Annotated in this window: 52 protein-coding genes (1 of these 52 running past the window's edge); 42 read left to right on the top strand and 10 right to left on the bottom strand. The window is 71.1% G+C overall.

All coding sequences use genetic code 11. From position 1 onward, the window contains the following. The 7 genes in view from AB4Y76_RS12395 to AB4Y76_RS12365 are tightly spaced (at most 56 nt apart) and all read left to right on the top strand, a layout consistent with a single transcriptional unit that may run on beyond the window. Window positions 1-669, top strand: partial view of an MCE family protein gene (locus AB4Y76_RS12395; RefSeq protein WP_441925649.1) — the 3' portion only. The gene continues 432 nt to the left of window position 1, outside the view; the window shows 669 of its 1,101 coding nt (coding positions 433-1,101); the start codon falls outside the window, past its left edge; its stop codon occupies window positions 667-669. Further along, complete coding sequence (locus AB4Y76_RS12390; protein ID WP_441925647.1) at window positions 666-1,682, top strand: MCE family protein; 1,017 nt, start codon at window positions 666-668, stop codon at window positions 1,680-1,682. Before AB4Y76_RS12395 ends, AB4Y76_RS12390 begins: the two co-directional genes overlap by 4 nt. Continuing rightward, on the top strand, window positions 1,682-2,683 hold the full coding sequence (locus AB4Y76_RS12385) for an MCE family protein (RefSeq protein WP_441925645.1): 1,002 nt from the start codon (window positions 1,682-1,684) through the stop codon (window positions 2,681-2,683). The genes AB4Y76_RS12390 and AB4Y76_RS12385 overlap by 1 nt, the downstream gene beginning before the upstream one ends. Continuing rightward, the gene (locus AB4Y76_RS12380) at window positions 2,680-3,732 is read left to right on the top strand and encodes an MCE family protein (RefSeq protein ID WP_441925643.1); all 1,053 of its coding nucleotides are present in this window, start codon (window positions 2,680-2,682) and stop codon (window positions 3,730-3,732) included. The genes AB4Y76_RS12385 and AB4Y76_RS12380 overlap by 4 nt, the downstream gene beginning before the upstream one ends. Window positions 3,733-3,788: 56 nt before the next feature. Further along, a complete protein-coding gene (locus AB4Y76_RS12375; RefSeq protein WP_441925641.1) occupies window positions 3,789-4,976 on the top strand; it encodes an MCE family protein in 1,188 nt (395 codons plus the stop codon). After that, on the top strand, window positions 4,973-6,112 hold the full coding sequence (locus AB4Y76_RS12370) for an MlaD family protein (RefSeq protein WP_441925639.1): 1,140 nt from the start codon (window positions 4,973-4,975) through the stop codon (window positions 6,110-6,112). Before AB4Y76_RS12375 ends, AB4Y76_RS12370 begins: the two co-directional genes overlap by 4 nt. Further along, window positions 6,109-6,681, top strand: coding sequence for a hypothetical protein (locus AB4Y76_RS12365; protein WP_441925637.1), 573 nt, complete (start codon window positions 6,109-6,111; stop codon window positions 6,679-6,681). The genes AB4Y76_RS12370 and AB4Y76_RS12365 overlap by 4 nt, the downstream gene beginning before the upstream one ends. A gap of 15 nt (window positions 6,682-6,696) precedes the next feature. On the opposite strand, the gene AB4Y76_RS12360 is transcribed toward AB4Y76_RS12365, so the two are convergent. Both AB4Y76_RS12360 and AB4Y76_RS12355 read right to left on the bottom strand, forming a co-directional pair. Continuing rightward, the gene (locus AB4Y76_RS12360; protein WP_441925635.1) at window positions 6,697-7,236 is read right to left on the bottom strand and encodes a carboxymuconolactone decarboxylase family protein; all 540 of its coding nucleotides are present in this window, start codon (window positions 7,234-7,236) and stop codon (window positions 6,697-6,699) included. Beyond that, window positions 7,233-8,114: an SDR family oxidoreductase gene (locus AB4Y76_RS12355; RefSeq protein ID WP_441925633.1), complete on the bottom strand. Its 882-nt coding sequence runs from the start codon at window positions 8,112-8,114 to the stop codon at window positions 7,233-7,235. The genes AB4Y76_RS12360 and AB4Y76_RS12355 overlap by 4 nt, the downstream gene beginning before the upstream one ends. 160 nt (window positions 8,115-8,274) lie before the next feature. On the opposite strand from AB4Y76_RS12355, the gene AB4Y76_RS12350 reads away from it, so the two are divergent. Next, entirely contained in the window at window positions 8,275-8,853 is a 579-nt protein-coding gene (locus AB4Y76_RS12350; RefSeq protein ID WP_441925631.1) for a hypothetical protein, read from the top strand. Between the two features lie 12 nt (window positions 8,854-8,865). Here the strand turns inward: AB4Y76_RS12350 and AB4Y76_RS12345 are convergent, their stop codons facing one another. Both AB4Y76_RS12345 and AB4Y76_RS12340 read right to left on the bottom strand, forming a co-directional pair. Beyond that, window positions 8,866-10,125 carry a phospholipase D-like domain-containing protein gene (locus AB4Y76_RS12345; protein WP_441925629.1) on the bottom strand — a complete coding sequence of 420 codons (1,260 nt, stop codon included), beginning with the start codon at window positions 10,123-10,125 and terminating at the stop codon, window positions 8,866-8,868. Window positions 10,126-10,166: 41 nt separating this feature from the next. After that, on the bottom strand, window positions 10,167-10,790 hold the full coding sequence (locus AB4Y76_RS12340; RefSeq protein WP_441925627.1) for an SIMPL domain-containing protein: 624 nt from the start codon (window positions 10,788-10,790) through the stop codon (window positions 10,167-10,169). 78 nt (window positions 10,791-10,868) lie between these two features. On the opposite strand from AB4Y76_RS12340, the gene uvrB reads away from it, so the two are divergent. The 17 genes from uvrB (at window position 10,869) to AB4Y76_RS12255 (ending at window position 27,132) form a co-directional block, all read left to right on the top strand. Continuing rightward, on the top strand, window positions 10,869-12,998 hold the full coding sequence (gene uvrB, locus AB4Y76_RS12335; protein ID WP_441925625.1) for an excinuclease ABC subunit UvrB: 2,130 nt from the start codon (window positions 10,869-10,871) through the stop codon (window positions 12,996-12,998). Between the two features lie 36 nt (window positions 12,999-13,034). Continuing rightward, complete coding sequence (locus AB4Y76_RS12330) at window positions 13,035-13,652, top strand: DivIVA domain-containing protein (RefSeq protein WP_441925623.1); 618 nt, start codon at window positions 13,035-13,037, stop codon at window positions 13,650-13,652. After that, complete coding sequence (locus tag AB4Y76_RS12325; protein WP_441925622.1) at window positions 13,652-14,017, top strand: MmcQ/YjbR family DNA-binding protein; 366 nt, start codon at window positions 13,652-13,654, stop codon at window positions 14,015-14,017. The genes AB4Y76_RS12330 and AB4Y76_RS12325 overlap by 1 nt, the downstream gene beginning before the upstream one ends. Before the next feature lie 225 nt (window positions 14,018-14,242). Beyond that, window positions 14,243-15,016 (top strand): MlaE family ABC transporter permease, encoded by a 774-nt coding sequence (locus tag AB4Y76_RS12320; protein ID WP_441925620.1) that lies wholly within the window; start codon window positions 14,243-14,245, stop codon window positions 15,014-15,016. A gap of 4 nt (window positions 15,017-15,020) precedes the next feature. Then, complete coding sequence (locus tag AB4Y76_RS12315; protein ID WP_441925618.1) at window positions 15,021-15,860, top strand: ABC transporter permease; 840 nt, start codon at window positions 15,021-15,023, stop codon at window positions 15,858-15,860. Window positions 15,861-15,875: 15 nt separating this feature from the next. Next, the gene (locus tag AB4Y76_RS12310; protein WP_441925616.1) at window positions 15,876-17,003 is read left to right on the top strand and encodes an MCE family protein; all 1,128 of its coding nucleotides are present in this window, start codon (window positions 15,876-15,878) and stop codon (window positions 17,001-17,003) included. Then, window positions 17,003-18,100: an MCE family protein gene (locus AB4Y76_RS12305; RefSeq protein WP_441925614.1), complete on the top strand. Its 1,098-nt coding sequence runs from the start codon at window positions 17,003-17,005 to the stop codon at window positions 18,098-18,100. The genes AB4Y76_RS12310 and AB4Y76_RS12305 overlap by 1 nt, the downstream gene beginning before the upstream one ends. Then, window positions 18,100-19,098: an MCE family protein gene (locus AB4Y76_RS12300; RefSeq protein WP_441925612.1), complete on the top strand. Its 999-nt coding sequence runs from the start codon at window positions 18,100-18,102 to the stop codon at window positions 19,096-19,098. Before AB4Y76_RS12305 ends, AB4Y76_RS12300 begins: the two co-directional genes overlap by 1 nt. After that, window positions 19,095-20,285, top strand: coding sequence for an MCE family protein (locus AB4Y76_RS12295; RefSeq protein WP_441925610.1), 1,191 nt, complete (start codon window positions 19,095-19,097; stop codon window positions 20,283-20,285). Before AB4Y76_RS12300 ends, AB4Y76_RS12295 begins: the two co-directional genes overlap by 4 nt. Continuing rightward, window positions 20,282-21,610: an MCE family protein gene (locus tag AB4Y76_RS12290; protein ID WP_441925608.1), complete on the top strand. Its 1,329-nt coding sequence runs from the start codon at window positions 20,282-20,284 to the stop codon at window positions 21,608-21,610. Before AB4Y76_RS12295 ends, AB4Y76_RS12290 begins: the two co-directional genes overlap by 4 nt. Then, window positions 21,607-22,854 (top strand): MCE family protein, encoded by a 1,248-nt coding sequence (locus AB4Y76_RS12285; RefSeq protein ID WP_441925606.1) that lies wholly within the window; start codon window positions 21,607-21,609, stop codon window positions 22,852-22,854. Before AB4Y76_RS12290 ends, AB4Y76_RS12285 begins: the two co-directional genes overlap by 4 nt. After that, window positions 22,851-23,378, top strand: coding sequence for a hypothetical protein (locus tag AB4Y76_RS12280; protein ID WP_441925604.1), 528 nt, complete (start codon window positions 22,851-22,853; stop codon window positions 23,376-23,378). The genes AB4Y76_RS12285 and AB4Y76_RS12280 overlap by 4 nt, the downstream gene beginning before the upstream one ends. Continuing rightward, window positions 23,375-24,094, top strand: a complete 720-nt coding sequence (locus AB4Y76_RS12275; RefSeq protein ID WP_441925602.1) for a hypothetical protein — start codon at window positions 23,375-23,377, stop codon at window positions 24,092-24,094. The genes AB4Y76_RS12280 and AB4Y76_RS12275 overlap by 4 nt, the downstream gene beginning before the upstream one ends. A 51-nt stretch (window positions 24,095-24,145) precedes the next feature. Next, window positions 24,146-25,123, top strand: a complete 978-nt coding sequence (locus AB4Y76_RS12270; RefSeq protein WP_441925600.1) for an NAD(P)/FAD-dependent oxidoreductase — start codon at window positions 24,146-24,148, stop codon at window positions 25,121-25,123. A gap of 69 nt (window positions 25,124-25,192) precedes the next feature. Then, window positions 25,193-25,387, top strand: a complete 195-nt coding sequence (locus AB4Y76_RS12265) for a ferredoxin (protein ID WP_441925598.1) — start codon at window positions 25,193-25,195, stop codon at window positions 25,385-25,387. A 57-nt stretch (window positions 25,388-25,444) separates the two neighbouring features. Then, window positions 25,445-26,353: a 3-oxoacyl-ACP reductase gene (locus AB4Y76_RS12260; protein WP_441925596.1), complete on the top strand. Its 909-nt coding sequence runs from the start codon at window positions 25,445-25,447 to the stop codon at window positions 26,351-26,353. Window positions 26,354-26,373: 20 nt separating this feature from the next. Continuing rightward, window positions 26,374-27,132 (top strand): glucose 1-dehydrogenase, encoded by a 759-nt coding sequence (locus tag AB4Y76_RS12255; RefSeq protein WP_441925594.1) that lies wholly within the window; start codon window positions 26,374-26,376, stop codon window positions 27,130-27,132. Between the two features lie 33 nt (window positions 27,133-27,165). Here the strand turns inward: AB4Y76_RS12255 and AB4Y76_RS12250 are convergent, their stop codons facing one another. Further along, window positions 27,166-27,777, bottom strand: a complete 612-nt coding sequence (locus tag AB4Y76_RS12250; protein WP_441925593.1) for a TetR family transcriptional regulator — start codon at window positions 27,775-27,777, stop codon at window positions 27,166-27,168. 186 nt (window positions 27,778-27,963) lie between these two features. On the opposite strand from AB4Y76_RS12250, the gene AB4Y76_RS12245 reads away from it, so the two are divergent. The 4 genes from AB4Y76_RS12245 to AB4Y76_RS12230 all read left to right on the top strand — a co-directional run bounded on the left by AB4Y76_RS12245 (window position 27,964) and on the right by AB4Y76_RS12230 (window position 34,024). Continuing rightward, window positions 27,964-29,238 carry a glycosyltransferase family 4 protein gene (locus AB4Y76_RS12245; RefSeq protein ID WP_441925591.1) on the top strand — a complete coding sequence of 425 codons (1,275 nt, stop codon included), beginning with the start codon at window positions 27,964-27,966 and terminating at the stop codon, window positions 29,236-29,238. Between the two features lie 13 nt (window positions 29,239-29,251). Beyond that, a complete protein-coding gene (locus tag AB4Y76_RS12240; RefSeq protein WP_441925589.1) occupies window positions 29,252-30,004 on the top strand; it encodes a class I SAM-dependent methyltransferase in 753 nt (250 codons plus the stop codon). 4 nt (window positions 30,005-30,008) lie between these two features. After that, complete coding sequence (locus AB4Y76_RS12235) at window positions 30,009-31,124, top strand: prenyltransferase (protein ID WP_441925587.1); 1,116 nt, start codon at window positions 30,009-30,011, stop codon at window positions 31,122-31,124. 86 nt (window positions 31,125-31,210) lie between these two features. Next, window positions 31,211-34,024 (top strand): ATP-binding protein, encoded by a 2,814-nt coding sequence (locus tag AB4Y76_RS12230; RefSeq protein WP_441925585.1) that lies wholly within the window; start codon window positions 31,211-31,213, stop codon window positions 34,022-34,024. Window positions 34,025-34,065: 41 nt separating this feature from the next. Here the strand turns inward: AB4Y76_RS12230 and AB4Y76_RS12225 are convergent, their stop codons facing one another. Further along, the gene (locus tag AB4Y76_RS12225) at window positions 34,066-34,701 is read right to left on the bottom strand and encodes a class I SAM-dependent methyltransferase (protein ID WP_441925583.1); all 636 of its coding nucleotides are present in this window, start codon (window positions 34,699-34,701) and stop codon (window positions 34,066-34,068) included. Window positions 34,702-34,770: 69 nt separating this feature from the next. On the opposite strand from AB4Y76_RS12225, the gene AB4Y76_RS12220 reads away from it, so the two are divergent. Then, window positions 34,771-36,840, top strand: a complete 2,070-nt coding sequence (locus AB4Y76_RS12220) for an acyl-CoA dehydrogenase family protein (protein WP_441925581.1) — start codon at window positions 34,771-34,773, stop codon at window positions 36,838-36,840. 10 nt (window positions 36,841-36,850) lie between these two features. Here AB4Y76_RS12220 and AB4Y76_RS12215 read toward each other — a convergent pair whose 3' ends face one another. Further along, complete coding sequence (locus AB4Y76_RS12215; protein ID WP_441925579.1) at window positions 36,851-38,095, bottom strand: alpha/beta hydrolase fold domain-containing protein; 1,245 nt, start codon at window positions 38,093-38,095, stop codon at window positions 36,851-36,853. A gap of 91 nt (window positions 38,096-38,186) precedes the next feature. On the opposite strand from AB4Y76_RS12215, the gene AB4Y76_RS12210 reads away from it, so the two are divergent. After that, window positions 38,187-39,584: a WS/DGAT/MGAT family O-acyltransferase gene (locus AB4Y76_RS12210; RefSeq protein ID WP_441925578.1), complete on the top strand. Its 1,398-nt coding sequence runs from the start codon at window positions 38,187-38,189 to the stop codon at window positions 39,582-39,584. A 29-nt stretch (window positions 39,585-39,613) separates the two neighbouring features. Here AB4Y76_RS12210 and AB4Y76_RS12205 read toward each other — a convergent pair whose 3' ends face one another. Beyond that, the gene (locus AB4Y76_RS12205; protein ID WP_441925576.1) at window positions 39,614-40,534 is read right to left on the bottom strand and encodes an alpha/beta fold hydrolase; all 921 of its coding nucleotides are present in this window, start codon (window positions 40,532-40,534) and stop codon (window positions 39,614-39,616) included. A gap of 128 nt (window positions 40,535-40,662) precedes the next feature. On the opposite strand from AB4Y76_RS12205, the gene AB4Y76_RS12200 reads away from it, so the two are divergent. The 5 genes from AB4Y76_RS12200 to AB4Y76_RS12180 all read left to right on the top strand — a co-directional run bounded on the left by AB4Y76_RS12200 (window position 40,663) and on the right by AB4Y76_RS12180 (window position 48,051). Beyond that, window positions 40,663-42,900, top strand: a complete 2,238-nt coding sequence (locus AB4Y76_RS12200) for an acyl-CoA dehydrogenase (protein ID WP_441925575.1) — start codon at window positions 40,663-40,665, stop codon at window positions 42,898-42,900. Then, entirely contained in the window at window positions 42,897-43,856 is a 960-nt protein-coding gene (locus AB4Y76_RS12195) for a bifunctional MaoC family dehydratase N-terminal/OB-fold nucleic acid binding domain-containing protein (RefSeq protein ID WP_441925573.1), read from the top strand. The genes AB4Y76_RS12200 and AB4Y76_RS12195 overlap by 4 nt, the downstream gene beginning before the upstream one ends. Beyond that, window positions 43,853-44,275, top strand: a complete 423-nt coding sequence (locus AB4Y76_RS12190; protein WP_441925571.1) for a beta-hydroxyacyl-ACP dehydratase — start codon at window positions 43,853-43,855, stop codon at window positions 44,273-44,275. The genes AB4Y76_RS12195 and AB4Y76_RS12190 overlap by 4 nt, the downstream gene beginning before the upstream one ends. Further along, window positions 44,272-45,441 (top strand): lipid-transfer protein, encoded by a 1,170-nt coding sequence (locus AB4Y76_RS12185; RefSeq protein WP_441925569.1) that lies wholly within the window; start codon window positions 44,272-44,274, stop codon window positions 45,439-45,441. The genes AB4Y76_RS12190 and AB4Y76_RS12185 overlap by 4 nt, the downstream gene beginning before the upstream one ends. A gap of 117 nt (window positions 45,442-45,558) precedes the next feature. Continuing rightward, a complete protein-coding gene (locus tag AB4Y76_RS12180) occupies window positions 45,559-48,051 on the top strand; it encodes a hypothetical protein (RefSeq protein WP_441925567.1) in 2,493 nt (830 codons plus the stop codon). A 38-nt stretch (window positions 48,052-48,089) separates the two neighbouring features. Here AB4Y76_RS12180 and AB4Y76_RS12175 read toward each other — a convergent pair whose 3' ends face one another. Further along, window positions 48,090-48,974, bottom strand: a complete 885-nt coding sequence (locus AB4Y76_RS12175) for a MaoC/PaaZ C-terminal domain-containing protein (protein WP_441925565.1) — start codon at window positions 48,972-48,974, stop codon at window positions 48,090-48,092. A gap of 1 nt (window position 48,975) precedes the next feature. Beyond that, complete coding sequence (gene kstD / locus AB4Y76_RS12170; RefSeq protein ID WP_441925563.1) at window positions 48,976-50,652, bottom strand: 3-oxosteroid 1-dehydrogenase; 1,677 nt, start codon at window positions 50,650-50,652, stop codon at window positions 48,976-48,978. Window positions 50,653-50,687: 35 nt separating this feature from the next. Between kstD and AB4Y76_RS12165 the strand changes: the two genes are divergently transcribed. The 6 genes from AB4Y76_RS12165 to AB4Y76_RS12140 all read left to right on the top strand — a co-directional run. Further along, the gene (locus AB4Y76_RS12165; RefSeq protein ID WP_441925561.1) at window positions 50,688-51,512 is read left to right on the top strand and encodes a 2-keto-4-pentenoate hydratase; all 825 of its coding nucleotides are present in this window, start codon (window positions 50,688-50,690) and stop codon (window positions 51,510-51,512) included. A 7-nt stretch (window positions 51,513-51,519) separates the two neighbouring features. Further along, complete coding sequence (locus AB4Y76_RS12160) at window positions 51,520-52,440, top strand: acetaldehyde dehydrogenase (acetylating) (protein WP_441925559.1); 921 nt, start codon at window positions 51,520-51,522, stop codon at window positions 52,438-52,440. A 1-nt stretch (window position 52,441) separates the two neighbouring features. Next, on the top strand, window positions 52,442-53,539 hold the full coding sequence (dmpG, locus tag AB4Y76_RS12155; RefSeq protein WP_441925557.1) for a 4-hydroxy-2-oxovalerate aldolase: 1,098 nt from the start codon (window positions 52,442-52,444) through the stop codon (window positions 53,537-53,539). A gap of 52 nt (window positions 53,540-53,591) precedes the next feature. After that, on the top strand, window positions 53,592-56,186 hold the full coding sequence (locus AB4Y76_RS12150) for a LuxR C-terminal-related transcriptional regulator (RefSeq protein ID WP_441925555.1): 2,595 nt from the start codon (window positions 53,592-53,594) through the stop codon (window positions 56,184-56,186). Between the two features lie 179 nt (window positions 56,187-56,365). Beyond that, entirely contained in the window at window positions 56,366-57,109 is a 744-nt protein-coding gene (locus tag AB4Y76_RS12145) for a matrixin family metalloprotease (RefSeq protein ID WP_441925553.1), read from the top strand. Window positions 57,110-57,195: 86 nt separating this feature from the next. Then, on the top strand, window positions 57,196-57,671 hold a 476-nt coding region (locus tag AB4Y76_RS12140), incomplete at its 3' end, for a hypothetical protein (RefSeq protein ID WP_441925551.1).

Raw genomic sequence — 57,671 nt, 5'->3', positions numbered from 1 at the left:
GAGCTGCAGCAGGCGCTCGACGACATCGACAGCCTGGTCAAGGCCGTCGGCCCCGCCGAGCTGGCCTCCGCGATCGGCTCGGTCGCCCAGGCGCTGGACGGCCGCGGCGACCAGATCGGCGACACCGTCGACCAGGCGAACGCCTACCTCGCCAAGCTCAACCCGCGGATGCCGCTGGTCCGCGCCGACCTGCGCAAGCTGGTCCAGAACCTCGAGCTGGTCCGGGACGTCGCTCCCGACCTGCTCCAGGCCACCGACGACGCGATGTTCACCGCGCGCTCGATCGTCACCCAGAAGGCGGCGCTGGCGACGCTGATCAGTGGCGGCACCGCCCTGACCAGCCAGGCCACCACTTTCGTCCGCAGCAACCAGGCGAACCTGATCCGGTTCGTCGACAACTCGGCGCTGCTCCTCGACGTCGTCTACCGGAACAGGGAGCTCGGCATCACCCAGTCGATCCTCACCAACCGGATGCTGGCCGCGAAGCTGGGCTCGGTCGCCCGGCACGGCTTCCTGGACACCGCCGTGCGGATCCAGCTCGACAGCCCGTCGTACTACACGACCGCGGACTGCCCGCGGTTCGGCAACGCCCGCGGCAACAACTGCCCGGGCGCGGCCCGCACCGGCGTGAGCGCGATGCTCGACGGCCAGGACGGAGGTGCCCGGTGATCGCCGGCTACCGCTCCATCGTCGTCAAGTTCACCGTGTTCGCGGTCGTCGCCATCCTGCTCGGCGTGCTGCTGGTCAACACCATGCTCAACGGGCTGAACGGGTCCACGCACAGCTACCGGGCCGACTTCACCGACGTGGCCGGGCTGCGGGCCGGGGACGACATGCGCGTCGCCGGGGTCCGGGTCGGCCGGGTCCAGGGCATCAAGATCACCGACCAGGGCGCCCAGGTCACCTTCGACCTGGTGAAGGACCAGCCGATCCTGGACACCACCCGGATCGTGATGCGCTACCAGAACCTGCTCGGCCAGCGGTACCTGGCGCTCGTGCAGGGGCCGGAGCAGGGGGCTGCGCTCGACGACGGCGCCACCGTGCCGCTGTCCCGGACCAGCCCCGGCTTCGACCTGACCGAGCTGCTCAACGGCTTCCGGCCGCTCTTCGAAGCGCTGCGCCCCGACGACGTCAACGCGCTCGCCGGCTCGCTGGTCAAGGTGCTCCAGGGCGAGGGCGGCACCGTCGACCAGCTCCTCCAGCAGACCAGCCGGCTGACCAATTTCCTCGCCGACCGGGACCAGGTGGTCGGTGAGGTGCTCACCAACCTGACCCCGGTGCTGTCCAACATCGCCGGCCAGGGTGACGAGCTCAAGGCCACCGTGGTCGAGCTCCGGGCGCTGATGACCGGCCTGGCCCGGGACCGCAAGTCCATCGGCGCCTCGATCGACGGGGTCAGCCAGCTGATCGGCTCGACCTCGCAGCTCCTCCAGGAAGCCCGCGTCCCGACGGTGGCCGCGGTCGGCAAGTTCCACTCGACGATGAGCCTGTTCCTCGCCAACAAGCAGCAGTTCGTGCAGGCGATCAGCTCCTTCGGCGCGACCCTGGCCGCCCTCGGCCGGGCCAGCTCGTACCAGACCTCGGTCAACCTCTACCTCTGCTCGGTGGCGATCGACCTGGCCGGTCTCAAGACGAACCTCAACGGCACCGAGAACGGGCCGTGGTCGGAGGTGTGCCGGTGATGAAGGGGATCGGAGCCAGCGTGGGTGAGTGGTGGCGCAAGGCCTCGGCCGACCCGTTCCGGATCGGGCTGTTCGCCCTCGGCCTCGGCGCCTGCGTCGCGCTGGCCGTGGTCGTGACCACGTTCGTCTCGTTCGGCAAGACGTCGTACACGGCGGTGCTGGCGCAGACGGCCGGCCTCCGGGTCGGCGAGGACGTCGAGGTGCACGGCGTACCGGCGGGCGAGGTCAAGGGGATCACCCTCGACGGCGACAAGGTCCGGGTGCGCTTCGTGCTCGACAACGACATCGACCTGGGGGACAAGACCAGCGCCGCGGTGAAGGTCGCCACCCTGCTCGGCACCCACTACCTGGCGGTGGAACCGGCCGGCAGCGGGGAGATCGACACCATCCCGCTGGCGCGCACCTCGGTCCCGTTCAACCTCCAGGACGTCCTGGAGAAGGGCACCGGCCAGCTCGGTGAGCTCGACCCGGAGCTCCTCGCCCGGGCCCTGGCCGAGACCAGCAGGACGCTGTCGGCGACGAGCGACTCGATCGGTCCGGCGCTGACGGGCGTCGCCCGGCTCTCCGAGGCGGTCGAGAAGCGCGGCGACCAGACCGCCGCCCTGCTCACCGCCGCCCGCGACGTCACCGACCAGCTGTCCGCGAGCAGCGGCGACATCGTCGCGCTGATGCGGCAGGCGAACCTGGTCACCAGCGAGATCACCGCGCGCCGCCAGGCGATCCACACGCTTCTCGTCGAGACCACGACGCTGTCGCGGAACCTCTCCGCGGTGATCGACCAGACCAAGGCGGACCTCGGTCCGGCGTTCCGGCAGCTCAACGAGGTGCTCCGGACGCTGCGCGACCAGGACGCGACCCTGAAGGGGGTCCTCGAGCAGATGGCTCCGACCGTGCGCTACGTCGCCAACGCCGCCGGCAACGGGCCGTGGGGTGACCTGTGGCTGCAGTCGCCGGGCATTCCCAGCGACGACATGAGCTGCCGGGCGGGAGGCTGCAAGTGAAGAAGCTGATCACCTTCGGCCTGCTCCTCGGGCTGCTCGCCGCCGGAGGCTGCGGGTTCGGCCCCGTGGGCAGGGACACCATCACCGTGACCGCCCTGATGACCGACTCCGCGGGCCTCTTCGTCGGCAACGACGTCGGCGTCCTCGGGGTCAAGGTCGGCACGGTCGAGTCGATCACGCCGGAAGGGACCCACGTCCGGGTGAAGCTGTCCGTGGACGCGGACCAGCCGGTCCCGGCCGACGCCGGCGCCGTCGTGGTGGCCCGCTCGGTCGCCACCGACCGGTACGTCGAGCTGACGCCGGTCTACCACCAGGGCGCCCGGATGAAGGACGGCGCCGTGATCGAGCAGCCGCGGACCCGGACGCCGGTCGACTTCGACGACGTCCTCGGCGCGCTGAACACCTTCGCCACCGGGATCGCCGGGTCGAAGGAGTCGAAGGACGCGATCAAGAACCTGCTCGCCTCCGGCTCGAAGGCGCTGAGCGGCCAGGGCACGGACCTGAACGCGGCGATCACCTCCCTCGGCGGCGCGGTCAACACGGTCTCGGGACAGCGCGAGAACATCACCTCGACGGTGACCTCGCTCGACACCCTGACCGGGACGATCGCCGCGAACCAGCAGCTGGTGCGGACCTTCGTGACCCAGGTCAGCCAGGCGAGCGGGATGCTCGCCGCCGAGCGCCTCAACTTCCAGGCCGCGCTCCGGGCGCTGACCCGGGCGGTCACCCTGATCGCGGACTTCGCGCACCAGAACCGGCAGCAGTTCGTCACCTCGCTGAACCAGAGCACCGCGCTGATGAAGTCGCTGATGACGAAGAAGCAGGACCTCTCCGAGATCCTGCGGGTGATGCCCGTGACGCTGCAGAACCTCAAGGGGCTCAACCACGACGGGCGCCTGCTGGTCCGGGTCGACCCGATGGTGCTGACCCCGCTCGGCGGACTGACGAACTCGCTGTGCACGAAGCTGCCGACCGACGTCTGTGCCGCGCTCGGCCCGTCACTGCTCAACCTGCAGAACCTCTTCCAGCTGCTGGGGCTGAACAAGTGAGCGCCCGCCGAGGTACGCCGCGGAGTACGCCGCTGAGTACGCCCAGGGGCCTGCGCGTGCCGGCGTTGCTGGTCGGCCTGCTGGGCCTCGGCCTGGTGGCCGGGTGCGGCCCGACGATGCGGGACATCCCGCTGCCCGGCACCGGCGTCGCGGGCGACACGATCACGGTGAAGGTGCAGTTCGACGAGGCCCTGAACCTGGCCCAGGGGGCGGCGGTCAAGGTCAACGGCGTGGACTCGGGCAAGGTCCAGTCGGTCTCCGCGAAGGACTTCAAGGCGATCGCCGTCATGAAGGTGAAGACCTCGGCGCAGATGCGGACCACCGCCACGGCGCGGCTGCGCTACACCACGCCGCTGGGCGAGCTCTTCGTCGACGTCGCGAACCCGGGCGAGGGGCCGCTGCTGCACGACGGCGGCGTGCTCTCGCCGAAGCAGGCGAGCACGGCGCCGACGGTCGAGGACGCCCTCTCCTCGGCGTCGCTGCTCGTGAACGGCGGTGGACTCAACCAGCTCCAGACCGTCACCGACGAGCTCAACCAGGCCGTCGGCGGCCGCGAGGACAGTGTCCGCGAGCTGCTCACCCGCGCGAACACGTTCCTCGGCGAGGCGAACGCGACCACCGGCGACATCGATCGCGCCCTGGTGGCGCTCGCCGCGGTCTCGAAGATCCTCAAGGACAACCGCGGCACGATCCAGTCCGCGCTGACCGACATCCGGCCGGCCGCGCGGGTGCTGCGCGAGAACACCCCGGGGCTCACGAAGCTGCTCGCGAAGCTCGTCGAGTTCTCCGGTGCCGCCAACACCGTGGTCGGGAAGACCCGGGCGCAGATCCTGCAGATGATCCGCGAGGTCTCGCCGGTCCTGGACCAGTTCCTCAACCTGCGCGCCGACTTCGGTCCGTCGCTGACCGATCTGGTCTCGTTGGGCAAGGTCGTGAGCAACGCCGTACCGGGCGACTACCTGAACCTGCGGCTCGAGCTGTCGCTGCCCGAGATCGGCCTGCCCAACATCCTGGGGCCGGGCGGATCCGGCAGCACCGGGACCGGGGGTACCGGCGGTACCGGCGGGCTGCTGGGTGGGCTGCTCGGCACCACCGGCCAGAGCGGCGGCCTCGGCGGCGCCGGCGGCCTGCTGCAGGGCCTCGGCGGCCTGCTCGGGACGACGTCCCCGAAGGCCCCGAAAGCCTCGGCGTCCGCGCCGGCCTCGCCGCTCAGCCTGTCGAGCCTGCTCGGAGGTGGACGATGACCGCCCAGCTGCCCGCCCACGCGGCCGAGCCGCCGCACCAGAGCGCGGCCTCGCGGGTCCTCGGCGACCGACTCTGGCAGAGCCTGCTCGGCGTGCTGGCCGTCCTGGTCGTGACCGTCGCCTACCTGTTCAACAACGTGCTCGACATGCCGCTGCTCGGCGGCACCAAGGTGGTCAAGGTCGAGATGACCTCGACCGGCGGCCTCTTCGAGGGTTCCGCGGTCACCTACCGGGGCGTGAAGATCGGCAAGGTCCGCACGATCGAGCTCACCGACGACGGCGTCGTCGCCGTGGTCGCGATCACCTCCGGAGACGACATCCCGGTGAAGTCGGTCGCGAAGGTGCGCAGCCTGTCGCCGGTCGGCGAGCAGTACCTGGACTTCCAGCCGACCACCACGGCCGGTCCCTACCTGAAGGACGGGTCGGTCGTCCCGGCCACGGCCACCGACCTCCCGAAGACGCTCGCGTCCACGGTGATCGCGGTCAACAAGGTCCTCGACCAGGTCGACTCCGCCCAGCTGCACACCGTGCTGACCGAGCTCAGCACCGGCCTCGCCGGCACCGGCGCCGACCTCGGCCGCCTCGTCGACCAGGGCCAGCTCCTGCTCGCCGACCTCGCCCGGCTCTGGCCGGAGACCGACCGGCTGCTCACCAACGGCAGCACCGTGCTCGACATCGCCCCGTCGGAGGCGACCGAGATCCGCGACCTGGCCACGTCCTCGAAGCAGTTCGCGGCGTTCCTGAAGAGCTACGACCCCGAGCTGCGGACCATGCTCGCCAACGCGCCCGGCCAGATCGACCAGCTCCAGGCGCTGCTCACCGACATGGCCCAGATCCTGCCGGGCTTCCTCGGTCAGGCCGTCGTCTTCTCCGACCTGTTCCGCTCCTACGCGCCGCACCTGGGTGCGATCCTGCAGGGATACGCGCCGGGCCTCGGCGTGCTCGGGATCGCGGTGAAGGACGGCAAGGTGCAGATCGACGGGTTCCCGCAGCGGCCGACCGACTGCGACTACGGCACGCCGCGCCGGGACCCGAAGAACCCGGTCCAGCGGCCGCTGGTCAGCACTGGTCACTGCCCGGCGTCGGCCCCGAACCTGCAGCGCGGTGCCGCGCACGCCCCGGGACCGGTCGGATGAGCACATCGCAGGAGACGGTGCCGGAGATGGTGGAGACGGTGGAGGACGACGTGAAGGCCGCGACCAAGGGCTCGCGCACGCTGGTGATCGTGCTGGTGGTGGCCCTGGTGGTGGCCCTGGTGGCGCTGGCCCTGGTCGCCCTGGACGCCAAGCGGCAGCGGGACGAGGCCGACGCCGGAGCGGCCGCCCAGAAGGCCGCCCGCGCGGCGGTGGTCGCGATGACGACGTACGACTACGCCACCATCGACGACGACTTCGCCTGGGTGGACGACGCCGGCACGGCGAAGTTCCGCAAGCAGTACGCCGAGGTCAGCGCGCCGATCAAGAAGCTCGTCGTCCAGCTGAAGGCGCACGCGAAGGGGACCGTGGTGGACTCCGCGGTCCGCGTCGAGGACACCGAGCACGCGACCGTGCTGCTGTTCGTCGACCAGACGCTCACGAACCCCGGCCAGACGCAGCCCGGCCTCGACCAGCCCCGGATCACCATGAAGATGGTCGAGCAGGACGGGGACTGGCTGGTCGACGAGGTCGAGCTGCACACCGTCTCCGGGAGCAACGCGGCCGGCTGACGGGCCTGGTCGGGGCTAGCGCGGCCGGTCCGGGCTGAGCCGGAGCGTCTTCAAGGTGGTCGCGAGCATGTCGTAGTGCCCGACGAGCAGGAGCAGCTCGACCAGCACCCGATCCTCGTACGCCGCCCGCAGGTCGGCCCAGGTCTCCTCGCCGAGGTCCCGGGTGCCGACCAGCTCCTCGGCGGCGGCCAGCAGCAGCCGCTCCTCGGCGTTCCAGCCGTCGGCGGTCGACCCGGCCCGGACGCGCTCGACGTCAGCGGCGGTGACGCCGGCGCGGCGGCCGAGCCGGACGTGGTGGGTGAACTCGTAGTCGCAGTCGCGCAGCGTCGCGACCCGCAGGATCACCAGCTCGGTCTCGCGACGGGGGAGCCGCCCGCCCGGCATCAGCCGGCCGGCGAAGTGCAGCCAGCCCCAGAACAGACCGCGGCCGCGGCCGAGCGTGGTGAAGATCGCCGGCGGCTCGGTACCGGTGACCCGGCCGGCCACCCGGGAGAACGCCCAGGCGGCGGGCCCGATCTCGCGGACTCCGCCGGGGCTGATCCGCGGCCCGCTCACCCGTCCTCCCGCACGGCCCGCCCGACCTGCGGCAGGGCCCGGTTCGCGACCCGGTTCATCACCGTCATCGCGGCGGTGTAGCCGGGCGGGAAGTACCGCTGGGCGAGGTGCGCGACCCGGATGTCGGGGGAGGTGTAGACCCAGTAGCGGTTGCGCCGGACGCCGCGCAGGATGGCCGCGGCGGCCTGCTCGGGGGTGACCGCGCGCTTCTTGAAGTGCCGCTGGAGCCGGCGGAACTGCGGGCTGGCGTTGTCCACGCCGGCGATGCTGACGGTCTCGGTCAGCCCGGTGTCGACCCCACCCGGGCAGACCAGGCTGACTCCGATCCGGTGCGGGGCGAGGTCGAAGCGGAGGACCTCGGAGACGCCGCGGAGCCCGAACTTGCTAGCCGAGTAGGCGGCGTGCCACGGCATCCCGATGATCCCGGCGGCCGAGGAGACGTTGACGACGTGGCCGCCGCGACCTGCTTCGATCATCGGCGGGACGAGGTACTCCAGGACCGCGATCGGGCCCATCAGGTTCACGTCGACGACCCGCTGCCAGGTCCGGTGGGGGAGCGCGGTGATGGTGCCCCACGACGCGATGCCGGCGATGTTCATCACCACGTCCATGGCCCCGTGCACCGCGGTCAGCTCCGCGGCCATCGCGCGCACGGCCTCGTGGTCGGCGAGGTCCGCCGGGGCCGCGAACGCGACCTCGCCGCCGGCGGCGGTGATCGCGGCGACGACGTCGACGAGGCCGTCCTGGTCGACGTCGGTCAGGTGCAGGACGGCCCCCTCGGCGGCGGCCGCGACGGCGGTCGCGCGGCCGATGCCGCTGGCCGCGCCGGTGAGGAAGAGCTTCTTGCCACGGAGGTCCCGGACGGGTGCACGCCACATGGGCGCGAGCCTAGTGATGCGCGGTGTCCCCGGGGATCCTTCCGCGGGAGGAGAAACGGGCTCGTTCTCGACTTCGGGTCGAATGCCCCCACCGTGCTATGGCCTGTCCGACGGGGGCGCCGGAGGGTGGAAGAACTGTCCAAGCTCCCGAGGAGGGACGATGAAGGCACGTACGGCACTACTCGTCACCGGGCTGGTCATCGCGGGCGGCGCACTCGCGCCCACCACGGCCGCCGATGCCAAGCCGATCGACAAGGGGCATTTCCACGACGTGTTCACCGAGTTCTTCGACTGCGACGGCACCCCCGTCCGGGCCGACAACGACATCAAGGGCAACTTCCTGTTCAACCAGCGCGGCTCCAGCCCGTTCCCGTACTACCGCGAGAGCGTCCGCGGGACCACCGTGTACACGAACCTGGACAACGGCGGCACCTTCACCACGGTGTTCAACGGCAACACCCGGGACACGAAGATCACCGACAACGGGGACGGCACGATCACGATCACGTCGTACGCCTCGGGCGGGTCGCACTACAAGGACACCCACGGCAAGCTGGTCCTCAGCGACTCCGGCCAGACCCGGTTCGCGGTCGACATCGACTACAACGGCACCCCGGGTGACGCCAGCGACGACGTCGAGGTCCCGGACTCGTTCCGGATCGTGCGCGAGTCCAACGGAACGAACGACACCGCCGGCCGCGACTTCTGCGACGACGTGCGGGAGTTCACCAGCGGCTGACGCCCGGACCCGTCACAGCAGGTGGCGCAGGGGGTTGAGGACGGCCTCGGTGAACCGGCGGTGGATCCCGCGCGCGTTCCAGTCCCGCGGGGACAGGTGCGAGCTCTGGTCCAGGTCGGTGCGGAAGATCTCCTCCATCACCTGCGCCATCCCGGGGTCGATGAACTCGACGTTGATCTCGTAGTTGCCGGTCATGGAGAGCCGGTCGATGTTCGCCGTGCCGATGGTCGACCACTCGCCGTCGATCGTCGCCGTCTTGGCGTGCACCATCGCGCCCTCGAACCGGTGGATCTGCACCCCCGAGTCGAGCAGCTGCCCGAAGTAGCCGCGGGAGATCCAGTCCGCGACGACGTGGTTGGACGTGCGCGGGACCAGGATCTTCACGTCGACCCCGCGCCGTGCCGCCGTCGTGAGCGCGTCCACGAAGTCGGGGTCGGGGATGAAGTAGGCGTGCGTCATCCAGATGTTGCGGCGGGCCCGGTTGATCGCCTCCAGGTACATCGACCGGATCGGGAACATCCACTGCCGCGGCAGGTTCCGGTGCAGCCGGATCCGGGGCTCCCACTCGGCGTGGGTGGTCTCCAGGAGCAGTGGCCGGCGACCGTGCCGGTGGTCGTTCCAGAAGTCGGCGAAGGACCGCTTGAGGTCCCAGACCGCGGGACCGGTGATCCGGCAGTGGGTGTCGCGCCACTCGGTGGCGAAGGCGGTGCCGATGTTGAACCCGCCGACGAACGCGACGTCGTCGTCGACCACCAGCACCTTGCGGTGGTCGCGGCCGTAGCGGCGCAGGTCGAAGAACCGCCAGCCGGCGTTGTAGATCGGGTACTTCAGCACCCGCAGCACCTGCGGGAAGCTCTTGAACCGCGGGTCGACGACGAGGTTCGCGAACGAGTCGTAGATCGCGTAGACCTCGACACCGCGCGCGGCCGCCTCGGTGAGGGCCTGCTTGAACTGCTCCCCGACCTCGTCGCCCTTCCAGATGTAGGACTCGAAGAGCACCATCTGGCGGGCGCCGGCGATGGCGGCCAGCATGTCGTCGTACAGGTCCTGGCCGAAGGTGTAGGTGGTGACGGTGCCGGAGCCGATGGTGACGTCCTGCGGCGGCAGCGTCGTGAACGGCTGCGGCTTCTTGCCGCGGCGCCGCCAGGAGTCGACCAGGGTGAGGCTCAGCGCCAGGACGAGCTGGACGCCGAGGACCGTGAGCAGCGTGCGGCGGACCACGGGCCAGATCTCGCGGCCCGCGAACAGCACTGCGCGTGTCGGTCGCCTCACGGTAGAAAACTAGGGCATCGCGTGCGGGCGGTGACGGCGGCTCACGGCACCAGCGTCCAGCGGGTCGTCAGGGAGACCTCGACCCGGCTCTCGCCGCGCTCCGCCGCGAAGGACGGGTCGGCCTTCGCCGTCATCAGCCGCGGCACCCCGCCGCCGTACCCCTCGCCCTCCGTGACCCGGATCAGGCCGCCGACGCGGGCGCCCGCGAGTGCCGCCAGCTTGGCGGCCTTCTCCGCGGCGTCCGCGTACGCCGCCTCGCGGGCGAGGTCGACCAGCGGCACCTCGTCCGCCAGCGACCAGGCCAGGTGGCCGAGCCGGAACGCGTCGCCGACGGCGGCCAGCGCCGCGGACACGACCTCCGAGGCCCGGTCGAGGTCGCCCAGCCGGATCAGGAGGTCCTGCGAGGCACGGAAACCGGCGGAGCGCCGGCCCTCCGCGTCGTGCCCGGAGTACTCCTCGCCCAGGTTGCTGCCGGTGGTGCGGATGTCGGCGTCGGCCAGCCCGGCCTCCCGCAGGGCGGTGCCGAGCGCGACGACCTTGTCGGCGAGCCCGGTGAGCGCGTCCCCGACGTCGGTGGCGACCAGGGTGACCGAGATGTGCAGGTCGAGCCGGTCCGGGGCCTGGGTCGCGGCGCCGCGACCGACGACCTCGAGGTACTGCTCCATGGCCCGAACCTAGCCCGTGCGGCCGCGCGGCGGAACGCTCCGACCCGCCTTGTCGGTGGTGCGGCCTAGTCTTGCCACATGCGTCCCGTCACCGATCTCGAGCGCCGTGTCGCGCCGTTCCAGGTCATCTCGGAGTTCCAGCCGTCGGGCGACCAGCCGGCCGCGATCGCCGAGATCGAGAAGCGGATCACCGGCGGCGAGCAGGACGTGGTCCTGCTCGGCGCCACCGGCACCGGCAAGACCGCCACCGTCGCCTGGGTGGCCGAGCGGCTGCAGCGGCCGGTGCTGGTGATGCAGCCCAACAAGACCCTGGCCGCCCAGTTCGCCAACGAGCTGCGGCACCTGATGCCGGACAACGCGATCGAGTACTTCGTCTCGTACTACGACTACTACCAGCCCGAGGCCTACGTCCCGCAGACGGACACCTACATCGAGAAGGACTCCTCGATCAACGAGGAGGTCGAGCGGCTGCGGCACTCGGCGACCAATTCGCTGCTCACCCGCCGTGACGTCGTGGTCGTCTCGACCGTGTCCTGCATCTACGGCCTCGGCACCCCGCAGGAGTACGTCGACCGGATGCTGCGGCTCAAGGTCGGCACCGAGATGGACCGCGACGAGGTGCTGCGCCGGCTGGTCCAGATCCAGTACACCCGCAACGACCTGGCCTTCACCCGCGGCACCTTCCGGGTCCGCGGCGACACGCTGGAGATCTTCCCGGTCTACGAGGAGATGGCGGTCCGGGTCGAGTTCTTCGGCGACGAGATCGAGCGGCTGATGACGCTGCACCCGGTCACCGGCGAGGTGATCACCGAGGACAACGAGGTCTACGTCTTCCCCGCGACCCACTACGTCGCCGGCCCGGAGCGGATGGAGCGCGCGATCCAGGGGATCGAGACCGAGCTCGAGGAGCAGGTCGGCCTGTTCGAGCGTCAGGGCAAGCTGCTGGAGGCGCAGCGGCTGCGGATGCGGACGTCGTACGACGTGGAGATGATGCGCCAGGTCGGCTCCTGCTCGGGGATCGAGAACTACTCGATGCACATCGACGGCCGGAGCCGGGGGAGTGCGCCGAACTGCCTGATCGACTACTTCCCCGAGGACTTCGTGCTGGTCGTCGACGAGTCCCACGTCGCGGTCCCGCAGATCGGCGGGATGTACGAGGGCGACATGTCCCGCAAGCGCAACCTGGTCGACCACGGCTTCCGGCTGCCGAGCGCGATGGACAACCGGCCGCTGCGCTGGGAGGAGTTCCTGGACCGGATCGGCCAGACGATCTACCTCTCCGCGACCCCGGGCGACTACGAGCTCGCCAAGGGCGGCGGCCTGGACAACGTGGTCGAGCAGATCATCCGCCCGACCGGCCTGATCGATCCCGAGGTGATCGTGAAGCCCACCAAGGGCCAGATCGACGACCTGATCGGCGAGATCAACCTCCGGACCGAGCGCAACGAGCGCGTCCTGGTCACCACGCTGACCAAGAAGATGTCCGAGGACCTCACCGACTACCTGCTGGAGAACGGGATCCGCACCCGCTACCTGCACTCCGAGGTGGACACGCTGAAGCGGATCGAGCTGCTCCGCGACCTCCGGCTCGGCCAGTACGACGTGCTCGTCGGCATCAACCTGCTCCGCGAGGGCCTCGACCTGCCGGAGGTGTCCCTGGTCGCGATCCTGGACGCCGACAAGGAGGGCTTCCTGCGCTCCGACAAGTCGCTGATCCAGACGATCGGCCGCGCCGCCCGCAACGTCTCCGGCCAGGTCGTCATGTACGCCGACCGGATCACGGCGTCAATGGAGACCGCGATCGACGAGACCAACCGCCGGCGAGCCAAGCAGGTCGCGTACAACACCGAGCACGGGATCGACCCGCAGCCGCTGCGCAAGAAGATCGCCGACATCACCGAGATGCTCGCCCGCGAGGACGAGAACACCGAGGAGCTGCTCGCCACCTGGCAGGGCACCGGCGCCCGCGGCGACCGCAGCAAGAAGGCCCCGGTCCCGGGCCTGTCGAAGCTCGACGCTGACCGCCAGAAGATGCCCGACCTCGCCGGACTGCCCTCCAGCGACCTGGCCGAGCTCGTCCAGCAGCTCACCGAACAGATGCACACCGCCGCCGCCGAGCTGCAGTTCGAGGTGGCGGCCCGGCTCCGCGACGAGATCAGCGATCTGAAGAAGGAACTCAGGCAAATGATTGAAGCGGGCGCACGCTGAGCGGACGGACCGGCTCGCCACCGCCATAATCGTCCCGTGACCGACTCCTTCCTCGACCGGATCCGCGACGTCCAGTTCACCCCGGTGCGGGTGAGCGAGGGGTACGACATGGGTCAGGTCGACTACCTGCTCGACCGGCTGCTCGCCGCCGCCGAGCGCGGTGAGGCGCTCGGGCCGATCATCGCGGAGAGCGAGCTGCGGGAGGTCCGGTTGCGTGAGGGCTACGCCATCGGGGAGGTCGATGCCTTCCTGGCCGAGCTGCGCTCGGTCCCCGTTCCGCAACCCGCCCCCGAGCAGCCGGTGACCCGGGCCGTTGCCGAGCCCGCGCCGGCCTTCGTGCCGCGGCCGGATCTGGCGCAGCGCGTCCGCAGCTCCCGCTTCACCCCGGTCCGCATCCGAGAGGGCTACAGCATGGGCGAGGTCGACAAGTTCCTCGACCTGGTCGAGGACGCCCTCGAGCGCGGCCGGGACCTGGGCCCGCTGGTCGGTCCGGTCCGGTTCACCCCGGTGCGGCTGCGCGAGGGCTATGACATGGGCGACGTCGACAAGTTCCTGGAGGAGATGGTCGAGGAGCAGAGGCGTCCGGTCGCGGTCGATCCCGGCGTCATCACCGAGCAGCGCGGCCTCCTCGCCCGGCTCTTCGGCAGGCGCTGATGGACGTCGCCGGCCTCACCGAGCTCTGCCTCGGCTTCCCCGGGGCATGGGCGGACAACCCGTGGGACCACGAGTACCCGGTCGTGAAGGTGGGGGAGGCCGGGAAGATCTTCGCGTTCCTCGCCGCGGACTCGGTCGGCGTGAAGGCGGGCCCGAACCGGGACGTCGCGGACGAGTGGCTGGACCGCTACCCCGACGACGCGACCGTGATGGCGTACATCGGACGCTCCGGCTGGAACACGCTGCGGACCGACGGCGCGATCCCCGAGGACGAGCTCGTGGAGGCCGTCGAGGCGTCGTACCGGCTGGTGGTGCAGGGCCTGGCCAAGAAGCACCGGCCCGCGGGCTGGGAGACGGTCGGCTGACCGGTCGAATGACCAGACATCTGTCCAAACGGACAAATCGGTGGTTTTCGTGGTCGGCGTCACAAAATTGCGTGACCATTCTCGGACAATCTCGTTGATTTCGGTACGGGAGTGGTCGCTGCGCTTGCAGCAAACGAGAACACGTTCTAGATTTCATTCTGTTTGTGCGCGACGCGGCGCCGAGCAGCGACAACTGATCCAGGGACACCAGGGAGGTGGGGGCGCGTGGCGATCTCGGTTGCCTCCGTGGTGCGAGGACCCGGCGAGATCGCCGCGATGGTCGTCGACGTCACGAAGGCCGTCTTCACCAGCCGCTTCCAGACCCGGGAGTTCATCGAGCAGGCCTGGTTCATCACCAGCGTCACGCTGATCCCGACGATCCTGATCTCGATCCCGTTCGGCGCGGTCATCTCGCTGCAGGTCGGCAACCTGACCGGCCAGCTCGGCGCGCAGTCCTTCGCCGGCGCCAGCGCGGTCCTCGCCGTCGTCCGCGAGGCGGCGCCGATCGCGGCCGCGCTCATCATCGCCGGCGCCGCCGGATCCGCGATCTGCTCGGACATGGGCGCCCGCAAGATCCGCGAGGAGATCGACGCCATGGAGGTCCTCGGCGTCGACCCGATCGAGCGCCTCGTCGTCCCGCGCGTCCTCGCCACCGTGTTCGTCGCCGCGATGATCAACGGCATCGTGATCGCGGCCGGCATCGGCGGCGGCTACTTCTTCACCGTGATCGTGCAGGGCGGCTCCGCCGGCGCGTTCCTCTCCTCGTTCACCGCGCTCGCCTCGCTCCCGGACCTGTACGTCGCCATGATCAAGGCGGTCCTGTTCGGCTACCTCGCCGCGGTCGTGGGCGCCTACAAGGGCCTCAACGCCGGCGGCGGCCCGAGCGGGGTCGGCCGGGCGGTGAACGAGTCCGTGATCATCGCGTTCATGGTCCTGTTCTTCCTGAACGCGATCATCACGGCGATCTACTTCCAGGTCGTCCCGCAGAGCGGGGTGTGACGCGATGACCCAGTCCGCCGGAGTCGGCCGCGCGATGCTCTCCGAGCAGCGCATGCGCGTCGAGGAGCGCGGCGACCAGCTGCTGTTCTACGTCAAGGCGCTCGCCTGGACGCCGCGGGCGATCCGCCGCTACAAGCGTGAGATCAGCAGCACCCTGGCCGAGGTCGCCTTCGGCGCCGGTGGCCTCACCCTGATCGCGGGCTCCGCCGGCGTCATCGCGTTCCTCGCGTTCTTCGCCGGCACCGAGGTCGGCATCCAGGGCTACGCGTCGCTCAGCCAGATCGGCGTCGCGAAGTTCACCGCGTTCATCTCGGCGTACTTCAACACCCGCGAGGTGGCGCCCCTGGTCGCCTCGATCGCGCTCGCCGCGACCGTCGGCTGCGGCTACACCGCACGGCTCGGCGCGATGCGGATCTCCGAGGAGATCGACGCCCTCGAGGTGATGGGCATCCCGTCGCTGCCGTTCCTGGTGACGACCCGGATGATCGCGGCGTTCATCGCGGTGATCCCGCTCTACATCGTCGCGCTGTGCGCGTCGTACCTGTCCCCGCGGCTGATCACGACGCTGATCTACCACCAGTCGCCGGGCACCTACGACCACTACTTCATCCAGTTCCTGCCGCCGATCGACATGCTCTGGTCGTTCTTCAAGCTGCTCATCCTCGCCGTCGCGATCATCCTGATCCACTGTTACTACGGCTACACCGCCTCCGGCGGACCGGCCGGCGTCGGCATGGCCGTTGGCCGCGCGATCCGGACCTCGATCGTCACCGTCGTGGTCGCGGACTTCTTCCTCAGCTTCGCCATCTGGGGCTCCACCACCACCGTCCGGATCACCGGCTAGGCGGGCGGGGGAGAGATGCTGACCAACATCGTCCACGACACGCCGTCGGAGCACCGCCGGCTCTTCGTCGCCGGCATCGCCTACATGACGGCCATCGTCATCCTCATCACCCTCTCCATCGGGATCTACCTCAAGTGGTTCACCCCGGTGACGATGGTGACGGTGCACGCCGACCGGGCCGGCCTCCAGCTGGCCAAGTACGGCGACGTGCGCCTCCACGGGGTCCTCGTCGGCCAGGTCCGCGGGATCAGCCAGAACGGGAAGGAGGCCGAGATCAAGATCGGCCTCCAGCCGGACGCCGCCCAGGACATCCCCGACAACGTGACCGTCGAGATCCGTCCGACCACGCTGTTCGGCCAGAAGTACGTCGCGCTCGTCGACCCGGCCGACCCGTCCACGCACCCGCTGAGCGACGGCGCGGTGATCCCGGCCTCCCGGGTGACCACCAACGTCGAGCTCCAGCAGGTGCTCGCCACACTCTTCCCCCTGCTGCGCTCGATCCGGCCGGCGGACCTCAACACGACGCTCTACGCGCTCTCGCACGCGCTCTCCGGCCGCGGCGAGAAGCTCGGCCGGACGCTCACCGACCTCAACGACTACCTCGCCTCGGTCAACGTGCACCTGCCGACCGTGGAGAAGGACCTGACCCTGCTCTCGCAGGTCAGCCAGACCTACTCGATCGCGGCGCCGGACCTGGTCCGGCTGCTCAAGAACGCCACCGTCACCGCACGGACGGTCGCGACCCAGAAGGACCAGCTCAGCGGCTTCATCGACGCCACCACCGGGCTGGCGATCACCAGCACCGGGATCTTCGCGAAGAACGGCGACCTGATCGTCCGCGAGACCAGGCTCGCCCAGCCGCTGACCGCGCTCCTGGACACCTACTCCCCGGAGTACACCTGCCTGCTCCAAGGCCTGGACAAGTACACCGATCGGCTCGCCCAGATCTTCAAGGGCAACCGGGTGCGCCAGAAGATGTCCTTCGACGCCGTCCAGCGGCCGGCGTACACGGCCAAGGACCGGCCCCAGTACGCCGGCACCGGCCACGGCCCCTGGTGCCTCGGCCTGCCGAACCCGCAGGTGCCGGCGCCGTACACCCCGCTCCCCGACGGCAGTGACCTCGACGAACCGGGGAGGCACTGATGAGCGCGCGGAACACCCGGACCACTGTCGCCGCGACCAAGCTCGGCATCTTCACCGCCGTCTCGCTGGTCGTGACCACGGTGCTGGCGATGATCATGGGCAACTTCGGCTTCGGCTCGACCACCGAGTACCAGGCCGTCTTCAGCAGCGCCAGCCTGATCAAGGGCGGCGACGACGTCCGGATCGCCGGCCTCACCGTCGGCTCGGTCAAGAAGGTCGAGATCGTCAACAGCGACCACGCGGTGGTCACCTTCAAGGTGAAGAGCGACGTCCCGGTGACGACCGCGAGCCACGCCGACATCCGGTTCCTCAACCTCGTCGGCGACCGCTACCTGGCGCTCTCCCAGGGCCAGCCCGGCGCGTCCCGGCTGAAGTCCGGCGGCGAGATCCCGATGGCGCAGACGACGCCGGCGCTGGACCTGACCGCGCTCTTCAACGGCTTCCAGCCGCTGTTCAGCGCGCTCGACCCGGCCCAGATCAACGAGCTCTCGCTCAACCTGGTCAAGGTGCTCCAGGGCGAGGGCGGCACGATCAACGAGCTGCTCTCCCGGACCGCGTCGCTGACCAACACCCTCGCCGACCGCGACGAGCTCATCGGCGACGTGATCACCAATCTCTCCGCGATGCTCAAGACCGTCGACGACCACCACCAGCAGCTCGACGACCTGGTCGTCCAGCTCAAGGGCTGGCTCGGCAACCTGTCCGACGACCGGAAGACGATCGGCGCGTCGCTGCAGAGCGTCAGCGGCCTCACCGGCCAGCTCGGCGACCTGCTCACCGCGAGCCGCCCGGCGCTCAAGGGCGACATCGAGCAGATCGGCCGGCTCAGCAAGATCCTCGCGAAGCCCGAGAGCCAGGCACTGGTCAACGAGGCCCTCGACCGGCTCCCCGAGCTGTTCCGCAAGCAGGCCGCGGTCGGCACCTACGGGTCCTGGTACAACTACTACCTCTGCGACTTCACCGGCCGGATCATCCTGCCCAAGCTCGACCTGCAGGCGCTCGGGATCCCGAACCTGACCAAGCCGATCCTGGACCAGATCCAGAAGTCCCTCGACAAGGCGCTGAACTTCTACAGCACCGCGCAGAGGTGCATGTGATGGCCCGCCACTCCGAGAGCTCGATCATGCGGCTGGGGGCCATCTCCCTCGTCGTGCTGCTGCTGGTGATGGCGGCGGCGTTCAACCTGCAGAAGTTCCCCGGGTTCCGCGGTACGACGTACCACGCCGACTTCACCGACGCCTCCGGCCTGGCCCGCGGCGACATGGTGCAGATCGCCGGCGTCCGCGTCGGCCGGGTGGACAGCATCGAGATCCACGACGACCACGTACAGGTCAACTTCGACGTCCACGACGCGTCCTTCGGCACGAAGACCAGCGCGTCCGTCGAGGTGCTCAACCTGCTCGGCAGCAAATTCCTGAACCTGAAGTCCGCCGGCTCCGAGAAGATGGACAAGGGCGGCACCATCCCGCTCAGCCGGACCTCGGCGTCCTACGACATCGTGAGCACGCTCGACGAGCTCACCACCAGGACCGAGGCGATCGACACCGACCAGCTCGCCACCGCGCTCAACACGCTGGCCGGCACGATCGACTCGGCCGCCCCGCAGGTCCACGACAGCTTCACCGGCATCTCCCGGCTCTCCCGGACGATCGCCGAGCGCGACGACGACCTCGGCGCGCTGCTCCAGCACGCCGACCAGGTGACCGCCCTGCTCGCGAAGCGCAAGACCGACCTGGTCGCCCTGATGAAGTCCGGCGACCAGGTGTTCGCCGAGCTCCGCCAGCGACGCGAGGCGATCCACTCGCTGCTCGTGAACGCGAACCGGCTCGCCGTCGCGCTGCGCGGCATCGTCGCGGACAACCGGCAGCAGATCGGGCCGGTGCTGGCCGACCTGCAGACCGTGATCGGCCTGCTGCACAAGCGGGAGCAGTCGCTGAAGCAGACGATCCACAACCTCGGCCCGTACGCGTCGACGCTGATCAACGTCATCGGCACCGGCCCCTGGTTCGACTCCTACGTGCCGAACCTGGTCGGGCTCGCCACCGGGGAGTTCGTCCCCGGGAACCGGCCCACGACGACGGGAGGTGCCCCGTGAGTACGCCCGAGAGCACCCGGACCCGTGTCCTGGACCGGTTGAGCGGCCGCACGCTGGCCGTGGTCGTGGCGCTGCTGCTCGTCGGCGCGACCCTGCTGGTCTTCACCCGCGGCTCGGACACCCGCTCCCTCACCGCGCACTTCTCGCGCGCGGTCGCGATCTACCCGGGCTCCGAGGTCCGGCTGATGGGCGTGCGGATCGGCAGCGTGGACTCGGTCGTCCCCGAGGGCGAGAGCGTCCGCGTCGAGATGACGTACGACGCGACGTACAAGCTCCCGGCGGGCGCGAAGGCCGCGATCATCACCCCGACCCTGGTGGCCGACCGGTACGTGCAGATCACCCCGGCGTGGACCAAGGGTGCGGTGATGGCCGACGGAGCCGACATCGCGCTCGCCAAGACCGCCGCTCCCGTCGAGCTCGACCGGATCTACAAGAGCCTGGCCGACCTGTCGACCGCGCTCGGCCCCAACGGGGCCAACAAGAACGGCGCCCTCAGCTCGGTCCTGAGCGCCGGCGCGAACGCGCTGCGCGGCCAGGGTGCGCTCGCCAACCAGACCCTGCTGAACATGTCCCGCGCGGTGGAGACCTTCGGGGACAACAGCGGCCCGCTGTTCAGCTCGGTGCGCCAGCTCTCGCAGCTGACCGAGGTGCTCGCCGCCAACGACGCGTTCGTGAACCAGTTCATGGGCGACCTCGCCGGGGTCTCGGCGCAGCTGGCGGGGGAGCGGACCGACCTGCGGACGGCACTCGCCGCGCTGGCCGGCGTCGTCACCGACGTGCGCACCTTCGTGCACGACAACAAGTCCGCGCTGACCTCGAACATCCAGGACCTCTCCTCGGTCCTCGGCGTGCTCGCCCAGGAGAAGGAGTCGCTCGGGACGGCGCTCCAGCTCGGCCCGCTGGGCCTGAGCAACCTGACGCTGGCCTACGACGTGAAGACCGGCTCGATCGGCTCGCGGCTGCAGTTCGGCCCGACCGCGCAGAGCCTGGGCAACGTGCTCTGCGACGTGGTCGTCAACGCCCGGATCGCGAACGCCGGCCTGGCCTGCCAGGTGCTGCGGGCGATCACGGCGCCGCTCTCCGGCGGCACGAACATCGGCGCCGGCACGCCGGGCTCGGCCGCGAAGCTCGGCGCCAACCGGCCGCAGATCGGCTTCGGCAGCCTGCTCGGAGGGGTGGCCCGATGACCCGCCTCCTGCCCAAGGTCCTGGTCCGCGTGGCCGCGCTGATCGCGCTCGTGCTCGCGGTCTCCTCGTGCAAGTTCGACGGCGCCTACGACCTGCCCCTGCCCGGCGGCAAGGCGGTCAGCAAGGGCGACGCCATCGAGATCACCGCCGAGTTCACCGACGCCCTCAACGTGGTCCCGCGCACCGCCGTGATGGTCGACGACGTCCCGGTCGGCCAGGTCTCCGAGGTCGAGCGCACCGGCTGGAACGCCAAGATCACCATGCTCGTCCGCAAGGACCTGGACCTGCCGGCGAACACGACCGCCGACATCCGCCAGACCAGCCTGCTCGGCGAGAAGTACGTCGCCCTGCTCGCCCCCGCGACCGGCGCCACCGGCCGGCTCGCCGACGGCGACGACATCCCGCTGGAGCGGACCGGGCGGAACCCGGAGGTCGAGGAGGTGCTCGGCGCGCTCTCCTTCGTCCTCAGCGGCGGCGGTGTCGAGCAGCTGCGCACGATCAGCGTCGAGATCAACAAGATGCTCGACGGCCGCACCGAGGACGCCCGCGGGGCGCTGGCCAACATCAGGAACCTGGTCGGCTCGCTCGACGACCAGAAGCAGTCGATCCTGGCCGCCATGGCGGCCGTCGACAAGCTCGCGGTCACGCTGAACCGGGAGAGCAAGGCCGTCGGTGCCGCGATCGACGCGATGGGCCCGGCGCTGAAGGTGCTCAACGGCCAGCACGCCGCGCTGGTGAAGATGCTCCGCGAGCTGGACAAGCTCGGCAGCGTCGGGACCCGGGTCCTGGCGGCGAGCAAGGACGACCTGGTCTCCACCCTGCGGCACCTGCAGCCGGCGCTGCGCGAGCTCGCCGACGCCGGCGACTCGCTGCCCCGCGGGGTCAGCCTGATGGCCAGCTTCCCGTTCCCGAAGGAGGCCGCCGACCTCGCCAAGGGCGACTACGCGAACGCGCTCTTCGCGCTCGACTTCGACCTGTCCAAGCTGTTCGCGACCGGGGGCCCGGGCAACAGCTCGAACCTGCCGAGCCCGGTCGAGATCTGCATGGCTACCCCGCTCGCCCCGGTCTGCAAGACGCTCGACGCCACCCTGCTGGCCCAGCTCTGCTCGCTGATGCCGGCCAACCCGCTGTGCCCGGGCACCGGGCCCGGCGCGAACGGCAACACGACGAACCCGCTGCAGGGCCTGCTCAACGGCCTGTTCGGCGGGACCAGCCCGTCGACCACGCCGAAGCCGGGTACGGGGGCGTCCTCGCCGAGCGCCGGCGGCACCAACGGCGGACTGCTCGGCGGGCTCGGGGCCCTGCTCGGACTGGGGGGATCATGACGCGCGGAGTACGGGTACGCCTGATCGCCTTCGCACTGCTGAGTGCGATCGGCATCGTGTACGTCGCCGGCAGCTACCTCGGCATCGTGGACCGGATCGCCGGGCGCGGTCTCACGGTGCACGCCGAGCTGCCCACCTCCGGCGGACTGTTCACCGGCAGCGAGGTGACCTACCGGGGCGTCAAGGTCGGCCAGGTCTCCGACATGGACGTGATCCCGACCGGCGTACGGCTGACGCTGGCGCTGGAGGAGGGCACCGAGATCCCGGTGGGCTCGCCCTTCTACGTGCACAACCTCTCCGCGGTCGGCGAGCAGTACCTCGACTTCGAGCCCGCGCGGAAGACCGGTCCGTACGCGACCGCCGGGGCGACCTTCCACGGCGGCGAGCAGAGCCTGCCGCAGGCGACCGACGACCTCCTGGTCAAGCTCAACGGCCTGGTCGGGTCGCTGGACCAGGCCGACGTCTCCACCGTCGTCTCCGAGCTCGGGACCATGTTCCGCGGCACCGCGGACCCGCTGCGCCGGATGGTCGACAACGGTTCGGCGCTGGTCGAGCAGGCCAAGGCCAACGAGGCCGAGACGATCGCGCTGATCGAGTCCGGGCAGACCGTGCTGGCCACCCAGCAGGCCAACGCCGGCAACATCCGGTCCGCGGTGAAGAACCTCGCCGACCTGACCGGCACGCTCAAGGACGCGGACACCGACCTGCGCACGATCCTCCAGGGCGGGACGCCGGCGGTGCAGGAGGTGGACGGGCTGCTCAAGGGCCTGGCCCCGACGCTGCCGGTCTTCCTGAGCAACCTGGTCACCGTCAACCAGGTGCTGACCGCGCGCCTGAGCGCCGTCGAGCAAACCCTGGTCACCTTCCCGGCGGTGGTCGCCTCCGGCTTCACCGGGACGCCGGGCGACGGCTACGGGCACATCAACCTGCAGTTCAACTACGGCACCCCCGCGTGCACCCAGGGCTACCGGCCGGCCAGCCAGTGGCGCCCGGGCACCGATCTCACCGACCGGCCGCTGTACGACGCCAAGTGCCTCTCCGGTGCGCCGTACAACATGCGCGGCACGAAGTACGCCCCGGCGCCGCAGGGGCCGGTCTCAGCCGATTCTGGTTCCCGTCTCAGGGTCGCCCCGTACGATGCGCAGACAGGTCGGGTCAACGAGACGCTGACGATGGGGAGGCAGACAGTGTTCGGCGACAACTCCTGGCAGTGGATGCTGCTCGGAACTGACGGAGCGCGATGAGAGCGCGGACGGTTCTGGGCGTGCTCGCCGCGCTGCTGGCGCTGGCGTGCCTGTTCGTGGTCGGCGCGAAGGCGTTCGCGCCCGGCGCGCTGCCGTCCTCGTGGACCGCGGCGCAGGACGCCGAGGACCGTGAGGCGGACGTGACCACCGCGGCGCGCAACGTCACGAACGCGTTCCTCGACGTGGACTACCGCGACATGGACCCGCGGGTCGACAAGGTGCTCGCGCTGTCGACCRGGACCTTCAAGAAGCAGTACGAGCAGACCCGGGTGAACCTGACCGCGGCGGCCCGCGAGGGCCAGGCGGTCTCCACCGGCAAGGTCCGCAGCGTCGGCGTGTCCGACATCGACGCGGACTCCGCGGTCGTGTTCGTGGCCGCCGACAGCACGGTCACCAACAAGGCCGTCGCCGAGGCCAAGGCGAAGGGCCAGAAGGTGGACGACCAGCGGTACTACCGCTTCCAGCTCAACCTCACCAAGGTCGGCGACAAGTGGCTCCTCAACGATCTGCAGTTCGTCTCGTGAACGCCGGCGACGTCGTGGGCACCGACGAGAAGGTCTGCCCCTACTGCGCGGAGGTCATCAAAGCCGCCGCGATCAAGTGCCGCTTCTGCCAGTCCGACCTCCCGGCCGAGGAGACCACCGCCGCAGCGGACGAGGTCGCGGAGCCGACGGCCCTGCCGCTCGCGGACGACGCGCCCGCGAAGACCGCGGCCGCCGCCGAACGTGGCCCGCGCCGCCCGGTGGACAAGGTCGCCGTCGGGCTGGCCGCCCTGTGCCTCCTGCTGGCCGGCACGCTGGCCGCGCTGGTGGTGACCTCGAAGCCGGGCGACCTGGCGAAGGCCGACAACGGCCAGGTCACCTCGACGGCGTACCGGACCGCGGCGATGAGCTCGGCCGCGGCGAACGCGTCGACGATCCTGTCCTACGGCTACAAGACGCTGCCGGCCGACCAGAAGGCGGCCCGGGCGGCGATGACCAAGAACTTCGCGAAGGAGTACGACGGCGTGATGGCCGACGCCGCCGCCAAGGCGACCGACGCCAAGCTCACCCTCAAGGCGACGGTCATGTCGACCGCGCTGACCTCGCTCACCGAGGACGAGGCCAAGGTCCTGCTGTTCGTCAACGCCGTCACCACCGCGGACGGCTCGAAGCAGCAGCAGCTGAACCAAAACCGGGTACTCATGACCATGAAGCGCCAGGATGGGGACTGGGTCGTGTCCAAGATGGACGCGTTCTGATAAACTAGAACAGGTTCCACTTCTTGGAATGAAACCCGGAAGGACGGCGCGGTGACCGCTACCCACGAGACGGACGTGCTCATCGTCGGAGCCGGCCCGGCCGGGCTCTTCGCGGCGTACTACGCGGGCTTCCGCGGCATGTCGGTCGCGCTCGTCGACTCGCTGCCCGAGATCGGCGGCCAGGTCTCCGCGCTCTACCCCGAGAAGGCCATCCTCGACGTCGCCGGGTTCCCGAACGTCAAGGGCCGCGAGCTGGTCAACGCGCTCGTCGAGCAGGCCGCCAGCGCCAAGCCGACGTACCTGCTGGACCGGACCGCCCTGGCGCTGACCGTCCACGACGACGGTGTCGTGGTCGGCCTCGACGACGGTTCCGAGGTGCGCGCCAAGGTCGTGCTGATCACCGCCGGGATCGGCAAGTTCACCCCCCGCCCGCTGCCCGCCGGACAGGGCTGGGAAGGTCGCGGCCTGGTCTTCTTCGTACCCTCCTTCGACGAGTACGTCGGCAAGGATGTCGTCATCGTCGGCGGCGGCGACAGCGCCTTCGACTGGGCGCACCACCTGGAGGGCATCGCCGCCTCCGTCACCCTCGTGCACCGCCGCGACCAGTTCCGCGCGCACCAGGCGACCATCGACGCCGTGCTCGCCGGGAAGACCGAGGTCATCACCAAGGCCCAGGTCAGCGCGCTCGTCGGCGACGCCCAGCTGGAGAAGGTCGAGATCACCCTCGAGAACGGCGAGGTCCTCACCCGCCCGGCCGACGCCGTCGTCGCCGCGCTCGGCTTCGTCGCGGACCTGTCCGCGATGAAGGAGTGGGGCCTGGAGTTCGACAAGCGGCACATCCGGGTCGACACCGCGATGCGGACCAACCTGCCGCGGGTCTTCGCCGCCGGCGACATCAACGAGTACGAGGGCAAGGTCCGGCTGATCGCGGTCGGCTTCGGTGAGGCCGCCACCGCCGTCAACAATGCCGCGCCGCTCGTCTTCCCCGACCAGGGCGTCTTCCCCGGCCACTCCAGCGAAGGCTCCTGACCGGCCGCCGCGCCGCCCCACCGCTCCCACGATTTCCCGCACGCGCAACACCACCCTGGAGGAACACCCATGAAGATCAAGGTCGACTTCGACCTCTGCGAGTCGAACGCGCTCTGCGAGGCCCTGGCGCCGCAGAACTTCGAGATCGACGACGACGACTTCCTGCAGATCCTCGACGAGAACGTCACCGACGAGAACCGCGACGCCGTCAACCAGGCCGTCGCCGCCTGCCCGAAGTCCGCGATCAGCATCGTCGAGGGCTGAGCCCGCCCTACCGGCTCCGCCTCCCTCCTCCCACCCACTCCCGGAAAGCACTACCCCATGCCTGAAAACACTGACCCGCTGAGCCTGGACGGCCGCGTCGCCGTCGTCACCGGAGCCGGTGCCGGCCTCGGCCGGGCCGAGGCCGTCGCGCTGGCCAAGGCCGGCGCGGCCGTCGTCGTCAACGACCTGCCGGGAGCCGGCGAGGAGGCCGCGGAGGAGATCCGCGCACTCGGCGGGACAGCCGCCGTGGTCGGCGGCGACGTGGGGGAGCGGGCCACCGCGGACGCCATGGTCGAGGCGGCGCTGAAGCTCGGCGGGCTCGACATCGTCGTGAACAACGCCGGCGTCACCCGCGACAAGATGCTCTACAACATGACCGACGAGGAGTTCGACCTCGTCGTGAAGATCCACCTGCGCGGCCACTTCCTGCTCTCCCGGAACGCGGCGTCGTACTGGCGCGGGAAGCACAAGGAGACCGGCGAGCAGGTCTACGGCCGGATCATCAACACCGCCTCGGAGGCCTCGCTCAGCGGCTCGCCGGGCCAGGCCAACTACGCCGCCGCCAAGGCCGGCATCACCGCGCTGACCCTGTCCTCGGCCCGCGGCCTCGGCAAGATGGGCGTGCGTGCCAACGCGATCGCTCCGCGGGCCCGGACCGCCATGACCGCCGCGGTCTTCGGCGAGGACCAGTCCGGCAAGACCGTCGACCCGTACTCGGCCGAGCACGTCGCGCCGCTCGTGGCCTACCTCGCGGCGCCGGCCTCGGATGCGATCAACGGCCAGGTGTTCGTCGTGTACGGCGGCATGGTGGTCCTGATGGAGGCGCCGGCGATCGCCCAGCGCTTCGACACCAGCGGGGAGACGTTCGACCTCGCCGAGCTCGACAAGACGGTCGGCGCGTTCTTCGCCGACCGCGACCCCGCGGTCAACTTCGGCGCCGACGCGCTCTACAAGCTCACGATCTGATCCAGGAAAGAGACACCCACATGAGCAACCGACTCCACGGCAAGGTCGCCATCGTCACCGGCGGTGCGCAGGGTCAGGGCGCCGAGATCGCCCGCCAGTTCGTCGCCGAGGGCGCGAAGGTGTTCATCGCCGACATCGCCGACGACCTCGGCAAGGCGCTCGCCGACGAGCTCGGCGAGAACGCCCGCTTCCGCCACCACGACGTCTCCGACGAGCAGTCCTGGACCGACCTGGTCGAGGAGGCGAACGCCACCTTCGGGCCGGTGAGCGTGCTCGCGAACAACGCCGGCATCCTGCGCTTCGCCGAGATCGAGAAGATGACCAAGGAGGAGTACCTGCTGCTGGTCAACGTGAACCAGCTCGGCACCTTCCTCGGCATGAAGGCCGTCGCCCGCACCATGCGGAAGAACGGCGGCGGCTCGATCATCAACGCGTCCTCGGTCGAGGGTCTGGCCGGGATGGCCTCGCTGACCGGGTACGTCGCCACCAAGTGGGCGATCCGCGGGATGAGCAAGGCGGCGGCGATGGAGCTCGGCCCGAAGGGCATCCGGGTCAACTCGATCCACCCGGGCATGATCGACACCCCGATGACCCGCCCGCACGGCGGCGACGCGGCGATGGAGTTCGGTGCCTCGCGGGTGCCGCTGCGCCGGGTCGGCCACCCGGAGGACATCGCCCCGCTCTACGTCTTCCTGGCCAGCGACGAGTCCGGCTACATCAACGGCGCCGAGATCGCGATCGACGGCGGCGTGACCGCGACCCACGCGTTCGGGGGGTAGGGGAGCGCGGCCGGCACGAGTGACCACGAGTGACTAGCGCAGCACCAACCGGACGGCGGTCTCGATGTGGTCGGCGACCTCCTCGGCCGTCGCCCGGCCGGTGACCCAGGAGACCAGGGCGGAGAGCCAGACGTCGCTGATCACGCGGGCGATGGCGACGTCCTCGGCCGACGGCTCCTCGCCCTCGACGTACGCGTCGCCCTTGATCGAGCGGGTGAGCATCGTGGTGAGCTGCATGCCGACCACGTGGATCTCGGCGGCGACGGACGCGTCGGCGAACATGAACGCCCGGGTCAGCGCCTCGGTGAGGTTCGCGTCGCCCTGCATGCCGCGGGTGGCGCGGCGGAGAACGTAGATGACCCGCTCGGCGGGGGTGTCGCCGGGGACCGGCTTGCGGCCCACGATCGCCTGGGTGTCGTCGAACTGGCGGGCCAGCGCGGAGACGAGCAGGTGGATCTTGGACGGGAAGTAGCGGTAGAGGGTGCCGAGCGCCACGTCGGCCTGCTCGGCCACTGCCCGCATCTGCACCGCGTCGAAGCCGCCCTTGGAGGCGAGTGCGATGGTGGCGTCGAGGATCCGGCGCCGACGATCGCGCTGCGCGGCGGAACCGAGGTCCTCGGCGCTCAGGGAGTTCGCGGTCGTCAAGATCGTCAGCCTTTCCCTCGTCTGCCTTTTCGGATTCGTCCGGTCTCGATGTGACTTGGCTTGCACCCGTGTGCAGAATTGCCCCGCGAGACCGTGGCAGAAGGCTATCAGCGGGATCGGTCATAATAGAAACACGTTGCAGTTCTAAAAAGCCCGGGTTCGTCCCGGATAGGAAGGGCGGACCCGTTGCGTATCGCACTCGTGTCCTACCGCAGCAAGCCTCATTGCGGTGGGCAGGGCGTCTACGTCCGCCACCTCAGCCGTGAGCTCACCGAGCTCGGGCACAGCGTCGAGGTCTTCTCCGGTCAGCCGTACCCCGAGCTCGACGAGGGTGTGGCTCTCACCAAGGTGCCGAGCCTCGACCTCTACCGCGAGCCGGACCCGTTCCGCATGGTGTGGCCGTGGGAGTTCCGCGACTGGATCGACGTCCAGGAGTTCGCGATCATGTGCACCGCCGGCTTCCCGGAGCCGCGCACGTTCGGCAAGCGCGTGCTCAGGGTGCTCAAGGAACGCGCCGACGAGTTCGACATCGTCCACGACAACCAGGTGCTGTCGTACGGCGTGATGGACATCGAGAAGAAGGCCGGGATCCCGGTCCTCACCACGCTGCACCACCCGATCACCTTCGACCGCCGCGTCGACATCGCCGCCGCGCCGACGCTGCGCAAGAAGCTCTCGCTGCGCCGCTGGTACGGCTTCCTGAAGATGCAGGGCGCGGTCGTGCGCCGGGCCCGCTGGATCCTGCTCCCCTCGGAGTCCTCCAAGGTGGACGCCGCCAAGGACTTCGGCGCCGACCTGGCCAAGATGCAGGTCATCCCGCTCGGCGTGGACGACTGCTTCGTGCCGCCGACCGAGCCCCGGGTCCCGGGCCGCCTGGTCGCGATGGCCAGTGCCGACGCCCCGATGAAGGGCATCGCGACCCTCCTCGAGGCGTTCGCCAAGCTGCGCACCGAGCGCGACGTCGAGCTGCTCCTGGTCACCAAGCCGACCCCGGGCGGCCGTACCGAGACCCTCATCGAGGAGCTCGGCATCGGCGCGCACGTCCGGTTCGTCAACGGCATCAGCGACGAGGAGCTCGTCAAGGTGATGGGCTCCGCCGAGATCGCCTGCGTGCCGTCGCTGTACGAGGGCTTCTCGCTGCCGACCGCCGAGCTGATGGCGTGCGAGACGCCGCTCGTCGTCAGCCGGACCGGCGCGATCCCCGAGGTGGTCGGTCCCGAGGGGCTGTGCGCCGATATGGTCACGCCGGGCGACGTCGGCGAGCTGACCAACGCGATCGCCGACCTCCTCGACGACCCCGAGCGCCGCGCCCGGATGGGGCGCGCCGGCCGGGAGCGCGCCCAGGAGCTGTTCAGCTGGCGCGCCGTGGCCAAGGCCACCGCCGAGGCCTACGACCGGGTCCGCGCCGACTACGCGAACGACCCGACCGTGCCCCAGAAGAAGACCCAGAAGAAGAACTGAGAGGGATCCGCACATGCTGACCGTTGACTTCGACCGCCTCGGCCTCCAGCCGGGGGACCGGGTCATCGACATGGGCTGCGGCGCGGGTCGCCACGCCTTCGAGATGTACCGCCGCGGCGCCGACGTGGTCGCCTTCGACCAGGACGCCGACGAGCTCGCCGGCGTGCTCGAGCTGTTCGGCGCGATGAAGGAGGCCGGCGAGGTCCCGGCCGGTGCCGCCGCCGACATCAAGGAGGGCACCGCCCTCGCGCTGCCGTTCGCCGACGGCGAGTTCGACCGCGTGGTCTGCTCGGAGGTCCTCGAGCACATCCACGACGACGTCACGGCCATCAAGGAGCTCATCCGGGTGCTCCGACCGGGCGGCACGATGGCGATCACGGTGCCGCGCTGGCTGCCCGAGGTGATCAACTGGCGGCTCTCGCCCGAGTACCACAACGCCGAGGGCGGGCACATCCGGATCTACACCGACCACGAGCTCGTCGACAAGGTCACCAAGGGCGGCCGGATGAACGACGGCAACCCGGGCGACGCGATGGTCTTCGAGGGCAAGGACCACGCCCACGGCCTGCACGCGCCGTACTGGTGGATCAAGTCCGCGGTCGGCGTGGAGAACAACGACCACCCGCTCGTGAAGGCGTACCACCAGGTCCTGGTCTGGGACATCATGAAGACCCCGCGCTACTCGACCCTCACCCGCCTCGCGGAGAAGGCGCTGAACCCGCTCGTCGGCAAGAGCATGGTTCTCTACTTCCGCAAGCCGGAGTGACGGTGTGACCTCCTCGACCGTGCGTACCTGGCAGATCCCTGCCGTCGACGGCGTGCTCACCTCCGAGCAGGTCGCGGACACCGCCGCCTCCATCGCCGCGATGCAGGAGGAGAGCGGTGCGGTGCCGTGGACGCCGGGGGAGAAGACCGACGTCTGGAACCACGTCGAGGGTGCGATGGCGATGCTGGTCGGCGGCCAGGTCGAGGCCGCCGAGCGCGCCTACGACTGGTGCGCGCGGACCCAGCGCGCCGACGGGTCCTGGCCGATGGAGATCGTCGTCGGCGAGATCCGGGACGCCTCGGGCGAGACGAACATGTCCGCCTACCTCGCGGTCGGCGTCTGGCACCACTGGCTGCTGCGCCGCGACCGCGCGTTCGTCGAGCGGATGTGGCCGGTGGTCCGGGCCGGGCTCGACTTCGTCGTCGGGATGCAGCTCGGCTGGGGCGGCATCGCCTGGTCCCAGGAGTGGGACGCGAACGGTCCCGCCAAGCGCAACGAGGAAGGCCTGCTCGCCGGGTCGTCCAGCATCTACCAGTCGCTGCGGGCCGGGGTCGCGCTCGCCGAGCTGATGGACGACCCGCAGCCCGAGTGGGAGCTGTCCGGCGGCCGCCTGGGGCACGCGCTGCGCCGGCACCGCGACCTGTTCCTGGACAAGTCCGAGTTCTCGATGGACTGGTACTACCCGGTCCTCGGCGGCGCCGTCCGCGGCGCGGCCGCGGTCGAGCTGCTGGAGAGCCGGTGGGACACCTTCGTGATCCCCGGCCGCGGCATCAAGTGCGTGGTGCAGAACAACTGGGTGACCGGCGCCGAGACCTGCGAGCTGGTGATGTCGCTGGACGCGATCGGCGACCACGACCGCGCCCTGGAGCAGTTCGCGGCGATGCAGCACCTGCGGGTCGAGGACGGCCGCTACTGGACCGGCTGGGTCTACCCCGAGGACGTGAACTGGCCCGACGAGCGGACGACGTACACGGCGGCGGCGGTGGTGCTCGCCGCCGACGAGCTGTCCCGTACGACGCCCGGGTCCGGGATCATGCGCGGCGACACCCTGGCACCGCACTTCGAGGAGATCGCGCTGGAGTGCGGCTGCGCCCACGCGCTGTCCGAACTGCCCGTCTAGACCGATACGAGGCAGTTTCGGAATCAAATCGCGCGGACCGGTTTGCCCGTTTTAACCTGTTCGTCTCACCAGTGAGGGAGACACGGGTGCCGGAACCTGCCGAGATCCACCGCCAGATCGTCGAGTCCTCGACCGACGGTCTGTGGGTCGTCGACGACCACGGGCGCACCGTGTTCGCCAACGCCCGGGTCGGCGAGCTGCTCGGGCGGACCGCCGCCGACGTCCGGGTGCTGCGGCTCGCCGACGTGCTCGACGACCCGGAGCGCGCCGGGTTCGAGCGCCGGATGGAACGTCTCCGCGCCGGCGACGCCGACGCGCTGCGCCCGATCGACGGGGAGCGCGTCTACCGCCGGCCCGACGGCAGCCCGGTCCCGCTGCTGGTCAGCGAGCAGCCGCTCTTCGACGCGACCGGTGCCCTGGTCGGGTACCTGCACCGGCTCACCGACGACTCGCGCCGCCGGATCCTGCTCGGCGAGCTGCGCAGGAGCCGCTCCCAGCTCGACGAGGCGCAGCAGATCGCCCGGCTGGGCAGCTGGGAGATCCGGACCGACCCGCGCGAGGTGACCTGGTCCGCGGCGATGTACGACGTCCTCGACGTCGACCCGGCGACCTTCGTGCCGAGCCTGGAGACGTTCCTCGACATCCTGGCCGAGGGTGACCGGGAGGCGGTCGCAGGCCGCTGGCAGCAGATCCTGGAGGAGCCCGGCGAGCGCGGTATGGACGTGCGCGTGCGGCTCCGCGACGGCTCGTTCCGCTGGGTCCGGGCCGTGGGCCGGGCCCTGGAACGTGCCGAGGACGGCACCCCGACCCGGCTCGGCGGCACGATGCAGGACGTCGACGACCTGAAGAAGGCCGAGCTGAACCTGCTCGAGGCGGTCGAGCTCAACACGCTGATGCAGCACATCGCGACGGCGGCCAACCAGGCCAGCACCTTCGACGACGCGCTGGCCGCGTCCCGGTCCGTGCTGCTGGCCCACCACGACTGGCAGCGCGGCGTCGTCTTCGACGTCACCCCCGACGGCCTCCGGTCCCACCGGATCGGGCCGGACGACGCGATGCCGCCGAACGCCCTGGAGGCCGCCGTCGCCGAGCGTGCGCTGCTCGCGGACGGAACCGTCTTCGAGGAGGACGTGGTCGTCGAGCACCCGATGATCGCCTTCCCGGTCCGGGTCGAGGACGATCCGGTGGCGATCGTGGTGGTCACGGCGCGTTCCCGGTTCGAGCGGCACGAGATGCTCCGCTCGCTGTCGCGGCAGGTGGCCGGCGAGCTCGCCCAGGTCGCCGTCCGCGACCGTGCCGCCGCCGAGCTCGCGGCCGCGCGCGACGTCGCGATGGCGGCCTCACAGACCAAGTCCGAGTTCCTGGCGATGATGAGCCACGAGATCCGGACGCCGCTCAACGGCGTCATCGGCCTCAACGACCTGCTCCTGCACACCGGGCTCGACCGGCGGCAGCGCGAGCTCGCCGAGGCGATGCAGGGCGCCGGTCGCGCGCTGCTCGTGCTGATCAGCGACATCCTGGACTTCTCCAAGATCGAGGCCGGCCGGCTGGAGCTGGAGGCGGTCGAGTTCCAGCCGTCGATCGTGGTGGCCGGCATCCGCGACCTGTTCGCCGCCGACGCCCTGACCCGGGGGATCGCCCTGGAGGTCGAGGTCGAGCCGGAGGTGCCGCGGTACCTCGAGGGCGACCCGAGCCGGTTCGGCCAGGTGATCTCGAACCTGGTCTCCAACGCGGTCAAGTTCACCCACGAGGGCCGGGTGCGGGTCCGGGTCGGCGCGGAGGTGGGTGTCGCGGAGGTGCTGCTCCGGGTCGAGGTCAGCGACACCGGGATCGGGATGGACGCCGAGCAGGCGGAGCGGGTCTTCCAGCCCTTCCGCCAGGCCGACGCCTCGACGAACCGGACGTTCGGCGGGACCGGGCTCGGGCTGGCGATCGCGCAACAGCTCGCCACCGCGTTCGGCGGCGAGATCGGGGTCGACAGCACACCGGGCGTCGGCAGCACCTTCTGGTTCACCGGACGGTTCCGCCCGCCCGCCCTGATGTCCCGCCCGGTCGTCGCGGCCGTCGCCGCGGACGGCCAGCGCAGCCACGGGCACGTGCTGGTGGTCGAGGACAATGAGGTCAACCAGCTGGTCACGGTCGGGATGCTCGAGCTCCTCGGCTGCACCAGCGAGGTCGCCGCTGACGGGGCCGCGGGCGCGGCGCGGGCCGCGGCCGGGCGTTTCGACGCGGTCCTGATGGACCTGCAGATGCCGCGGGTCGACGGCTTCGCCGCGACCCGGCTGATCCGGCAGTCGGAGGCGCCGGGAACGCGGATCCCGATCATCGCGCTGACCGCGTCGGCGACGATCGGGGAGGAGCAGCGCTGCCGGGACGCCGGGATGACCGGGTTCCTGTCCAAGCCGCTGCGGCTGGAGGCGTTGCGCGAGGTCCTCTCCGGCCAGCTCGGCGTGGACTGCGGGCCCTGCGAGGCACGCGGGCACCGGCCGGTGGCGGTGCCGGACCACGGGTCCGCACTGTGTCCGGAACCGGTCCTGGACACCTCCCGGATCGAGGAGCTGGCCGAGATGGGCGTCGAGGCGCTGCCGCTGATCCGGCGCGCGATCGACAACTTCACCGCGAGCGCGACGCAGCAGCTCGCGGCGCTGCGCCGGGACTGGCGGGCGCGGGACGCGGCCGCGCTGCGGGCGGACGCGCACCGGCTCAAGGGGAGCGCCGCGAACCTGGGCGCGCGGCGGGTCGCCGCGGTGGCGCTGGGGCTGGAGCAGATGGCCGAGACCGGCGACGTCGGGCCGGCCGGGCCGCTCCTGGTCGACCTGGCGGCCGCGCTCGACGAGGCGGTCGTCGAGCTCGGGAAGACCTCGGTCGAGGCTGACGCGATCGCCCACCGGTCAGCCTGATCGGGCCCCTGACCGGGCCCTTGACCGGGGCCGGAGTCGGCTCAGATCCGGCGCAGCACCCGCATCGAGCCGACGGTGCCGGCGGGCTCGAAGTCGCCGCTCGCGACGGCGCGCTGCCAGACGTGGAACGGCGCCTGGCCGCCGTCCTCGGGACGCTCGAACACGTCGTGGACGACCAGGACGCCGCCGGGCTGCACCCAGGGGGCGAAGCCGGTGTAGTCGGCCTGGGCGGGCTCCTCGGAGTGGCCGCCGTCGATGAAGAGCAGGGCGAGCGGCGTACGCCAGTGCCGGGCGACGGTCGTGGAGCGGCCGACGACCGCGACGACCTCGTCCTCCAGGCCGGCGCGGGCGATCGTCTTGCGGAACGTCGGCAGCGTGTCCATCAGCCCGAACTCGGGGTCGACGACGCTGGTGTCGTGGTGCTCCCAGCCGGCCTGGTTCTCCTCGGAGCCGCGGTGGTGGTCGAGCGTGTAGACGGTGCTGCCGGTCTCCCGGGCGGCGGCGCCGAGGTAGATCGCGGACTTGCCGCAGTAGGTCCCGATCTCCAGGGCCGGGCCGTCGCCGAGGTTCTCCACCGCGGTGCGGTAGAGGAAGTCGCCCTCGTCCAGCGGCATGAAGCCCTTGGCGGCGAGGGCGTGCTCGAGCAGGGCGGGATCCATCGGGGCTTCAGAACTCACGCGGCTGACGATATCCATGGCATCATTGGAACACGTTCTAGTTTGAGACCAGCACAGCCAGGAGAGCGCATGCCGATCGGTATCAGTGACGATCACACCGAGCTCGCGGCGACGGTCCGCAAGTGGGCCGAGAGCCAGGGTTCGATCGCGGCCGTCCGCGCGGCGGAGACCGACCCGGAGGCGCTCGCGCCGTGGGCCACGCTCCCGGCCGAGATGGGGCTCTCCACGATCGCGCTGCCCGAGTCCGTCGGCGGGGGCGGCGGCACTCTCCTCGACCAGGCCGTCGCCGTCGAGGCCGCCGGCTACGCGCTCGTCCCGGGACCGTTCCTGACCACCGTCGTCGCCGGCCTGATGTACGACGACGCGGACCTGCGCGCCGGCATCGCCGGGGGCCGGATCTCCGTCGGTCTGGGCGTGGACCCGCGTGCCGTCCTGGACGCCGCGACCGCGACCCACCTCTCCGTCCCCACCGACCGCGGCCACGTCCTCGTGCCCGCCGACCGGGTGCAGGTCCGACCGGGTGAGTCGGTCGACCTGACCCGCGGCGTCGGCGAGGTCGTCCTCGACGGTGCGGACACCGCCGGCCTGCCGACCTGCGCCTCCGCCGGCGCGCCCCTGGAGCTCGTCGTGCTCGCCGCAGCCGAGGCCTCCGGTATCGCCCGCTGGTGCCTGGACACGGCCGTCGAGTACGCGAAGGTCCGCGAGCAGTTCGGCAAGAAGATCGGCGCCTTCCAGGCCGTCAAGCACCTCTGCGCCGAGATGCTCGAGATCAGCGAGAGCGTGACGGCGGCCGCCTGGGACGCCGCCGAGGCGGCCGAGCACGGCGGGGACCAGGCGCGGTTCGCCGCGGGTGTCGCGGCCACGATCTGCTTCGACGGCGCGGTCGAGGTCGCGAAGGCCTGCATCCAGGTCCTCGGCGGCATCGGCTTCACCTTCGAGCACGACTCCCACCTCTACCTGCGCCGTGCGATCGCCCTGCGCGCCTTCGTGGGGGACACCGGGGCGTTCGCGGCAGAGCTGGCCGCGTGCGCCCGCGACGGCGTCCGCCGCTCCGGCGACATCGACTTCGGCGGCCAGGACGCGGAGTTCCGCGAGGCCGCCCGCACCGAGGCGCAGCGCATCGGCGCGCTGGCCGAGGCCGACCGGCGGGCCGCGCTCGCCGACTCCGGGCTGCTCGCGCCGCACTGGCCGACGCCGTACGGGCTCGGCGCCGGGGCGGTCCAGCAGCTGGTCATCGACCAGGAGCTGGGGAGCGCCGGGGTCGAACGACCCGACCTGGTGATCGGCGCCTGGGCGGCGCCCACGATCCTCGAGGGCGGGACCGACGAGCAGCGCGAGCGCTGGGTGCGGCCCACGCTGACCGGCGAGATCACCTGGTGCCAGCTGTTCAGCGAGCCCGGCGCGGGTTCCGACCTGGCCTCGCTCCGGATGAAGGCGGAGCGGACCGACGGCGGCTGGCTGCTCACCGGCCAGAAGGTCTGGAACTCGATCGCCGAGCGTGCCGACTGGGGCGTCTGCCTCGCCCGCACCGACGCCGAGGCGAAGCCGCACGCCGGCATCACCTACTTCGTCGTCGACATGAAGTCCGCCGGCATCGATGTCCGGCCGCTGCGCGAGCTGACCGGCGAGGCGCTGTTCAACGAGGTCTTCTTCGACAGCGTCTTCGTCCCCGACGACTGCGTCGTCGGCGAGATCAACGGCGGCTGGCGTCTCGCCGTCACCACGCTGGCCAACGAGCGGGTGGCCATGGCCGGCTCCAAGCTCGGCGACAGCGTCGAGCTGGCGGTCGACCTGCTCGACGAGGTCGGCAGCCCGAGCGCGGCCGAGAAGGTGGGCCGGGCGATCGCCCTGGCGCAGGTCGTCAAGCTGCTGGCCATGCGGTCGACGCTCCGCTCGATCGCCGGTCAGGGGCCGGGCGCGGAGTCCAGCGTCGCCAAGCTGGTCGGCGTCCGCAGCCGCCAGGACTCCGCGGAGCTCGCCATGGAGCTGCTCGGAGCGGAGATGTTCACCGCCAGCGAGCGCGCGCTCGCCGCCAACGACCTCTTCCTGCGCAACCGCTGCCTGTCGATCGCGGGCGGGACCACGCAGATCCTCCGCAACGTCGCGGGGGAGCGGATCCTGGGCCTGCCGCGCGGTTAGGCCCCGTCGGTCACCGGGCGGTCACCGGGTGGTCACTGGTCGCCTCGCGGCGGTTGTGGCGGTGCCACTCCAGCCAGCGCTCGACGGCCCGGATCACGCCCTGGCTGCGGATCGAGGAGAACACCTCGAACGCGTGCTGGGTGCCGGGGAGCTCGACGTAGGAGGTGACGCCCTCGGAGACGGCGCGCATCTTCGCCACGAAGGCCCGGGCCTGCCGGATCGAGACGAGGCCGTCGTAGGTGCCGTGCAGGACCAGGAAGTCGGGGTCGTCGGGCGTGACGTGCGCGATCGGTGAGGCGAGCTCGAACTCGGCGAGCTGGGTCTTCGGGTCCATCTTGAAGACCCGCGGCCCCAGGAACCGGTCGCGCATGTCGATCGCGGCCCGGTCGCCGGTGAGCCCGGCCAGGTCGTAGACGCCGTAGAAGGAGACGCAGGCGGCGACGCGGGTGTCCGCCTCCTCGAAGCCCGGCTGGTACTCCTTGACGTCCGACGTCAGCGCCGCCAGGGAGGCGAGGTGACCGCCGGCGGAGCCTCCGGTGATCACCAGGTACGACGGGTCGCCGCCGTACGAGGCGATGTTCTCGCGGATCCAGGCGATCGCCTTCTTGACGTCCACGATCTGCGCCGGGAACGGGTTCCTCGGCGCCAGCCGGTAGTTCATCGCGACGCAGACCCAGCCGCGGCGGGCCATCCGGTTCATCAGCAGCAGCCCCTGCTGGGACTTGTCGCCGATGGTCCAGCCGCCGCCGTGCACCTGGACGAGCACCGGGGCGTTGGTGAGGTCGACGCCGCGCGGGCGGTAGATGTCGAGCCGGGCCCGGGTGCCGCCGTCGCGGTAGTTGATGTCCCGGATGACCTCGACGTCGGGGCGCTGCATCGCGAACGGCCGGGCCAGGTCGCGCAGCGGCGTCGGCAGGTCGTCGTCCTCGGTGTGCAGCGGCAGCAGGTCGCGGTAGTCCGGGCCCAGTGAGTTCACCAGGGCCTCCTCGGCGATCGCGCCGGCGCGGCGCGAGCCGGCGATCAGGTAGGCGAGCCCGGCGGCGCTGGCGCCGGCGAGCAGGAGCCCGGTCTTGCTGGCCTTGCCGCGGACGACGGCCTGCGCGCTGTCGACGGCGGTCAGGGCGAGCAGCTGCGGGGCGAGCTCGCTGGTCGGCCAGCCGGCGGCGAAGCCCAGCGGGCCGAGCCAGCCGCTCAGCGGCTTGACCGCGTTGGCGGTGAGGAGGGCGGTGACCAGCCGGCGACGTCCGAATCCCATGCGAGCGAGCGTACTGGTCGTCCTACGGCCCGGCCCGGGGACTGGTCTGGACGAGAACGAGAACGTGTTTCAGTTTCGATATGATGTCCGCATGGAACGTCTCAGCGGCCTCGACGCCAGCTTCCTCTACCTGGAGAGCTCGGCGCAGCTGATGCACGTCTGCGGCATCCTGCTCCTGGACCCGGCCACGATGCCCGGCGGCTACTCCTACCCGGAGATGAAGGCCGCGCTGGAGAAGCGGCTCGAGCAGATCCCGGCGTTCCGCCGCAAGCTCAAGGAGATCCCGCTCGAGATCGACCACCCGGTGTGGATCGACGACGCCGACTTCGACGTCGACCGGCACGTCCACCGGCTCGCCGTCCCCGCGCCCGGCGGCGACGAGGAGCTGCGCGAGCTCTGCGGTCACCTCGCCGGCATCCCGCTGGACCGGTCCCGCCCGCTCTGGGAGATGTGGATCATCGAGGGCCTCGAGTCCGGGCGGATCGCGGTGTTCACCAAGATGCACCACGCCAGCGTGGACGGCGTCTCGGGCGCCAACCTGGTCTCGTTCCTCTGCAGCCTGGAGCCGGACGCTCCGCTGCTCGACCTCGCCGAGAAGACGCCGCCCGCGGGCGACGCGCCCGGCGACTGGGAGCTCTTCGGCCGCGGCATGCTCAACAACCTGCGCAAGCCGGTGCGGGCGGTCCGGCTGGTGCTGCCGACCACCTCGGTCATCACCAAGACCATCGGCCGGGCGGCCAGCGGTACGGCGATGGCCGCGCCGCTGACCGCGCCCCGGACCTCGTTCAACGGCAACATCGGCACCCGCCGCCGGGTCGCGTACGCCGACCTCTCGCTGGACCGGATCAAGAAGATCCGGCACTCGGTCGAGGGCGCCACCGTCAACGACGTCGTCCTCGCGATCAGCGGGGGAGCGCTGCGGCGCTACCTGGAGGAGCGCGGCGAGCTCCCGGAGTCCTCGCTGCTGGCCAGCGTCCCGGTCTCGGTGCACGGGACGTCGACCCGCACGGGCGGCACGAACAAGGTCTCCTCGCTCTTCGCCCGGCTCGGCACCGACGTCGAGGAGCCGGTCGAGCGGCTGCACCAGCTGGCCGCGGCGAACGCCAACGCCAAGGAGCACCACAAGGCCATCCCCGCCGACACCCTGCAGGACTGGGCCGAGTTCGCCGCGCCGCGCACCTTCGGGCTGGCGGTCCGTGCGGTGGCCAAGCTCCGGCTGGCCAACAAGGGCCCGGTGATCCACAACCTGGTGATCTCCAACGTGCCCGGCCCGCCGGTCCCGATGTACTTCCTGGGCGCGCGGATCGTCGGCTTCTACCCGCTCGGCCCGGTCTTCCACGGGGCCGGCCTGAACGTCACCGTGATGAGCTACGACGGCCGGATGAACCTCGGCGTGATCGCCTGCGGTGACGCGATGCCGGAGCCGGAGACGCTCGCCGCGAAATTCCCCGAGGAGCTCGACGCGCTGTACGCCGCGACCGTCGGCTGACGTTTCGAGACGGGCGCTGCCCGCCCTCCTCAACCAGCGGGATGGGCAGCCCGGATCCGGCTGGTGCGCCGGCCCATCGTGGTGTCGACCGCCTCCAGGAACGCCGGCACGAAGTGGGTGTGGTCGAGGACGCAGCCGGCGTGCCCGCAGTCGGCCTCGTGCACGGTCGCCCCGGGGATGAGCGCGGCGATCCCGCGCTGGCGCTCGGGGCCGAGGACGCGGTCCTTGCGGGTGACCACGACCGCGGTCGGGAGGTCGATCTTGGCCAGCCACGGCGTCGAGTGGTGCCGGCCGAGGGAGGCGACCGCCTGGGCCACGGCCCACGAGCTGGTGCTGCGGAACTCCGCGAGCGCCCACTGGTGGGTGTCGGTGGGGTCGAGGAGGACTTCGGTGGTCGCTTTCGCCGCGACCGTGATCGTCTTCGACCGCGACAGCGTGCGCAGCGCGCCCATGCCGAGCTCCATGCCCTGGTGGAAGAGCCGTTCGGTGCCGGTGGTCCGGAAGTGGTCGGTCGTGGCGGCCAGGATCAGGCCGCCGAAGCGGTCGGGGTGCTGGCGCCAGCAGCGCTGGGCGACGATCGAGCCCATCGAGTAGCCGGCGACGACCGGGCGGTCCAGGTCGAGGGCGTCGGCGACCGCGGCGACGTCGTCGGCGCAGTCGCGGATCGAGAAGTGCTCCGAGACGATGCCGCGGCCGTGCCAGCGCTGGTCGAAGACGACCACGCGGTACTTGGCGGAGAGCTTCGGGATCACCGGGAACCAGGTGAGCAGCCCGGTGCAGCCGACGGCGTGCAGCAGGATCACCGTGGGAGCGTCGGGCGTGGGGCCGGGGACGTCGGTCAGCCAGGTCCGCCCGCGGCCGGGGAGGTCCAGCCAGCGGCCCTTGGGGACGATCACCTCGGGGACGTCGACCATCTCGCGGAGCAGCGTCGGCAAGGTCGGAAGGGCCACACTGACTCCTGGGTCTCGTCCTGCTCCGGGTACTGCCCCGAACGGTGCCACTCACGCTAGACTAGAACAGGTTCCATTTTTGGGAGCCGAGAAGTTTGGTGCAGCGAAGTTCTGCGAAGGGAGCAGGTGTGGACCCCGAAGTCCTGGACGAGATCCGCTCGGTCGTCTCCGACGTCCTCGACAAGGGTGGCGCGACCTGGGAGGCCTGCGCGGACGCCGGCCTGCTCGGTCTGGCCGCCCCCGAGGCGTACGGCGGTGAGGGCCTCGGCCTTCCCGAGGTCGGCGTGCTGCTCCACGAGGTCGGCAAGCGTGCCGTCGACCTGCCCGTCTGGGAGACGCTGGCCTGCGGTCTGCTCACCCTCGGCGCGACCGCGACACCGGAGCAGGCCGAGCGGCTGATCCCCGACGTCATCGCCGGCAAGCTCTTCCTGGCCCCGGCGCTGAACGAGCCCGGTGCCGCGCTCCCGACCGCGCCCCGGACCACCCTGCGCGACGGCACCGTGACCGGCCACAAGACCGACGTCGCCGTCCTGCCCGGCTCGACGCTGCTGCTGGTCTCCACCGACGCCGGCGTGGTGCTCGTCGACCCGGCCGGACCCGGCGTCACCGCGACCGCGAACTTCGCCTCCGCCTCGGTCCCCGCGACCGACCAGCCGCGGCTCCAGACCGGCTACGTCTTCGACGCCGCCCCGGCCGTCGAGGTGCTCCCCGAGGAGGCTGACGCCGTCCTGCGCGAGCACGCGATCGCCGGCCTGCTGCTCCTCGGCGACGGCCTCGTCGCCGGCGCGCTCGACCTCACCGCCGGCTACATCAAGGAGCGCGGCCAGTTCGGCCGCAAGCTCGCCGAGTTCCAGGCCGTCGCCGTCCAGATCGCCGACGTCTTCGTGGTCGCCCGGATGACCTCGCTGGCCGCCCAGGGTGCGGCCTGGCGCGTCGCTGAGAGCCTGCCGGCCGACGACGACCTCGCCGTCGGGGCGGCCTGGTTCACCGACCGGGTCCCGGCCGCGCTGCAGACCTGTCACCACCTGCACGGCGGCATGGGGGTCGACGAGACCTACCCGCTGCACCGCTACTTCTCCCGCGCCAAGGACGTCGCCCGCCTGCTCGGCGGCCGCAACGCCACCCTGGCGCAGGTCCCGGTCGCCGAGGGCGCCGGCAAGAACCTCGAGCTCACCGAGGCGCAGCGCGCGTTCAAGGACGACGTCCGCGCCTACTTCTCGACGCTGGTCAGCGACGAGGACAAGCTCGAGATGATGACCGACCGGCACGGCCCGGCGTACCACCGCAACATCAAGCAGATGGGCAGCGACGGCTGGATGGGCGTCGGCTGGCCGGTCGAGTACGGCGGCAAGGGGCTCGGCGAGATCGAGCAGCAGATCTTCGCCAACGAGGCCGCCCGCGCCGACGTGCACCTCCCGTCGGTGACGCTGCAGACGGTCGGCCCGACGCTGCAGTCGTTCGGCACCCAGAAGCAGAAGGACATGTTCCTCTCCGACATCCTGGCCGGCGACGTGCACTTCGCCATCGGCTACTCCGAGGCCGACGCGGGCACCGACCTGGCGTCGCTGCGCTGCGCCGCCAGGAAGGACCCCGCGACCGGCGACTGGATCGTCAACGGCCAGAAGATGTGGACCACCGGCGGCCACGCCGCCGACTACATCTGGCTGGCCGTCCGCACCGACCCGGACGCGCCCAAGCACAAGGGCATCTCGGTGCTGATCGTGGACACCAAGGACCCCGGCTACTCGTGGACGCCGATCGTCACCTGCGACGGTTCGCACCACGTCAACGCGACGTACTACAACGACGTCCGGGTCCCGGCCGACATGCTCGTCGGCGAGGAGAACCAGGGCTGGAAGCTGATCACCACCCAGCTCAACCACGAGCGGATCATGCTCGGCCCGGCCGGCCGCCTGGAGGGCCTGCGCGACGAGGTGATCGCCTGGGCGCAGGACAAGACCGCCCCCGACGGCACCCCGCTGCTGGAGGTCCCGGCGGTCCGGGACACCCTGGCCCGGGTCACCGTCTCGTTCCGCGTCAACGAGCTGCTCAACTGGCAGGTGGCCGCGCCGGCGGGCACCCACGGGCACGGTGCGGGCGGCGGCGCCACCGGGCTCGCCGCGGTCGCGGACGCGTCCTCGTCGAAGGTGTTCGCCTCCGACGAGGTCCAGCGCCTGGGTCTGGACCTCGAGGAGATCGTCTCGGCGTACGGCGACCCGGCCGACCCGGAGACCGCGACCCTGCTCCACTTCCTGGACGCGACCTCCAAGCGCAACCTCGTGCTCACCTTCGGGGGTGGCGTCAACGAGGTCCAGCGCGAGCTGATCGCGATGTTCGGCCTCGGCCTGCCGAAGGTCCCCCGATGAGCGGGACCGACGCGCCCCAGGAGACGGCCCAGGAGACCTGGGACCACGACCGGATCATGGCCGCGGTCGAGAAGATGTTCGCGATGGGCGAGACCGCGCCGCGGGAGGCCCGGGACCCGATCAACCAGCCGATGATCAACAACTGGCTGGAGGCGATGGGGGAGACCGACCCGCGCTACAGCGACGGGATCGCCCCGCCGGCGATGGCGCAGGTCTGGACGATGTACGGGCTCGACCCGACCCGTCCGGCCGACGACCCGCTGCACGGAACCATGCAGATCTTCGACGCGGCCGGGTTCAAGTCCGTGCTCGGCACGAACTGCGACCAGACCTACTTGCGCGACGTGAAGGTGGGCGAGCAGATCTCGATCACCACGAGGCTGGAGTCGGTCGTCGGCCCCAAGGTCACCGGCGTCGGCGAGGGCTACTTCGTCTCGACGCTGAACACCTGGTGGGTGGCCAAGAAGAACGAGCAGGGCGGTGAGGAGCGCGAGGCCGTCGCGACGATGCTGTTCCGGGTGCTCAAGTTCAAGCCCGCCCAGCGGAAGCCGCGTGTCGACAAGACCAAGCTGGTCCGCCCGCAGATGAACCGGGACACCGCGTACTTCTGGGAGGGCACGAAGGCCGGCGAGCTGCGGCTGCAGAAGTGCAACGCCTGCGGTGAGCTGCGGCACCCGCCCGGGCCGATGTGCCCGACCTGCCACACCGCCGACCGCGGCTACGTGGTCGCCAGCGGCAGGGGCACGGTCTTCTCGTTCCTGGTCCACCACGCCCCGCAGCTGCCGGGCAAGGAACTGCCGATCACCCTCGCGCTGATCGAGCTGGAGGAAGGACTCCGGATGGTCGGAGAGGTCCAGGGCAACCGCGAGAACATCGCGATCGGCGCCCCCGTGCGGGTGGTGTTCGAGCAGATCGACGACGACCTGACGCTCGCGCAGTGGGAGGTGACCGCGTGACCGCCACGGGTACGCGGCTCCCGGAGTGGGAGCTCCCGCTGACCCCGACGCTGATCGTCTCCACGGCGATCGCGACCCGGGACTTCCAGGACGTCCACCACGACCGCGACCTCGCCCAGGGGCACGGCTCGAAGGACATCTTCATGAACATCCTCACCACCACCGGCCTGGTGCAGAAGTACGTCGGCGACTGGGCCCGCGACGCGGTCGGTCCGGACTTCCGGATCACCTCCTGCGGGCTGCGGCTCGGCGCGCCGGCGTACCCCTACGACACGATGACCTTCACCGGCACGGTCGTGGAGAACGCGGCGGACGCCGCCGGTTCGCTTCCGGGCACGGTCACGGTCGACGTCGTCGGGGTGGTCTCGCTGGGCAACCACGTCAACGCCAAGGTGACCCTCGTGGGAGGAGTGCAGTGAGCCGCACGCTGAAGGGCAAGTCCGCGATCGCCGGCATCGGCGCGACCGAGTTCTCCAAGGAGTCCGGCCGCTCCGAGCTGCAGCTCTCCTGCGAGGCCGTCCTGGACGCGCTCCAGGACGCCGGGCTGTCCACCCAGGACGTCGACGGCCTGGTCACCTTCACGATGGACAACTCCTCGGAGATCGCGGTCGCCCGCGAGCTCGGCATGGGCGACCTGCGCTTCTTCAGCCGGATCAACTACGGCGGCGGCGCGGCCTGCGGCACCGTCCAGCAGGCGGCCCTCGCGGTCGCCACCGGGGTCGCCGACGTCGTGGTCTGCTACCGCGGCTTCAACGAGCGCTCCGGGATGCGGTTCGGCCAGGTCTCCAGCTGGGCGGCCACCCAGGTGAACACCAACGGCCTCGACAACGCCTTCACCTACCCCTACGGGCTGTCCACGCCCGCGGCGACGGTGGCGATGCAGGCGACCCGCTACATGCACGAGTACGGCGCCACCTCGGCCGACTTCGGCGCCGTCGCGGTCGCCGACCGCAAGCACGCCGCGACGAACCCGAAGGCGTTCTTCCACGGCAAGCCGATCACGCTCGAGGAGCACCAGGCGTCCCGGATGATCGCGGCGCCGCTGCACCTGCTGGACTGCTGCCAGGAGAGCGACGGCGCGGTGGCGATCGTGGTCACCACCCCGGAGCGGGCGGCGGACCTGAAGCAGAAGCCGGTCTCGATCACGGCGGCCGCCCAGGGCAGCGCGCCGGACCAGTACGTGATGACGTCGTACTACCGCGACGACATCGGGATCCCCGAGATCGGCGTCGTCGGCCGCGAGCTGTGGCGCCAGTCGGGGCTCTCCCCGGACGACATCCAGACGGCCGTGCTCTACGACCACTTCACGCCGTACGTGCTGATGCAGCTCGAGGAGCTCGGCTTCTGCGGCCGCGGCGAGGCGAAGGACTTCGTCCGCGACGGCGCCATCGAGCTCGGCGGCCGGTTGCCGCTGAACACTCACGGGGGCCAGCTCGGCGAGGCGTACATCCACGGCATGAACGGCATCGCCGAGGGCGTCCGGCAGGTCCGCGGAACCTCGGTGAACCAGGTCGACGCGGTCGCGAACGTGCTCGTCACCGCCGGCACCGGGGTCCCGACGAGCGGCCTGATCCTCTCCGCCTGACGGACCAAGGTCCCCAGTTCGGCGGAACGGCTCAGGTACCGCTCCGGAGTGCCGATTCGCCGTGTGCTCGGCGCACGGACGCGCCGGGGTAACTCGTTGCCACGGAAGGTGACGCCCATGACCCTGCGCGGGTACGTAGACCGGCGTTTGCTCATCGCCCTCGTGATCAGCCTCGGCGCCGCCGCGCTGACCACGGCCCAACCCTGGACGCAGGTGAGCCGTGCCGAGGCCGCGTGCGCGCAGGCGCGGCCGATCCGGGTAGGGGACAGCGTCGCCTGCATGCACTCCGACGAGGCGCCCGCGGGCGTCGACGTGCACGCGCGGCCCTCGACCGGCGAGCTGAGGGCCCGGCCCGGCGCCGGCGTCGCGGCGTACCAGGCCGCGCAGGAGCTCGGCGTGCCGGCGACCCAGGTCGCCACCACGGCCACCGACCCGACCGTCCCGTGCGACGGCGACGGCACCTCCGGCTACCGGCTGCAGGGCATGTACGTCGTCGAGGCCGGCAAGACCAATCGGTACGCCGACCTGAAGGCGTCCCTGCAGCGCTGGGCCGCCGGCGCCGACGACGTCGTGAACCGGTCGGCGGCGCTGACCGGCGGCGTGCGGCACCTGCGGTACGTGACCGAGGCCGGGGGCGGCGGCTGCGTCGCGTCGATCCTGAACGTGACCGTGCCCGCCGGCTCGATGGCCTCGTTCTCCTCGACGGTCGCGGCGGTGCAGGCCCTCGGCTACACCGCGGCCGGCCGCAAGTACGTGATGTGGACCGACGCGACCGTGCTCTGCGGCGTGGCCAGCATGTACACCAACGACGGCGCCACCCAGGCGAACCCGAACAACGGCGCCTACGCCCAGTACGCCCGCATCGACGCCGGCTGCTGGGGCCTGGGCAACGGCACCAGCGAGCACTCGGTGGAGGCCCACGAGATCCTGCACACCCTCGGTGGCGTGCAGAACACCGCGCCGCACTCGACGAACGCCGGCCACTGCTGGGACGAGTCGGACACGATGTGCTACGCCGACGGCGGCAACCACGCGATGGTGCAGGTCTGCCCGACCGAGCGGGAGTTCTTCTTCGACTGCAACAACGACGACTACTTCTCGACGTACCCGGACCCGGGCGGCTACCTCTCCTCGCACTGGAACGCCGCCGACTCCCGCTTCCTCCTCGGCGGCGGCGACGGCAGCGGCGGCGGCAGCCTCGGCGCGCCGACCGTCCTCGGGGCCACCATCGCGGTGAACAACCCGGCTGTGCCCGGCCTGCCGACCCAGGCCGCCGTGACGCCGTCGCTGCCGACCGGCCGTACCGTCGCCAAGATCGTCTGGTCCTCGAAGCGGACCGACTGCACGTTCGCGTCGCCGGGTGAGGTCCAGTCGACCGTGACCTGCAACGCGAGCGCGACCGGGTCCACCACGGTCACCGCGGTGATCACCGACTCCAGCGGAGCCACCAAGACGGTGAGCAGCCCGCTCACCTTCGCCACCGGCACCGCCCGTCCGGTCACGGTCGGGCTGACCGTGGCCGGCCAGACCGGCGCGACCCCGTCGGTCTGCACCGCGGCGTCGTTCCCGGTCCAGGCGAAGGTGGTCGACACCGCCAGCGGTCTCGCGGTCAAGGGGGTCGCAGTGCCGCTGACGAAGCAGGCGTCGACGGCGACCACCGCGGCCTCGGCCGGCACCGTGACCACCGGCGGCGAGGGCACCGGCACGGTGAACCAGTCGGTCAGCGTGGCGACGACCTACACCGCGAAGACGGCCGCGAGCGTCGTGTACGCCGCGGCCCCGACGGTGACCCGGGTGGCCACCCCCGGGGTGTGCGCCCCGGTGCTGACCGCGGCCAAGGACACGGCGTCGACGTACTACGGCGACCCGGTCACGGTGACCGGCCGGCTGACCCGGACCGTGAGCGGGGTCGAGGTCCCGGTCGTCGGCGCGAGCCTCCCGGTGAAGCTGACCAGCGTCTCCGGGACGGTCACCAAGGTGACCGTGCTCGGCAACGCGGTCGTCGGTGCGAACGGCAGCTTCGCGCTGGCGGTGAAGCCGACGGCGACCGGCACGCTCAGCGTCGAGCTCGCGGCCGCTCCCGGGTACGTCGCGACGAAGGTCGACCTGGGCACCGTGACGGTGCTGGTCCCCGAGACCGACCTGACAGCCGCGGTCGACCGGACCGACGTCGGCTACGGGAACCCGGTGACGCTGACCGGCAAGCTGGAGCGGGTCGCCGGGAGCGGGCGGACCCCGCTGGTGGGCTCGACGGTGACGGCGAAGGTCACCGCCGCCGGCAAGGTGACCGTCGTCGGCACCGGCAAGGTCACGGCGACCGGCGTGTGGACGATCGTGGTCCCGCTCAAGGTGAGCGGCACCCTCACCGCCGGGTACGCCGGCGCCGCCGGCCAGCCCGCCGACGAGGTCGGCCTGGGAACGGTCACGGCCGGCACCTGGACCACCGCCGTCGCCGCCACGGCCTCGGCCACCCACGTCGCGCTCAAGGGCTCGTTCGTGCTCAGCGGATCGGTCTCGAAGACCTACGCGGGGTCGACGGTGCCGGCCGGTGCGATCAAGGCCTCGGTCTACTTCACGGCGACCGGGACCAGCAGCCTGAGGACGCGCTAGAGCGCGTCCTCAGGCACACGACCCGGTCAGGCGCGGTCTCAGGCCTTGGTGAGCACGCAGTCGGCGAGCACCGGGGCGCCGTCGCGCTCCGCGCGGGGAGAGGCGATCGTGGCCGAGACGACGATGCTGCCGCCTTCGTCCCAGGCCTGGACCCGGATGGTCTCGCCCGGGAACACGACGCCGGCGAACCGAGCGCTGAAGCCGCCGACCTTGGCGGCGTCGCCGCCGAGGAGCTCGTCGGTCACCGTGCGCAGCACGATGCCGTAGGAGCAGAGGCCGTGCAGGATCGGGGCCGGGAAGCCGGCGCCCTGCGCGAAGGCGGGGTCGGCGTGCAGCGGGTTCCGGTCGCCGCACAGCCGGTAGAGCATCGCCTGCTGCGGGGTGACGTCGTAGCTCGTGTCGACGTCCGGCTTGCGCTCGGGCACCTCGACGGCCGTCGCGTCGCCGCGGTCACCGCCCCAGCCGCCCTCGCCCTTGACGAACATCGAGGACCGCACGGTCCACAGCTCGTTGCCTTCGGCGTCGCGGGCGGTGCCCTCCTGCCAGATCACGGCGGCCTTGCCCTTGTCCCAGATCTCGCTGATCCGGCGCGACAGCGTCGCGGTGCCGGCCGTGGGGAGCGGGCCGGTGACCCGGATCTCCTGGGCGCCGTGGACGATGTTCGCCAGGTCCAGCTCGCAGCCCGGCAGGTCCAGCGGCGGCGGGTCGGTCTCGTGGAACGTCGGCACCACGATGCCGAAGGACGGCAGCACCTGGAGGTTCGCGTCGTCCAGCGTGTAGCGCAGCGCGCCCGGGTCGAGGTTGTCGCCCGGACGGGAGCCGGCGCCGATGCCCAGGTGGTAGAGCAGCACGTCGCTCTCGGTCCAGCTGAACGTCACGTCGCCGAGGTCGGCGCCGAGGGCGATGTCGGGGTTGATCGGCATGTCAGGCAGCGCCCTTTCCGTCGGCGTTCTTCGCGATGTCCTCGGCGGCCAGGTACCCGAAGGTGATGGCGGGGCCGATGGTGGCGCCGGGACCGGCGTAGGTGTTGCCCATCACGGCGGACGAGCAGTTGCCGGCGGCGTACAGGCCCTCGATGACCGAGCCGTCGGCGCGCAGCACCCGGGCCCGCTCGTCGGTGACCAGGCCGCCCTTGGTGCCGAGGTCGCCGGGGACGATCTTCACGGCGTAGAAGGGCGCGTGGTCGATCGCGCCGAGCGACGGGTTCGGCTTCACCGTGTGGTCGGAGTAGTACTTGTCGTAGGCGCTCTCGCCGCGGTGGAAGTCCTCGTCGACGCCGGTCGCGGCGAAGCCGTTGAACCGCTCGACCGTCGCCGCCAGTTCCTCGACCGGGACGTCGATCTTGGCGGCCAGCTCCTCGACGGTGCCGGCCTTGTGGATCACGCCCTCCTTGAGCCAGCGGCCCGGGAAGGGCTGCCGCGGGCCGAGGCCGGCGAACAGGTACCGGTTGCGGTAGCGCTGGTCGATGATCATCCAGGAGGGGACGTGGGTGACGCCGGTGGCCTCGCCCTTGTAGATCTCGTGGGTGGCCTCGACGTAGGGGAGGGCCTCGTTCATGTAGCGCTTGCCGGCCTGGTTCACGATGATCGAGCCGGGCAGGTTGCGCTCGGACAGGCAGAACCACGGGCCGTTCGGCAGCGGGATGGTCGGGCCCCACCAGGCGTCGTCCATCAGGTCGGTCTCGGCGCCGGCGGCGATGCCGGCGAGGATGCCGCCGCCCTCGTTGGTCGCCGCGCCGGTGGTCCAGTCGACCGAGGTCGGCTGCGGCTGGTACTTCTCGCGCATCTCCAGGTTCTTCTCGAACCCGCCGCTGCCCAGGATGACGCCCTTCGTGGCGCGGAGGACCTGCTCCTGGCCGTTCTGGAGCACTCTCACGCCGACGACGCGGCCGTTCTCGATCACCAGGTCGGTGAGCTCGGTCTCGTACTCGACCGGGACACCGGCGTCGACCAGGCCCTGGCGCAGGCCGATCGCGATGGCGTTGCCCATCGCGTACATCTTCTTGCCGAGCAGCAGCGTGAGCAGCCGCATCAGGGTGGCCTTGATCAGCGTGAGCGGGCCCTTGATGGTGCGCATGCCGAGGCTGATCTTGCGGTAGTCGGCCTGGGTGATGATCAGGTTGGCCGGCGCCTTGCCGTACGGCGGGTGCAGCCGGTCGAGCTCGTCGCCGAGGAACTTCGCGTTGATCGGCACCGGCTCGACGGTGCGGCCGCGCGGGCGTCCACCGGGGGCCTCGGGCAGGTAGTCGGCGTACTCGGGGACCCACTTGAAGCGCACCGGCGTGTTCGCCTTGAGGAATTCCATCACCTCGGGACCGCGGTCGAGGTAGGTGTCGCGGCGGACCTTGGGGACCACGTCGCCGACGATGGAGTCGAGGTACAGCTTCGAGGCCGCCTCGTCGCCGGGATCGACCTGGCCGGCGGCCTTGATCGCGTAGTTGCCGGGGATCCAGACGCCGCCGCCGGAACGTGCGGTCGAGCCGCCGAAGTAGGCGGACTTCTCGATCAGGACGGTGTCCAGGCCCTGGCGGGCGGCGGCGAGCGCGGCGGTCATCCCGGCGCCACCGGCGCCGACCACGACCACATCGTAGGAGGCCTTCATGGCACAAAACTGTAACAGGTTCTAGTATGGGTGTCGTGAACACACACGATGCCATCGCGGCTGCCGTCGACCGGCTCGCCCAGGCCCAGTCGACCCGGGTGCCGTGCGCTCCGGTCCGGGACCTGATCGGCACCGACGACCTGCCCGCAGCGTACGCCGTGCAGCAGGGCCTCGTGCAGGCCCGGATCGCCGGCGGGGCGACCGTCGTCGGGCGCAAGATCGGGGCCACGTCGAAGGCCGTGCAGGACCAGCTGGGCGTGGACCAGCCCGACTTCGGCTACCTGCTCGACGACATGGACGTCTCCTACGGCGCCGCCGCCGACGGACGCCCGATCTCGATGGCCACCCTGGTGCAGCCCCGCGTCGAGGCCGAGGTCGCCTTCCGGCTCGGCAAGGACATCGACGTCCCGGAGGACGAGATCACCCTCGAGCTGGTCCGCGACGCCGTCGAGGTGGCGCTCCCGGCGCTCGAGATCGTCGACTCCCGGATCGCCGACTGGAACATCGAGTTCACCGACACCGTGGCCGACAACGCCTCCAGCGGGCTCTTCGTGATCGGCACCGACGCGCAGCCGCTGGCCGGCCCCGGACTCGCGGGCTGCGAGCCGGTCGGCGTGGTCATGGAGCTGAGCATCAACGACGAGGTCCGCTCCTCCGGCAACGGCGCCGCCTGCCTGGGCGACCCGCTCGAGGCGCTGCGCTGGCTCGCCGTCCAGTCCGCCCGCTTCGGCGACCCGCTCCGCGCGGGCCAGCTGATCCTGTCCGGGGCCCTGGGCCCGTTCGTGCCGTTCGCCCCGGGGGACCGGGTCGTGGCATCCATCAGCGGGTTCGCCCCGCTGGCCGTTGTTTTCGAGGAGTAGGAGCACCATGACCAAGAAGCTGACCGCCGCGATCGTCGGCCCCGGCAACATCGGCACCGACCTGATGTACAAGCTGATGCGCAGCGACGTCATCGAGCCGCGCTGGATGATCGGCGTGGACCCGGCCAGCCCGGGCCTGGAGCGGGCCGCGAACGAGGGCCTGGTCGCGAGCGCCGAGGGCGTCGACTGGCTGCTCAAGCAGGACGAGCTGCCGGACTTCATCTTCGAGGCGACCAGCGCCTACGTGCACCGCGAGTACGCCCCGCGCTACGCCGAGGCCGGCATCAAGGCCGTCGACCTCACCCCGGCCGCGGTCGGGCCCGCCTGCATCCCGGCGGTGAACGGCGACGAGCACGCGACCGCCGAGAACGTCAACATGATCACCTGCGGCGGCCAGGCGACCATCCCGATGGTGGCCGCGGTCTCCCGCGTCACCCCGGTCTCGTACGCCGAGATCGTCGCCTCGGTGGCCTCGCTGAGCGCCGGCCCGGGCACGCGGCAGAACATCGACGAGTTCACCCGGACCACGGCCAAGGGCGTGGAGACGATCGGCGGTGCCCAGCAGGGCAAGGCGATCATCATCCTGAACCCGGCCGAGCCGCCGATGATCATGCGCGACACGATCTTCTGCGCGGTCGGCCCGGACATCGGTCAGTCGGGCCGGGACGCCATCTCTGAGTCGGTGCACCGGATGGTGGCCGCGGTCCAGGACTACGTCCCGGGCTACCGGCTGCTCCAGGAGCCGCAGTTCGACGACCCGAGCGAGGCGACCCGCGGCGCGACGAAGGTCTCGATCTTCATCGAGGTCGAGGGCGCGGGCGACTTCCTGCCGCCGTACTCGGGCAACCTCGACATCATGACCGCCGCCGCGACCCGCGCCGGCGAAGGTATGGCCCGGGCGATCCTGGCCGCGAAGGGCGGTAACTGACATGAGCATCGCTGGGAGCACCATTTCAGGGGCAGCTGGCCCCAACGCCCTGACCCGCGCCTGGCGGGACACCGACCCGACGTCCGACCTGGACATCCGGCTCACCGACACCTGCCTGCGCGACGGCTCGCACCACAAGCGGCACCAGTTCAGCCGCGAGGAGGTGCGCTCGATCATCGCCGCCCTCGACGAGGCGGGGGTCCCGGTCCTCGAGGTCACCCACGGTGACGGCCTGGGCGGGTCGAGCTTCAACTACGGCTTCTCCGCCACCCCGGAGCAGGAGCTGATCAAGATCGCGGCCGAGACCGCGAAGAACGCCAAGATCGCCTTCCTGATGCTCCCGGGCGTGGGCACCAAGGACGACATCCTGATGGCGCAGGACAACGGCGGTTCGATCTGCCGGATCGCGACGCACTGCACCGAGGCGGACGTCTCCGAGCAGCACTTCCGGCTGGCCCGCGAGCGCGGCCTGGAGACCGTCGGCTTCCTGATGATGAGCCACACCCAGCCTCCCGAGGTGCTCGCGAAGCAGGCCCGCATCATGGTCGACTCCGGCTGCCAGTGCGTGTACGTCGTCGACTCGGCCGGCGCGCTGATCCTGGAGGGCGTCTCCGACCGGGTCGCCGCCGTCGTCGCCGAGATCGGCCACGAGGCCACCGTCGGCTTCCACGGCCACGAGAACCTCGACCTCGGCGCCGGCAACACCGTGATGGCGGTCCGCGCGGGCGCGACCCAGATCGACGGCTCGGTACGCCGCTTCGGCGCCGGCGCCGGCAACACGCCGCTGGACGCCTTCGTCGGCATCTGCGACAAGCTCGGCTGGAAGACCGGCGTGGACTTCATGAAGATCATCGACGCCTCCGAGGACGTGGTCCGCCCGGCGATGCCGGAGGAGTGCCGCCTGGACCGGATGACGATGATGATGGGCTACGCCGGCGTCTACTCGTCCTTCCTCAAGCACGCGGGCAACGCCGCGGAGCGCTACGGCGTCTCCGGCGCACGGATCCTTGCCGAGGCCGGCAAGCGCAAGCTGATCGGTGGCCAGGAGGACCAGCTCATCGACATCGCGCTGCGTCTGAAGGCCGAGCAGGAGGGCTGACTCTCCCGGGGAGCCCTTGCGGCCTCACCCGCGCAGCGGCGACGCTGTCCGGGTGAGGGTGGAGCACCCGCAGTGCCTGGCAGCGGCCGAGAAGTGGCTGGAGGCCGATGTCGGTGTGCTCGTCACCGGCGACGTCGGCTGCGGCCGTTCGACGGTGCTGGCCGAGCTGGGCCGCCGGGCGGCGAGCCGCGGCGTGCACGTGCTCACCCTGCGCGGTGCCGCCGCCACCCGGGACACCCCGCTCGCCGCGTTCGCGCTGCACCCGCTCCGGGTGGCGCCGCGTTCCGGCGACCGGGTCTCGGTCGGTGAGGTGCGCGACCACTTCCTCGAGGAGCTCCGCGGCCGCCGCAACCTGCTGGTGATCGACGACGTCGACCTGGTGGACCTGGCCTCGCTGGCCGTGATCGAGAGCCTGGTCGAGATGTCCGGCTGCGGGCTGCTCTGCTCGGTCCGGCTCGGTGTCCCCAACGGCCCCTGGCGGGGGCTGGAGGTCGGTGGCCAGCCGCTGGCGCGCGTCCCGGTGGAGACGATCGGGCTGCGCGGCGCGGCCGCGATCCTCGAGGACCACCTCGACGGTGCCGTCGACATCTCGCTGATCGCGTCCCTGACCGCCTGGTCCGGCGGCAACGCCCGGGCGGTGCTGTCGCTCGCCGACGCTGCCGTGTGGTCCGGCGCGGCCACCCGGGTCGACGGCGTCTGGACCGAGGTGTCGCCGCTCGAGGACGTGCCGCACAGCCTGATCGCCGACACCTTCTGCGCCGAGCTGGAGCCCGAGGAGGTCGCGGCCCTGGAGGCGCTCGCCTGGTTCGGCCCGCTGGAGCTCGCGCACGCGCGCCGGCTCGCCGGGAGCAGGCTGATGCAGCGGCTGATGACGCTCGAGCGGGTGGTCACCTTCCGGACCCGGGGCGGGCAGACCGTGCTCGCCGCGGTCGCGCCGCCGTGTCTGGCGCACGCGGTGCGCACCGGGATGAACGTGGTGCGCCGCGAGGAGCTGATGGAGCAGTTCAGCGCGACGTTCGAGGGGCCCGCGACACCGCAGCTGCCGCAGTGGTGGGCCGGGACGCACCCGCACTTCTGGGCCGACGGCGAGCCGCAGCAGGACCCCGTGGACGAGCCGATCCCGGTGGTCGCCCAGCGGCTCGCCGCGCAGACGGTGCTGCGCCGGGACGCCTGGCGCACGTCGCCGAGCGTCGCCACCGCCTCTCCGCTGCTGGAGTCGCTGATGAACAGCGCGCCGCCGACCGAGGAGGTGGACGCGATCTTCGCCGGCACCCCCCTCGACGAGGACGAGGATCTCTTCGCGACGGTCGAGTTCGTGGTGAAGCAGGCCCGCTGGGTCGCCTTCCGGGAGTCGGACATCGACGCCGGGGTGGCGATCCTGGAAGCCTTCCGCGACCGGGCCGGGCCGTACGCCGCGCTGCTGCGTGCCCAGGTGCTCGCCTTCGAGTGCGCCCGCCGCGGGCCGGCGGAGCTGATGGCGGCCGCGGCCGACTTCCCGTTGGAGCCGGCCCGCGAGAACGTCTGGTACGTCCTCCTGCTCGGCGGGCTGCTGATGGAGACCGGACGCCCCGGCGAGGTGCTGCAGATCCTGCACGAGTGGGACCTGGACCTCGACCAGGACGCCGGCTCGGTGACCGACCAGCTCCGGACGATGCGCGCCGACGCGCTGCTGCTCGACGGTCAGGTGGAGGAGGCGCTGGCGTACTCGCAGGAGTGCCTGACCGCCGCCTACGACCGGCTGGACCCGCTCGGGATCCGGATGCACTCGCGGGGGGTGGCGACCGCGCTGATGTTCCTCGGCGACGTCGACGGCGCCTGGCAGGTGCTCAGCACGGTGCTGCGGCTCGGCCCGCCGGGGCCGGTCAACGTCTCGTACTACCAACGGATCCTGTCGATGGCGGCGGTGCTCCGGGCCCGGCAGGGTGACGTCAACCTCGCCTTCGGGCTGATCAACCAGCTCAAGGGGCTGCCGCAGGTCTTCCCGCTGGTGCTCGACGCGATGGCGCCGTGGGCCGAGGCGGAGCTGCTCCGCGCCCAGGGGCGGACCCAGGAGGGGGTCCAGCTGCTCTGGGACGCCGGGATCCGGCGTCGCGACCTCGGCTTCGCGGGATCGGCCGTGCTCTGCTGGCTGCTGCGGGCCGAGCCGTGCACGTCCGAGGAGCTCGCCGAGCTGAAGGCGGCGTGGGAAGGAGCGCCGATCCCGCTGTTCGCCCCGATCGTCGACCTCCACACCGACCTGGTCGACGGAGACGCCGACCAGGTCCTCGACGCGCTCGTGCGGACCGGTCCGGTCCTCGGGCGGTGGCTGATCGGCCGTGCACTGGAGGTCGTCGCCGAGCGCCGGGCGGCCGCCGGGCTGGAACCGCTCAGCCGGAGCGAGCTGCTGGAGCGCTGGGGCCCGGCGATCGCGGCCGAGGCGTCGGCGGTCGGACTCGTCACCGACGAGGCCTCGTCGCTGAGCGAGCGCGAGCTCGAGGTGGCGCTGCTCGCCCGCTCCGGGCTGAGCAACCGGGAGATCGCGAACCGGCTGTACCTGAGCGTGCGCACGGTCGAGAACCACATGTACCGCACGCTGCGGAAGCTGGGCCTGGCGAGCAGGGCCGATCTGGCCGGCGAGTGGGACCCGGAGGGCACCACCGCGGTCTGACCCGGGCCACTCAGCGGTGTCCGTGCGGCACTCAACCCGGCGACCGCGCCCCCGGTGGCCGGGGGCACGCCCCCTACGCAGGGCGCCGCGATCGCGCTGAGCAGTACCCGTCCTGCCGTTTCCTCGGAGGACGGCCGGACCTCCCGGTCGCCCGACGCCCCCGTGAGGACCGAGGAACCATGAAGCTCGCACGCCCCCTGCTCCCCGCTGTCGCTGCCGTCCTGCTGACGGCCGGACTCGGCAGCACCGCGGCCGAGGCAGCGCCGGAGGTCCACGACGCCGCTCCCGACCCGGTCTACGCCGGTCCTGCTGCGGCTGCCGGCACCGCCGCCGCGGCGCACGCGGGCGGATCCGGGCTCTTCGGGGCGCGCTGGAACCCCTGCCAGCCGATCACCTACCGGGTGAACCCGCGCGGCGGGTACGCCGGTTCCGTCGGCGACGTCCGGCGCGCCTTCGAGCAGGTGGGCGCGGCCACCGGGATCCGCTTCGTCTACCGGGGCACGTCGAACGGGATCGCGTTCCGCGGCACCCAGGACCGGCGCGCCGACATCCTCGTCTCCTGGGCCACGCCGCGGCAGGTCCCGGGGCTGCGCGGTCCGGTCGCCGGGCTCGCCAGCTCGTCGTACGCGAAGCTCGGCACGGGGGTCCACGAGAACGTCCAGGGGCGGATCGCGCTGGACCGGACCGCTCGGCTGCGGCACGGCTTCCCGCGCTCGGGCGCCACCTCGTGGGGCCAGGTCTACCTGCACGAGATCGGGCACGTGATGGGCCTGGACCACGTCGGCCGGCGCAACCAGGTGATGTACCCGGTCGTCGGGCCGGCGAACCACCGCTTCGGCGCCGGCGACCTCCGCCGGCTGCGGCAGGTCGGCCGCTCCGCCGGTTGCATCTCCGCCAGCGCCCGGACGGCCGCGTTCCGCTGAGCCGACCCCGACCGCCCGCTCAGGGCGGCAGAACACCTGCCGATCAGTTGACCGGGTTCGAAGCCCCCACCACGAAGGACTCCTCCATGCGCACCACCCTCAAGCTCGCTCTCGTCGCCGCGGTCGCCAGTACCTCGGTGCTGGTCCCGGCCGTCGGCGCCTCCGCGGCCACGAGCGCGTCGCCCACGAACTCGGCGTACGCCGCCGCGGTTCTGAAGGACAGCCCGTCGGCGTTCCTGCAGGGTCTCAACGACGTGACCGGCAAGACCGCCAACGGCACCGTGGTCGGCGGCTCGACCGCGACCAAGCTGCCCAACGGCGACCCCGCCCTGGCCTTCAACGGCAACGGCCAGTACGCCCAGTTCTCCGACAACAAGGCCTTCGAGGTCGACAACACCGGCGTGCTGACCGCGGAGTACTGGATGCGCCCCGACGCCCTGGAGTTCTCCAAGCTGGAGGGCTCGGGCTACGTCTACACGATGGGCAAGGGCGGCTCGAACCAGCACGAGTGGTACACCCGGATGTACTCCAAGACCAACCAGGAGAACCGCCCCAACCGGAT

Origin of the sequence: Marmoricola sp. RAF53 (assembly GCF_052114005.1) — a bacterium.
Lineage (GTDB): Bacteria > Actinomycetota > Actinomycetes > Propionibacteriales > Nocardioidaceae > Marmoricola.
The sequence above is the reverse complement of the archived record's forward strand: the minus strand, read 5'-3'. Positions and strand labels throughout refer to the sequence as shown.

Coding starts and splice junctions, on each gene's coding strand:
- AB4Y76_RS12385 (WP_441925645.1), top strand. CDS start 1,682: ATGAAGGGGATCGGAGCCAGCGTGGGTGAGTGGTGGCGCAAGGCCTCG.
- AB4Y76_RS12370 (WP_441925639.1), top strand. CDS start 4,973: ATGACCGCCCAGCTGCCCGCCCACGCGGCCGAGCCGCCGCACCAGAGC.
- AB4Y76_RS12365 (WP_441925637.1), top strand. CDS start 6,109: ATGAGCACATCGCAGGAGACGGTGCCGGAGATGGTGGAGACGGTGGAG.
- AB4Y76_RS12355 (WP_441925633.1), bottom strand. CDS start 8,114: ATGTGGCGTGCACCCGTCCGGGACCTCCGTGGCAAGAAGCTCTTCCTC.
- AB4Y76_RS12350 (WP_441925631.1), top strand. CDS start 8,275: ATGAAGGCACGTACGGCACTACTCGTCACCGGGCTGGTCATCGCGGGC.
- AB4Y76_RS12340 (WP_441925627.1), bottom strand. CDS start 10,790: ATGGAGCAGTACCTCGAGGTCGTCGGTCGCGGCGCCGCGACCCAGGCC.
- uvrB (WP_441925625.1), top strand. CDS start 10,869: ATGCGTCCCGTCACCGATCTCGAGCGCCGTGTCGCGCCGTTCCAGGTC.
- AB4Y76_RS12325 (WP_441925622.1), top strand. CDS start 13,652: ATGGACGTCGCCGGCCTCACCGAGCTCTGCCTCGGCTTCCCCGGGGCA.
- AB4Y76_RS12315 (WP_441925618.1), top strand. CDS start 15,021: ATGACCCAGTCCGCCGGAGTCGGCCGCGCGATGCTCTCCGAGCAGCGC.
- AB4Y76_RS12310 (WP_441925616.1), top strand. CDS start 15,876: ATGCTGACCAACATCGTCCACGACACGCCGTCGGAGCACCGCCGGCTC.
- AB4Y76_RS12305 (WP_441925614.1), top strand. CDS start 17,003: ATGAGCGCGCGGAACACCCGGACCACTGTCGCCGCGACCAAGCTCGGC.
- AB4Y76_RS12300 (WP_441925612.1), top strand. CDS start 18,100: ATGGCCCGCCACTCCGAGAGCTCGATCATGCGGCTGGGGGCCATCTCC.
- AB4Y76_RS12290 (WP_441925608.1), top strand. CDS start 20,282: ATGACCCGCCTCCTGCCCAAGGTCCTGGTCCGCGTGGCCGCGCTGATC.
- AB4Y76_RS12285 (WP_441925606.1), top strand. CDS start 21,607: ATGACGCGCGGAGTACGGGTACGCCTGATCGCCTTCGCACTGCTGAGT.
- AB4Y76_RS12265 (WP_441925598.1), top strand. CDS start 25,193: ATGAAGATCAAGGTCGACTTCGACCTCTGCGAGTCGAACGCGCTCTGC.
- AB4Y76_RS12260 (WP_441925596.1), top strand. CDS start 25,445: ATGCCTGAAAACACTGACCCGCTGAGCCTGGACGGCCGCGTCGCCGTC.
- AB4Y76_RS12255 (WP_441925594.1), top strand. CDS start 26,374: ATGAGCAACCGACTCCACGGCAAGGTCGCCATCGTCACCGGCGGTGCG.
- AB4Y76_RS12240 (WP_441925589.1), top strand. CDS start 29,252: ATGCTGACCGTTGACTTCGACCGCCTCGGCCTCCAGCCGGGGGACCGG.
- AB4Y76_RS12220 (WP_441925581.1), top strand. CDS start 34,771: ATGCCGATCGGTATCAGTGACGATCACACCGAGCTCGCGGCGACGGTC.
- AB4Y76_RS12215 (WP_441925579.1), bottom strand. CDS start 38,095: ATGGGATTCGGACGTCGCCGGCTGGTCACCGCCCTCCTCACCGCCAAC.
- AB4Y76_RS12210 (WP_441925578.1), top strand. CDS start 38,187: ATGGAACGTCTCAGCGGCCTCGACGCCAGCTTCCTCTACCTGGAGAGC.
- AB4Y76_RS12195 (WP_441925573.1), top strand. CDS start 42,897: ATGAGCGGGACCGACGCGCCCCAGGAGACGGCCCAGGAGACCTGGGAC.
- AB4Y76_RS12180 (WP_441925567.1), top strand. CDS start 45,559: ATGACCCTGCGCGGGTACGTAGACCGGCGTTTGCTCATCGCCCTCGTG.
- AB4Y76_RS12175 (WP_441925565.1), bottom strand. CDS start 48,974: ATGCCGATCAACCCCGACATCGCCCTCGGCGCCGACCTCGGCGACGTG.
- kstD (WP_441925563.1), bottom strand. CDS start 50,652: ATGAAGGCCTCCTACGATGTGGTCGTGGTCGGCGCCGGTGGCGCCGGG.
- AB4Y76_RS12160 (WP_441925559.1), top strand. CDS start 51,520: ATGACCAAGAAGCTGACCGCCGCGATCGTCGGCCCCGGCAACATCGGC.
- dmpG (WP_441925557.1), top strand. CDS start 52,442: ATGAGCATCGCTGGGAGCACCATTTCAGGGGCAGCTGGCCCCAACGCC.
- AB4Y76_RS12145 (WP_441925553.1), top strand. CDS start 56,366: ATGAAGCTCGCACGCCCCCTGCTCCCCGCTGTCGCTGCCGTCCTGCTG.